Below are 57,671 nucleotides of genomic sequence, written 5' to 3'. Positions count from 1 at the left end.
GAACGATGATTTCCCATTGGGTTTCCGAATATCCAGCAATCCAAGAAAAATCGGCTGTATTTGTTGTCACATCTACAACGGTTAATGTCGTAGGATCCGGACATGCCGGAATGTTTTCTACATAAACATCATCGATATAAATTCGGTTAGTTGTTTCATTAGGATTCGGTTTTACATACCATGCAAAGTTAACAGGTCCTGTCAAACCACTTGGTAAATTCACGATTAATTCCACATAATTACTTCCTGTAGAAGAATATTGAGTATCCGGAATAAGAACCGTAGTGAAATTACTTACTCCAATACCTGTGTTTGAAGCCAAAACTTCAAATTTCATGTTATTGGACAACACACGGTATTTAAAACGCAATCTTTTAGCTGCGCCTGTAATGTTAATTTGAGGCGATACTAAATAATCGTTCCAGTTTTTTTGAGCATCAGACAAGAATACTGTTGCTCCATTCGATAAATAACCCCAAGTGAAGTTGTCGTTATTCGCATTTATATTACTCCAACAAGCTGCTGGCGAAGCGTTAGTCGTCCCTGTAAACAATTGTTCATAAGGAGTATCAAAAACAACACATTGCGTTTTGAACTTATATGGCGCACTCCAAGCACCAGGAATTCCTCCACATACAGAACGTACATACAATTCGTAAGCCGTGTTTGCTGATAAACCGGTATCGATAAGATTATCAATATTATTAGTAGTTGGCGTTCCAGCTCCAGTAGGCGCACCCATTCCCGCAGGTTGTACTGCATACTCCCAAGCAGACATCAAACTTCCTGTGTTGTCCCATGAAAACTTAACACTTGTCTGTTGTAAATCTTTATACGTAAAAACTGCTGGTGCAGGACAATTCGAAGAATTAAGGGTAAACGTAAAAGCTATACTTGCCGAAGCTGCCTGCTGACTCGACAATACAATGATATATTCATTACCTGCCTGCACAAAATAATTATTAATTGCAGCGGGTACATTTACCGCAGTTGCTCTGGCAGCAGCCAAACAGTTTACACCCACATCAGTACAACTGTCATAAATCATCACAGCTGTATTATGATTGAAACCTGCTGATGAAGTCACATTGCTTACAGAAATTAAGCCATCATCTGTAGGGGTATAACTAAAAAACACTTTAGAACCGTTAAGCTGATTCTGAGTTACATTCGATGCAAAACAGTTCGAGCCAAGAGTGGTATATGTTGGTCCTGAAGGAAATTGAAAAGCTGATAAATTATCAGCTAAAGTGTATGTCCCCCCGTTATCAGGGATTACAATCGGAAAAGAACATAAAGTTCCTAAACGTGGTGTATTCAGCGGAAATGGTCCTGCCCAAATACTCGTCGAAGAAGCACAATGTGTTTTAATGTAAACATTGTATTGTGTTCCAGGATTCAGCGATGAAACATCAAAAGAGTTGTCCGTTAAAGTACCGACTGGTCCCGGCGCTTGAGGCGAAGGCAATACTTGTATCTCAAATTGAGTAGCCGTAGGATGCGTCCAGTTCAGGGTTGCTGAAACCGGCGTAAGGTTAGAAATGGCTACATCAGCCGCCAAAACCGGATCACACGGTACTTCCGTTTGAAGATGTACATTATCAATAAACCAACTGTCTACCGTTGGTATAGCCAAAGTTTGATTATTAACCAATACGAAAGCCAAATAAATTTGAGTTCCTGCAATACCATCCGGAAGATCAATTACTTTTTCTTCGTAGCCTGCCGTTGTTGTTAGCGTTGCTTCGGTATAGGTTTGTAAAACAATATTAAAACTGCTCAAATCAGGCTGACTTGCTGTCGAAAGACGTACTTCAAACTGAGTTCCGTGGTTAACCACATCGCCTTGTTTGGTGTAAAATCGTAACTGTCCGTTAGTAGGCACCGTAACTAAAGGTGTAATCAAGTAGTAATTCGCTGTATTCCCTTGTCCTACATTGTCTACAGTAGGATTCAAATACGCCGCTCCATTACTTAAATACCCATCAGTACTAGTTGTCCACGTTGATAGTCCAGACATACTGTTGTTTTGTCCCCAAGTAGCGGGAATACCAGCTTCAAAATTTTCAGGCCCTAGCTGCGCATTAACAGCTAAAGTCCCTAACAGAAAAAACAACATTGCTAATGAAGTCCTAACCAGAGATTTTGATAAGCCGACCAACAACTTAAATGTCATTAGTAAATTCTCATTCATTGTAATCTAATTTGGATATTAAAAAATAGTTTTCGATAAACAAATATGAATTTTTGATGATACTAATCCTAAATAAGCATTTTTGAAATTGTGGAATTTTAATATTACCCAATCTTTGGAAAATCATTAAAAACCAACGCTTTACAAGGTTTTTACCTAAAAATAACTTTTTGTTAATTTTAATGAAGTTATGAGAGAATAATCGGATTAATGGCTCGTTTTGCAAAACAAAAGGGCATCAAAAAAGGAAGATTCAGTTGTGTGAATTTGATAAAAATCAAGAAAATGCTACTAATAAAATGTAACATTAAACTATAATCTGAAATTGAAATTCAAAAAGAAAAAAGTAATAAAAAAGTCGAAGAATAATTCTTCGACTTTGTGGAGAAGATGGGGCTCGAACCCACGACCTCTTGACTGCCAGTCAAGCACTCTAGCCAACTGAGCTACATCCCCGATTGGGAGCAAAAATAAGTAAAAAAGTTAATTGTAGAAAAAAAATATCAGAACCCGTCTTTTTAGTCTATTTTTGTGAGGATTATTTGATTACACATGAGATTTTTACATATATTCCTTTTACTTTTTTCCAATTTCATTGCAGCACAATTAAGCAGTAAGCATTGGATACCACCAATCCATTCTAGAGACCCATCACAGATAGAAGATCACTATGTTTATTTATCAACGCCTGAGGTGAATCCAATCCAAGTTACAATTACCTACGGCGATGGATCTCCGGTAGCGGGCTCTCCTTTTACAATTTCACAAGTGAATCCAGCGGTTGTAAACATTGGATATGGTCAACCTTCAAGGATGTTTTTAAACAGAGTTGAGGTTAACATCGTAAAAAGTGACAAAGGATTAATCTTAAGTTCAACTAAAGATTTCTATGTTAGTTTCCGAATGCGAGCACAAAACCACTCTGAAACAATTATCTCGAAAGGTATTACCGGAACTGGAACCTCATTCCGTTTAGGGCATATGGTGAATGAAGTTGGTGATCCCAGAAAGAATTTTATTGCAAGTGTCATGGCTACAGAAGACAACACAGAAATTACGTTATCCGATTACGAATCTTCTGTTATTTTTGAATCATCCAGTGGTCAAATAACTGATGACAGCCAAACTTTTATTTTAAATGAAGGGCAATCAATTATTTTCTCAGGGTATAGCAATCTTGTAGTTAATTTAACGGGATTTATTGGTGCGCAACTTACCTCAACAAAACCTGTAGCTGTAAACACTGGTAATGCTTTAGGTGGAACAGAAATGAATAGAGCCGATTTCAGTTTAGACCAAATTGTTCCTTCTACTCAAATTGGAAAAGAATATATTTTCATTCAAGGTAATGGACTATCTGAAATGGAAAGACCTTTAATTATAGCCGACCAAGACAATACAGAAGTTTATATAAACGGTAGCACAACTCCTGCAACAACATTGAATGCAGGAGATTTCTATTTAGTCCCTAATGCTTATTATCAAGGCATAAATAATCAAAACATTTATGTAGAGACCACTAAACCGATATTTGCCTATCAACTAATTGGAGGCGGTTCAGACACAGCAACTTGTGGCCTAAATTTTATCCCTCCTTTAAGTTGTTTCTTCCAAAATTCAGTTTCAATTCCCTTTGTAAACGAAATTGGCAACACAACTTACAACGCAGATTTAATGGTTCTCACATATGCTTCTGCTACGTTAACTGTGAATGGCACCACCATAAACGCAAACACATCTCAAGCAGTACAAGGTAATTCAGAATGGGTAACCTATAGAGTTCCAAATGTATCAGGAAATGCACAAGTTAATTCAACAGGGCCTTTAGCCGTGGGTGTCTTTGGTTATTTAGGAAATGCCTCAGGTTTTGCCGGTTACTATTCTGGCTTTGGAAGCGCTCCGCAGGACACCAATTTAAGCGTTTGTTCAGATAGAACACAGAATCTTTTCGACGCAATTATAGGAAATCCGGGAACCGGTGGAAGCTGGACTGTGCCTTCAGGTGGCGCTCCACTCGTTGATGATATTTTTGACCCAAACATAAATACCCCTGGCGAATACATCTACACCTTTACTAAAGATTGTAATGCTTCCGCAGCTTCGTTCAGTGTAAAGGTAAATGTAACCATTGAGCAGGCACCAAATGCCGGCGCAAACGCTCAAAAAGAAATCTGTAAAAATGATACTCCTATTGATTTGTTTTCCCTTTTAGGACCCAATGCCGAAACAGGTGGAACCTGGTCACCGGTGTTAACTTCGGGAACAGGTGTTTTTGATCCCGCAGTTGATAATACCGGTCTGTACACCTACACGATTTCTAATAGTGATGTATGTGATAATGTTTCCGCAACGGTAGATGTAATAGTAAATACTCCGCCTTTGATTACGCTAATAAATGATTATATCGAATGTGACAACAATGCTGATGGAGACGACACTAACGGTCAAGTTTACTTCAATCTGAATACTAAAACCAACGAAGTACTAAACGGTCAAACCGGAATAACTGTAACCTACCATTTGTTAGAAGCTGATGCAGAAAACGATACTAACGGAATTACAGGCGTTCAATCCGGAAATGCAACCATTTATGTTCGTCTTGAAAATAATGTAACACATTGTTATAGTATCACTTCATTTGATTTGGTGGTGAATCCTTTGCCTTCTGTTCCGGCATCAGTTACATTAAAGCAATGTGATGATGATGTAGATGCTATTACAGCCTTTAATCTTACTGAAGCTTATACATTAATTTCAAACGATGCAACGCTATCGTATTCATTTTACGAATCATCGGCTAATGCAACTACAAATACTAACCCTATAACCAATTTAACCGCTTATAATTCAACCAACAGAACGCTTTGGGTAAAAGCAACAAATGGACTAGGTTGTTCGAGTCGAATTGTTACTCTGAATCTTGTGGTTTCTACAACACAGATTCCGGCAAGTTTTATGACAACTCTTGAAGTTTGCGACAACTTCATTGACACAAGTGATCCTGAAAATGATGGTTTTGGATATTTTGATTTGAACAACGCCACTCAAAGTATTAAAAACCAGTTTTTGACTGCGCAACAGCCAACACTTTCAGTTACCTATTATGAAACCGAAGCAGATGCCTTAGCGGAACAAAATGCTATTCCATTAACGCAGCCATACCGAAATACTACTGCAAACAACCAATTTGTTTATGTTCGTGTGGATAGCAATACGAGCAATGATTGTGAAGGTTTGGGTCTGCATTTGCAATTAATCGTAAACCCTATTCCGGAATTTGATCTTGGTAATGATTTTCAACTATGTGTTAATCCTGTAACAGCAATCGGCTCGCAAATCATTGATGCTACTCCAACAGTTGCGGGGAGTTATTCCTATAGCTGGACACCTGTTAATCCGGATGTAGACGGAAGTGGCAATGAGTCAGCGCAATTTAATGTAACGCAGGCTGGAGCCTATTCCGTTTTGGTTACCAATTCAATTACAGGCTGTACCGAAACAGATACTATAAACGTTACCCTATCTTCCGAGCCTGTTTCTGCAACGGTTATCATAACAACCCCTCTTTTTCATAGTGGTTTAGCGAACATTCAAGTGATTACAACTGGTGGTTATGGCACTTACGAATACAGTATAGATGGCATCAACTGGCAATCGGAACCTACTTTTATAGGTCTTGAAAACGGAAGCTATATCGTTCAGGTTCGTGATTTGGCACATTGTGGCATTACCCCTTCGGAAGAATTTTTTACAGTTTCTTATCCTAATTTCTTCACACCAAACGGAGACGGGTATAATGACACCTGGAAAATTGAGAATTTACCAACCCATTATAATGCCAAAATCTACATTTACGACCGATACGGCAAACTGGTAAAAGAAACTTCATCCTACGGAAAAGGTTGGGACGGAACATTCAACGGAAACCCATTACCTTCAACCGATTACTGGTTCAAAGTAGAATATACTGAAGGTGATATCACCAAAGAATTTAAAAGTCATTTTTCATTAAAGCGATAATATGTCTAAATCAGGTACTTTAAAAACAACCATAGAAAACAAAATTGCAACGGTAAGTTTCGGACATCCGGCCAGTAATTCGTTTCCGAGTGAGCAATTGCAAAGGCTTACCGACGAAATAAACCGATTGAGTTCAAATGATGACATCAACATCATTCTTTTAAAAAGCGAAGGTGATGGGGCTTTTTGTGCCGGCGCTTCGTTTGATGAATTGTTAGCCGTTTCCAATTTAGAGGAAGGCCAAAAATTCTTCTCCGGATTTGCCAATGTCATCAATGCGATGCGTACTTGTTCCAAACTGATTATTGGACGCATTCACGGTAAAGCAGTTGGCGGCGGAGTTGGTTTAGCAGCAGCCTGCGATTATGCTTTGGCTACAACCGAAAGCGCAATCAAATTATCAGAATTAGCCATAGGAATTGGTCCTTTTGTGATTGAACCCGCAGTAAGCCGTAAAATTGGAAAAGCCGCTTTGGCTGAAATGACTTTAGCCGCTCACGAATGGAAAAGTGCTAATTGGGCTCAGGAAAAAGGCTTATACGCTAAAGTTTTAGAAACCGTCTCCGATTTAGATTCGGAATTGGAAAATTTTACAACAAAACTAGCCTCTTACAACCCGGAAGCTTTATCAGAAATGAAAAAAGTATTATGGGAAGGAACGGAAAACTGGGATAAATTACTTTACGAAAGAGCCGCTATTTCAGGCCGTTTGGTATTGTCTGACTTTACGGTAAACGCACTGAATCAATTCAAAAAGAAATAACAAAAAAGCAGTTCGGTTGAACTGCTTTTTTTATCGGGTTTTCAACCAACCGGTGATACTCAGTCTTGGTTGTTTTACAGGTTTTACTTCGTGTTCTAATAATTGGCTTTCAAAAATGACCATTCTTCCGCTTTTGGGAATAATATTGACAGCTTCTTCTTCATTGCCCTTTTTTAAATAGATAGTTAATTCGCCGCCAAAATCAGCTTCCCAATTTTCATCATTCAGATAACAAACCATGGATAGTTTTCGACGCGTATCATTCTGAAAAGTATCCAAATGACGCTTGTAGAAAGTACCTTCCGGATATACTGCATAATGAAACTCTTTATCCTGAATTCCTAAATAACACGTTCGGTTCAGATAGTAAACAAAGTCGTTGATGCGGTCAAAATAGAGTTTTTCAGCACCTTCTGACTGATTCTCATCCAACCATAAAATAAAATCACCTCGAACTGCGGCACGAACATGTTCATTCGAAAGATTACCAATCGCAGATTTTTTAAACTGATCTTCTTCGTACAATTGCAATAATCGCTTGCGTAAAAAGGCAACTTCGTCCGCAGCGAAAAAATGGTCTGCAATACTGTATTGTTGTTGTGACAAATCGTTGATGACTTGCTCGTATAAAGGGTTCAATTGGAAATCGTCCATGCCTTAAAAATATGGTCAAAGATACAAAATGTTGCGACTCAATTTTATTTGCTAAATTTGTACCATAATTCAACTTCGATGAGCAACATCCGCATCACCAAACAATTCACTTTCGAAACCGGTCACGCCCTTTATGGCTACGACGGCAAATGCAAAAACGTTCACGGGCACAGCTACAAATTATCGGTTACTGTAATCGGGACACCCATTAAAGACCAAAATAACGTCAAATTTGGAATGGTCATCGATTTTGGTGATTTAAAAAAAATAGTGAAGGAAGAAATTGTTGATGTTTTCGATCATGCAACCGTTTTCAACAAAAATACACCCCATATTGAATTAGCTGCCGAATTAAAAGACCGTGGTCATCACGTAATTTTAGTAGATTACCAACCCACCAGCGAGAACATGGTGATTGATTTTGCCGATAAAATTAAAAGTAGACTTCCAAAATCCATCCAATTGCATTCCTTGAAATTGCAGGAAACCGAAACGTCTTTTGCAGAATGGTATCAATCGGATAATCAATAAGTTTTATGGAGATATCACCTAACAAAAAAATATATTTCGCTTCTGACCAGCATTTTGGAGCCCCAACTCCTGAAAAAAGTTTTCCGAGAGAACAGAAATTTGTGGCTTGGCTGGAAGAAATACGTCACGATGCGGAAGTGCTTTTTTTATTGGGAGATTTGTTCGATTTCTGGTTCGAATACAAGACTGTAGTTCCGAAAGGTTTTATCCGTGTTTTGGGGAAATTAGCCGAATTGCGCGATAGTGGTGTTCAGATTTATTTCTTTGTGGGTAATCACGATTTATGGATGTATGATTATTTCGAGAAAGAGCTGAACATTCCGGTATTTCACACTGTTAAAGAATATACTTTTAATGACAAAACGTTTTTAATCGGTCATGGCGATGGTTTAGGTCCTGGTGACAAAGGCTACAAACGAATGAAAAAAGTGTTTACCAATCCGTTTTCCAAATGGTTGTTTAGATGGTTGCATCCGGATATTGGGGTTCGATTGGCACAATATCTTTCGGTTAAGAATAAATTGATTTCGGGCAAGGAAGATGTAAAATTCCTTGGTGAAGAGAATGAATGGTTGGTGAAATATGCTCAACGTAAACTAGAAACCAAACACTATGATTTCTTCATTTTTGGCCACAGACACTTACCGCTGGAAATCTTATTGAAAGACAATTCCAGATATTTCAATCTTGGTGACTGGATTGGTTATTTTACCTACGGCGTTTTTGACGGTACCGAATTCGAACTTAAAAAATACAACCATTAATGGGTTAAATGCCCATCACGAACGGTTTTCCCTTTCCAGTACTGCATCAGTGTAAACGAACCGATAGCAGACGATGCTAATCCTTCAAACAACAATCCGGCGCAATATTGGTACACGGAAGGACTTCCACCAAACAAAAAGGCTTCAGAAAGTGTTTTGATGTATTCCGCACCACCGCGTAGGTGAATGTAGATATTCAGTGCAATCACACTTAAAATCACCCCCACAAAAGCGGTCATTGCTCCAGAAGTCAAATTGAAAAGATAGTCGTTTTGTCCGTCGTAAATATTCGCTTTAATGGTTCGGTTGGTTCCGTAAAGCACAATAAAAATGTTGAGTATCCTTAAATAGAAATTGTCTGATACTCCTAATAATTCCATTGCCAGGAAGTAAAGGCCAATCCCAACAAAAATAATGACTCCGTTTCGAAATTCTCTTGATTTGAACATAACATTACATTTTTACCAGGTTAAACTTTATTTGATTATCAACTTTCTAAACAAATAAATTATTTGTTAGAAATTTGACAACCATTTAACAAATGTAAAAAATATTTATCAAATCAGAATTTATAAATACTTAATTATTAGTTAAATAGGATTTATTCATACAAAATAACCCAGTCATCATGACCGAAATAGTTCCATTCTACAGAAGCCAAATCGGTTTTAGGATTGATTAATCTTTGAAATGGTTTATGGTTGATAGAAACCATACAATCGGCATAAACAGCCACATCTTTCCCTTTAGCTTTGTAGTCGTTTTTAATGCGCTGCGCCATTTGCCAAATCATGTCCGGTTTGGAAGCCATCCCATTTTCTTGTTTTCGGGTTAAGAATTTATGATGCTGATACAATTCGGATTGGCCTGTTTTTTTATCAACCACTTTAAAACTGACATAACCATCGCGGTTACGCAACATCATTCGCCAACTCAAGCGATGGCCTTCTTCGGTCCAAAGCACATCGCCCGGAATGAACCAATGACGCATCGGAAGAGTAATTTGTAGCACGAAATATGGCACGAAAAACCACAGTAAAGCCTTTTTGTAATCGAAGTTGGGAAAAGTTAAATCAGATTCGGTTAACAACGGTTTTCGGTTTCTGAAAAAGATGCTTCTGATGGTCTCAGGCTCATAAAAAAACACCGCATAACTCAAGGCGAAATAGGGGAAGATGCCTATTTTAAGCGTTATCGAATTGAATAGATGAAACACCAAAGAGGCAATTAGAGCAATGGTTCGGGTTCGTTTCCAAAGCAAAGCCGGAATAATCAACCCGTCGAAAAGTATTCCGGTATACGCAATGAAGATATGAAACCATTTTTGTGCAAAAACATAATTAACAGGTTTGTTGACGTTAATTCCCGTGAAAAGATTTCGGGTGAAAGTACCATCCAGCCAATCTGGGTAAAATTTGGCAATTGTCGCAAACAAATAAACAATGGCAACTTGTAAAATCATCACCCACGAACACCAGGCCGGCATCGTCAAACTCCTTTTTGATGGATTTCGCATCACATCAACCGAAACAAAACGGTCAGCAGGAAGAAACAACAGCATTATGGCAACCAACAACAACAAATAGTAATGATTGTTATAGGATGTTTTCTGCATGAAATAAGCTCCGGCCCAAAGTAAGGTCAGCATTCCCAAAGAGAAGCGATACCGATACCCAATCATCACCAAAAGTGACAAAACGCCCATGGCAGCAAAGTAAAAATACATACCATAACCCGGCAGCGGTTGCAACCATTCCATTCCGATATGAGAAAAGGTAAAATCCGGCAGTAAAAAATTATCTTTCACCCAACCCGTTAAAATCGCTCCGAAAGTTTCACAGGCAAAAAGGAAGCCGAAGAAAATCCGAAAAAGAATTAACGGCGCGTTATCAATCGGTTTGAACAGGAAGTTTTTCATTCGTGCTATTTGGCAAAGTATTCCAAAGATAGCTTTTTGTCCTGAAACAATTGTTCTTTTAAATGGTCGACAGAACTAAATTTCTGCTCATCACGAAGGCGATGGAGTACTTCTATTTTTAAATCTGTACCGTATAAATCTTCCTTAAAATCGAAAAGATGAACTTCGATCGTCTTGGCAATTCCATCTACCGTTGGTTTGAAACCGATATTCATCATGCCGCCAATAGTTCTACCTTGATACGTTGCTTTCACAACATAAACACCAATTTTGGGAATTAGTTTATAATCTTCCGCGATTTGAATATTGGCCGTTGGAAAACCGATGGTTCGTCCAAGTTGTTTTCCTTGTACCACTTTGCCTGAAAAAGAATACTTGTAACCCAAATAGGAATTGGCAGTCGTGATATCGCCGTTGTCTAACGCTACGCGAATTTTGGTCGAACTCACGGAAACTTCATCAATTTCTTTAGCCGATATCTGTTCTACTTCAAAACCGTATTTTTCTCCGAAAACAATCAAATCGTCAATGGTGGCCGAACGATTTTTCCCAAAACGATGGTCGTATCCGATGATAATTTTGGCAATATTGAACTGCTTCACTAGAATTTCGGAAACAAATTCTTCCGCAGAAAGTTGTGAAAAACGGTTATCGAAGGGATGAACAATTAAATTATCCACTCCAAATTTTCGTAATAATTCAGCTTTCTCATCAATGGTGTTCAACAATTTGATATCGCCATCTTGTTGTAAAACCATTCTAGGATGAGGGAAAAAAGTAAGTACTAAACTTTCGCAATTCAATTCATCGCTTGCCTTTTCAAGTTTCTTCAAAATCGATTGGTGTCCGAGATGTACCCCGTCGAAGGTTCCAAGGGTTAAAACGGTTTTCCCTTGGGTTTGAAAATCATATATGGAAGAAAAAATTTTCAATTCGATTTTGTTTGGGCAAAGATAGTTATAGTTTAATAAAATAGGCCATCTTTAAAAAATTAACACATCAATGTTATTTTGTTAATTCCGCAAATTTTCAAAAAAGAAACCGTAAATTTGTTAATCTAACATAACAAACAATGCTAAAAATGAAAAAATCAATACTTTTAACCTTAGCAGCTTCTTTTGTAATATCCACAGGATATTCACAAACGGGCAATCTTTGGAAAGCTTCTGAAGGAGAAATCAGAGAAGTTTCTAAAAATGCGCAAAGAGAAAGTTTTCCTTCTGAATTTAAGCTGTATGATTTAAACCTTGCTTCTTTAAAGCAGACGCTATCTTCAGCTCAAAACAAAGGAGAAGTTATCATTTCCTTACCCAACACAGAAGGAAAGATGGAACGATTCAGAATGACCGAACATTCTAACTTCGATGCAGAATTACAAGCACAATATCCAGAAATTCGTTCATATGCCGGAGTAGGAATTGACGACAAATATGCACAAGTTCGATTAAGCATTGACCCTAGAGGAATCCAAACAATGGTTTTTCGTGCTGGAAAAAGAAATGAGTTTATGGAGCCCTACTCTGCAGACGGGAAAACTTATGCAGTTTTCAACTCAAACAGGAACAAAGGACATCTTCCATTCACTTGTTCGACAGAAGATCATGCAGTTGCATCAGATTTGGCCGATAAATTAAATTCTAATGAGCGCTCTAGTGTTCCGCAATTAAAAACATTTCGTTTAGCTTTGTCGTGTAACGGAGAGTATGCCAATTATTTTGGCGCTACAAGTGCTGCGCAATCAGGCTTAGTCTTAGCTGCATTCAATGCCACAATGACTCGTGTAAATGGAGTTTTTGAGAAAGACTTTGCAATCCACATGAATATTGTAGCTCAGACTACCAATGTTATTTATTACACCCCAGCAACGGATCCTTATACCACTATAGCAAATTGGAACGTTCAATTACAAAACACATTAAGCGCTAATTTAACTGGAACTGGAACTCCGTTAGCAACTAACAATGCCGCGTATGACATTGGTCACATGTTTGGTTCAACTGGTGGCGGTGGAAGTGCAGGTTGTATTGGATGTGTTTGCGTTAATGATACTGCCTCAACTACAGACACGAACAAAGGAGCAGGAAAAACTTCACCAGCTGATGGTGTTCCCGCTGGAGATACTTTTGATATCGATTATGTAGCACACGAAATGGGACATCAATTTGGAGCTAATCATACATTTTCACACGGTCTTGAGCCATATAATGTAAATGTAGAACCTGGATCCGGATCAACTATTATGGGATATGCAGGTATTACCAGTTACAACGTTCAGATGAACTCAGATGATTATTTTCATGCGGTGAGTATCGCACAAGTTCAGTCGAATATGACTACTAAAACATGCCAGACAGATACAGCTATAACCCATGGCACTCCAGTTGTTAACGCTGGGGCGAATTACACAATTCCGATGAGCACTCCTTTTATGTTAACTGGATCTGCAACCGACTCAGGAGGCAACCCACTAGTTTACTGCTGGGAGCAGATAGACAGTGCCTTTAGCGATACTGGTGCCCAAAGTGTTGCCTCTCCAACTAAAATTGATGGTCCTAACTGGAGATCTTTTGATCCAACCCCATCCCCTACAAGAGTATTCCCAACAATGAGTGCAATCTTAAATGGTCAAGTAACTTCAATAGGTCCTGGAGGAATTGTAGTAGAAGCTTTAAGTTCTGTTGCAAGAACACTAAACTTCCGTTTAACAGCTAGAGACAATATTGTTGGCGGAGGACAAACCAATTTTGACGATATGGTTGTAACAGTTGATGCTACAAGAGGCCCTCTAACTGTAACTTCTCAAAACACTCCATTACAATCATGGACTCCAGGCTCATCGCAGACTATCACATGGAATGTAAACAACACAAACACAAGTACTGGAGGAAGCACTGTAGACATTTTATTGTCAACTGATGGTGGATTAACTTTCCCAACTGTCTTAGTAGCAGGAACGGCAAATGATGGTTCACAATCAATCACTGTACCTAACGTAACTGCCCAAAAAGCTCGTGTTATGGTAAAAGCAAGCGGGAACATTTTCTTTAATGTTAACACTCAAAGTATCGCTATTGGATATACAGTAACTGCTAACTGTGCAACATATTCAAACAACACAGTATTACCGGTACCGGACGGTGTTGCAAACAACACCCCAGGTGCAGTTGTAAACAAAACGCTAAACGTTCCTGTAGCCGGTGAAATTAGCGACGTTAATGTCACAGTTGCAGCAACTCACACTTATACTTGGGATATGGTTGTAGTTTTAAGTCATCCGGACGGAACTCAAGCAGCACTATGGAATAGAAATTGCAACAACCCTTCAACAGGTTTCAATATTTTGTTTAACGATGGTGCTCCCGCTATAGTATGCGTTCCGGGTGGTAGCGTTACTGGAACCTATTCCCCAGCCGCAGCATTATCACAATACAACGGAAAAGCTTCAAACGGAACATGGGCATTATTAGCTGCAGATTTTTGGGCTGGAGACACGGGATCATTAGGCAACTGGCAACTTGAGGTATGTACACTATCCTATACTTTAAGCTCTGAAGATTTTGGTTTAGAGAATTTTACCATCTATCCAAATCCAAATAATGGAAACTTTAATGTTCAGTTCAACTCGGTTTCAGGAAATGAAATAAAGATTGGTGTTCACGACATGAGAGGTCGTTTAGTTTTTGAAAATTCCTATCAAAATACCGGAGCCATCAATCAGAATGTTCAATTAAACAATGTTCAATCTGGAATTTACATAGTAACTGTCCAAGATGGAGAACATAAAGAAGTAAAGAAAATAGTTATTGAATAACTATTTTCTAACTTTAATTTTAAAGCGTCTAGAGTTCTAGACGCTTTTTTTTAATAAAAAATAATTAATTTGTTAATTATTTAATAATAAACATTACTTTAGCGCGATAACTTATCAAACTAAAAAAATGAAAAAAATTTTACTCACTTTGTCTATGACCTTCCTGACCGTGGCAGGTTATAGTCAGTCCAGTCTTTGGACAAAAACAACAAAAGAGCGAGTTGGTACGCTTGAAAAATTCGAAAGAGCCACACAGCCCAACCAATTTGAGCTTTTTCACCTTAACTTCAATCAGTTAAAAAATCAGTTGGTTAATGCTCCTTTAGATTTATCAGGTGAAGTTTCAAGTGTTAATGTAATGTTTCCTGACTACACCGGAAAACTATCAAATTACGCAATCTATGAAGCTCCTGTAATGGAAAAAGGGTTAGCAGACCAATACCCAGACATTAAATCTTATGTTGGAAAAGGTCTTGACGATAAATCAGCAACCATTCGTTTTAGTGTTACAAGTTTCGGACTTCATGTTATGATGACTTCAGGAGAAGCAGGAACCTACTATATAGACACTTACACAAAAGACTTAAACAACTATATCATATATAGTAGAAAAGATTTAAACAAACCTTCAGGTTTTTCTTGTCATCTAGACGCTTCTGAAAGTGAAACCACTGACAAACACACAGAAACACATGCCAGAGCAACAGATGGGGTTTTTAGACAATACCGCCTTGCAATGGCTTGTACTGTTGAGTACGCAACTTTTCATGTTAATGCATCACCCCAGACAGAGGCGAACGATGCAGAGAAAATTGCAACAGTATTAGCTGCTATGAACGTGACTATGACACGTGTTAATGGAATTTACGAAAGAGACATGTCGTTGCGCATGAATTTAGTAGCAAACAACAACACAGTCATCTTTGTAAACACCGATAGTTTTGATAATGATAACGCTGGTACTTTAATTAATCAGAGTCAAACTGTTATTAATGGTGCCATTGGAAATGCAAATTATGATATCGGACACACAGTAAGTACTGGCGGTGGCGGACTAGCTGGTCTTGGAGTAGTTTGTGTTACCGGACAAAAAGCTCGAGGAATTACAGGCTCACCTTCACCTGTTGGAGACCCTTACGATATTGACTATGTTGCTCACGAAATCGGACACCAATTTGGAGGCCCTCACACTTTTAGTTCAAATGACGATACAACAGGAAATTGCGACGCTGGAAATGTAAGTTCAGCAAATGCTGTTGAGCCAGGAAGTGGTTCAACAATTATGGCTTATGCAGGAATTTGTGAAGAAAATGTTCAGTCAAATTCAGACTCATACTTTCACGCAGTAAGTATCGCAAGCATGAATGCACACATGATAGGAACAGGAAACTGTGCTCCTCAAGCGGCCAATGGTAATAACGCTCCTGTTATTTCACCATTATCAAATTACACTATCCCAAGAGGTACTGCCTTTGTTTTAACTGGTAGTGCAACTGATGCTAATGCGGGCGCTGCTTTAACTTACTGTTGGGAACAAACAAATGCAGTAGCAGGGACTAATTTTCCTACAGCCGCACAAACTACTGGTCCAGTATACCGATCTTTCAGCCCTACTTCATCTCCAAGTCGTTATTTTCCTAGATTTGCAGATGTTTTAAGCGGAAATTTAACTCCGACTTGGGAAGTAACTCCGAATGTAGGCAGAACACTTAATTTCGCATTAACAGTAAGAGACAATCAAACTCCAACAGGAGGACAGACAGCCAGAGCAAATATGACAGTTACTACTGTTGCAGCAGCGGGTCCTTTTGCGGTAACTGCTCCAGCAGCAGGTGCTTCATGGAATACTAACAGCTCCCAAAATATCATGTGGAATGTTGCAGGAACTACTGCAAACGGGATCAATACTGCAAACGTAAACATCTTATTATCAACTGATAATGGCGTAACTTTCAACATGTTGCTAGCCAACACACCTAATGATGGAAACCAGATGGTAACTATGCCTTCAACTGCCGCTCCTTTTTGTAGAATTATGGTACAAGCGGTAGGCAATGTTTATTACGCTATAACTTCTAGTTTTTCAATAGGGTATACTGTTTCTACAACTTGTAACACCTATACAAACAGCACGCCTCTTTCTGTACCTGACGGAACAGGAGCAAACGTGTATGGAGCTGTTGTAACTAACACAATCAATGTTCCTAATACAGGAACTATTTCTCAGGCTAGAATAGGATTAAATGTAGCACACACCTATCCTCAAGACCTACAAATTGCAATAAATCATCCGGATGCTACTCAAGTTATGGTTTGGAATAGAGCTTGTGCAGGAAACGACAACTTCAATATCACTCTTGCTGATGGATCTCCAGCTTTTTCATGTGTAGCAAATATGACTGGTACTTTTGCTCCTTCAACACCACTTAGCGTTTTAAATGGTAAAGTTGCGAACGGTGTTTGGACATTATTAACTAGAGATGGATATAATGGTGACACAGGAAGCATAAACTCATGGTTTGTAGAAGTTTGTACACAAACAATTACCTTAAACACCGAAAACTTTGGATTAGAAAACTTCAGTATCTATCCTAACCCGAACAACGGAAACTTTACAGTTCAATTTGATTCTAAGAGTGGAAACGATGTTAAAATTGGTATTCATGACATCAGAGGTCGTTTAGTATTCGACAAGTCGTACCAAAACACAGGTGTTTTCAATCAGAACATTCAATTGAATAGTGTTGAATCTGGTGTGTATATGGTTACTGTTCAAGATGGAGACAGAAAAGAAGTAAAGAAAATCGTTATTAAATAACATAATTCTTTTAAAATTTTAAACGCCCCAAATGGGGCGTTTTTATTTATCTATTTTTAGTTTGAATACTATTAATTATTTGCGGGACTTCAGTAATTGTAAACTGCAAATTAAAATCTAACACATCGTTACTCTTAACCAAATCAAAAGTACCTTCTTTTACAAAATAAAGACCGGTATAGCCCTTACAATAACAAAATCTTCCAAACAACATTTTTGTTGTTTTTAATTCACTATTAGTTAATTTAAGAGCGGTGGATGTATTGTTGATTTCAAAAATAACCATTTCCCTATAAGACCCATCCTGTACTCCTTCGGGAACATCTCTTTTATATTCAAAAACCACGACAGAGGTATTAAAATTATCTATTAGTTCATAACGTAATTTTCCGATACCATCTGTTTTTAGAACTAACTCTTTATTGTTTTCAATACGTAAAGTACATTTACCATCATCAGGACAAGAAGAAACCAATTGAGAAACCACCAATTCAGTTGTATTAGTTCCTTCTTTTTTTAGATTAGCAGAAGGCTGAGTACACTTGCAATAACTGAAAAGAACAGTTAAGGGCAAAATAAAAAAATATCTCATAAACTAAGTTTTAATAAATATAGCAAAAAACAGACCATTATTTACCATTAAATTCACTCATAGTATTTCCTAGCCCAGCCAAAGCGAGAGAATTAATTGCCGAAATTGCTACATCCATGCGTTCCGGAAGCTTTGTTTTTTCCTCTTCATCCCAATCCCCTAATACGTAGTCGACTTGTCTGCCTTTTTTGAAATCGTCGCTAATACCAAAACGGAAACGCGGATAATCGGCTGAATTTAGAACCAGCTGAATGTTTTTTAAGCCATTGTGACCGCCATCGCTGCCTTTAGGTTTAATACGAAGAGTTCCGAAAGGTAAGTTCAAATCATCGGTGATAACTAAAACGTTTTCTTTGGCGATTTTTTCCTTTTCCATCCAGTATTGAACCGCCTTACCGCTCAAATTCATGTAAGTATTGGGTTTAAGAAGGATTAGAGTACGCCCTTTCACTTTGTATTCCGCAACCGAACCTAGTTTTGCAGTTTCAAAATTAAGGCCTTCCTTTTTCGCCAGATGATCTAAGATTTTAAAGCCGATGTTGTGACGCGTGTTCACATATTCCTCACCGATATTACCTAGACCTACTATTAAGAATTTTTTACTCACGTCGTTACTGTTTTGTTGGGAATTTTCTTTTTTGAAGATGCTTGAAAGCCATTTCATAGCGCAAAAATACAATAATTTGAAAATTCACTAATTTGGAACTTTGAAAATGTTTACAAAAAGTAAAAACCGATGGCTAAATAGCCCCGATGGTAGTGGTATCCTTTTTGGAGGCTGAGGCTCTCGAAGTCTCCAAAAAGATTTAACGAACAGCGGGAATTGCCATCACTGATAAATCCTAAACCAATCGCTTAAAATAAGAATAAAAAAAGTCCCGATAAAAACCGGGACTCTTTGATATGGATGGGATTGAAAATTATTTTTTCTTTCCTTTTGCTCCTTTTTCTGCTTTTGCAGCTTCCTGAGCAGCTTTCATCGCCGCACGAGAAATCTTCACCTGACAGATAACTGTATTGTCCGGTTGTAACAATTTGAAGTTGTTAGTAGGGATTTTTGTGATGTACAATTTGTTACCCATTTCTAACTCAGTGATGTCTGCTTCTACGAAGTCAGGTAAGTTTGCTGGTAAAGCTCTTACTTTTAATTTACGTTGGTTTAAACGTAAAACACCACCAGCCATAACTCCTTTAGAGTTACCGATAACTTTTACAGGAACTTCCATAGTGATTTCCTTTTTAGGATCTAACTGGTAGAAGTCGATGTGTAAAATTTTGTCTGAAACTGGGTCAAACTGGATATCCTGAAGGATAGCCTCGTAGTTTTTTCCACCTGCCAATTCAACTGCAACAGTGTGTACGTTTGGAGTGTAAACTAAACCTTTAAAGCTTTTCTCTTCTGCAATAAAGTGTACTGGTTGATCTCCTCCGTATAACACGCAAGGAACCATTCCAGCATTACGTGCCGCTTTCGTTGCCGATTTGCCCACGCTTTCTCTTTCAGATCCTTTGATCGTAATTGATTTCATAGTGAAATATTTAAATAATTAATAAAATTCTACATTAAAAACTTCCCGCTAATCGAGTTGTTGTTTTGTACCATGTGCATTACTTCTGCAAATAATGGCGCGCAAGATACAACTTTTATTTTAGATGTCTCTTTTTTCAACGGAATCGAATCAGTTACAATTAATTCCTGAATTTGAGAATTCTCAATTTTTTCATAAGCCCCGCCCGATAAAATCGCGTGAGTACAAATCGCACGTACACTCAAAGCGCCTCGCTCCATCATCATATCAGCCGCTTTAGCCAAGGTTCCTCCGGTGTCGATCATATCGTCTACCAAAATCACATTACGTCCGCGTACGTCTCCGATCAACTCCATCGTATCGATTACATTTGCTGCTTTACGCTGCTTGTAACAGATTACTACATCGGATTCTAAAAACTTCGAATATGCATAGGCTCTTTTCGAACCGCCCATATCCGGTGATGCAATCGTTAGGTTTTCCAAATTCAGACTTCTTACATACGGCAAGAAAATCGTTGAAGCAAACAAATGGTCTACCGGTTTTTCGAAGAACCCCTGAATCTGATCGGCGTGTAAATCCATCGTCATGATTCGGGTTGCTCCTGCGGATTCCAATAGTTTGGCTACCAATTTGGCTCCTATCGGAACTCTCGGTTTGTCTTTTCTGTCCTGACGTGCCCATCCGAAATAAGGAATTACCGCGGTAATGTGTCTGGCTGAAGCTCTTTTCGCAGCGTCGATCATTAACAGAAGTTCCATTAAATTATCGGCACTTGGAAAAGTCGAACACACTAAAAAAACGCGCAATCCACGGATTGACTCTTCAAAAGACGGTTGAAACTCCCCGTCACTATATTTTGAGAACGTTACCTTGCCCAGCTCCACACCGTAGTGCTTTGCAATCTTCTCAGCAAGATAGGTACTTTGTGAACATGCAAAAATTTTTGCTTCCGGTTCCATGTACGACATCTTAATTCGTTGTTATTATTCCGCTGCGCTCCATACAGTTCGGCTTTAAAAATCTTCTAAAGCTTCATATATGTAAATGCCTCGGGTGTAGTTAGTTGAGTGTTGTGTTGCTTAACGCGGTGCAAATTTAGAAATTAAATTCAACTCTGAAAGCAATTTTTTCTTTTATTTTTTGATTATATCTCGAATTTTTAGTTACATTTGTACCCACAATTCACAAGATACTGTATGCCGCGGTGGCGGAATTGGTAGACGCGCACGACTCAAACTCGTGTACTTAGGTGTGTGGGTTCGATTCCCACCCGCGGTACAAAACCTCTCAGCAATGAGAGGTTTTTTTGTTTACAACACTTCACAACTTAAATTTTTTACTTCATTACTAATTCCCTATTTTTGAACCGAACAAACTAATGAAGCATGAGTATACCAACAAGACACAACTGGACCAAGGAAGAAATCATCGCGATATACAACAAACCTTTAATGGATTTGCTTTTCGAAGCAGCATCTATCCATAGAGTAAACCACGACCCGAATGTGGTTCAGGTTTCCACTTTATTATCAATTAAAACTGGCGGTTGCCCGGAAGATTGCGGATATTGCCCTCAGGCTGCCCGTTATCATACCGGCGTAGAAGGCAATGATTTGATGTCAGTTTCTCAGGTAAAAGCTCAAGCTTTGCGTGCAAAATCCAGCGGTTCTTCCCGCGTTTGTATGGGTGCTGCCTGGAGAAACGTAAAAGATGGACCAGAATTTGATCAGGTTTTAGAAATGGTTCGCACCATCAACAAATTAGACATGGAAGTTTGTTGTACCTTAGGAATGCTAACCGAGAACCAAGCTGCCCGTTTAGCCGAAGCCGGATTGTACGCTTACAACCACAATTTAGACACTTCCGAAGAATATTATAAAGAAGTGATTTCCACAAGAGGTTTTGAAGACCGTTTGCAAACCATCGAAAACGTACGCAAAACGAATGTTACCGTTTGTAGCGGCGGAATCATCGGAATGGGTGAAAGCATCGAAGACCGCGCAGGCATGTTGGTAGCTTTATCGACTTTGAATCCACAACCGGAATCAGTGCCGATTAATGCTTTGGTTGCGGTAGAAGGAACGCCAATGGAAGACGAAAAACCAGTTGAAATCTGGGAAATGATTCGTATGGTAGCCACAACCAGAATCGTAATGCCGGAAACGCAAGTACGTTTGTCTGCTGGAAGAACGCAAATGTCAAGAGAAGGACAAGCAATGTGTTTCTTTGCCGGAGCGAATTCGATTTTCGCCGGAGACAAATTACTAACAACTCCGAATCCGGATGTAAACGAAGACATGAAAATGTTTGAAATGTTAGGCTTAAATCCTCAGAAACCATTCATTAAGAAAATGCAGCCGGAAACCGTGGAAGCATCAGATTCTCAATTTGAGGCATTGGGCGAAAAACCAAAATGGTCGCGTCCAGGCCACAGCATCGAAAGAAACCTGGAAGCACAAGCCAAAGGAAAAGAATGCTGTTAATTTTAACATTTCTGTAGGATAAATTATATTTACGATAACGTTAAGCTTTCATAACTTTGCTCTCAGTCATCTTTCTGAGAGCATTTTTTTTGTAATCAATTTTAATCGCCATTCATGAAGTTACAATTGACCGAAATCGAACGCGTAAAAACCATTTCCAAAGCGGATTTTTACAACCACTACGTAAAAAAGCAACGTCCGGTAGTTATCGAAGAATTAACGAAAGACTGGCCAGCTTACGACAAGTGGAAATTAAACTACATTAAAGAAATTGCCGGCGAGAAAACGGTTCCGCTGTATGACGACCGACCGGTTTCGCACAAAGATGGTTTCAACGAAGCCCATGCCGAAATGAAGATGAGCGATTACATCGACTTGTTACAATCCAAACCCACCAATTACCGTATCTTTCTATACAACTTGATGAATCAGGTGCCGCAATTGAAACACGATTTCAAATGGCCTGATATTGGTTTGCGATTGGTTAAACAGTTACCGATGCTTTTCTTTGGCGGTGAGAATTCGAAAGTGTTCATGCATTATGACATCGATTATTCGAATATTCTGCATTTTCACTTCCACGGAAAAAAACAATGTGTTTTGTTTGCTCCAAATCAGACGAAATATTTATACAAAGTACCGCATGCTTTAATTTCCAGAGAAGACATCGATTTCGACAACCCCGATTTTGAAAAATGGCCGGCCTTGCAACACGCCAAAGGTTTCATCTGTAATTTAAATCACGGGGAAATGTTGTACATGCCGGAAGGCTATTGGCACTATATGAAGTATCTCACTCCCGGTTTTTCAATGAGTTTACGGGCTTTTCCGAGACGAATCGGTAATTTATCCAAAGCAGCTTACAATGTTTTCGTAATGCGCCATTTCGACGGTTTGATGCGCCGCTGGAAAGGCCAATCGTGGATTGATTACAAAAACGAACAGGCGATTGTACAGACGCATAAGAATATTTAGCAAAAAGAAAAGCCTCGAAAACTCGAGGCTTTAACTTTAAATTTTTTTTACTAGTAAATTACTTTTTTACTTACTTCAGCGCCATTCTCTAATACAACTCTCACAATATAAGTTGATTTCGAAATTGCAATATTACTAACAACCACACTTGTGGCTGCTACATTATTTTTTTCAATCACTAAACGACCTAATAAGTCATAAACGGAAACCGATTGAATCCCATTTTCAGCAGACGTAACCTGGATTCCGTTGTTGGTGTAAACCTGCACCGTGTTTGCATTATCCTCAATATCCGGATTGCTTAAGGTTTGATTGGTAAAACGAAGCAAGAAACGACTGTTGAATGTTCCGGTCTGAGTTGAAAAGTTGTAATCGGATTGCTTTAAATCGTGAACTACATTCAAAGTTAAATCTTCCAGATAAACGGATTGATATTCAAAAACGCCTTCCAAAGCTGCTATGGCTATTGTATAGTTCGTATTAAGCTCTGAGCGGTATCCCAAAGGAACCACATCATTTTCGTCAAAAGCTCCTCTTCCTTGAATTTTGAATTGTCCGGCATCTATCATTGAATAAAAAGCTGCCGAAGTATTGGTTCTTGTATATTCTCCGTCATAGCCATAATCTACACCTTGAGTCGCTTCTGGGAAGAAACCAACCAACTGCTGACTAAACGCCTGCCCTCCATCTGTCATATTCAACCACAATCTGTTCTTAGACTCTGATACAGTACTCGAGGTTCTGTAAAAATTTGTATTAGCATAGGATGCACTTCGCATGGCATTATTGAACACCACATTACCATTTGCCGAAGCGTCAACTTCAAACCCCTGGCCGGATGCAATATATCTTGTTGGTTGAGAAGTATTTCCGGTTCCTGTAGCAGAAGTAGCAGTACCTCCCGACAAATTATAATACGCAAAATCATTTGCGCTGTATGATGAACCGCTTATATTACCAACATGCGTCCAAAAATAAAGAGTTCCCGATATAATTCCGACATTAGCCACAATAAAATCGTCTGCAAAAATTGCCGATGGATACGGATTCCCGATTAAATTAAAATCATCATTATTTTTTGTATTGTCTAAACTTAACGTTACCGGAATGTTGACAATCCCATTGTTTACGCTTCCATTAAAAACTACATTCTCCTGACGTGGAAAAACACCGGATGAATTTATCATGGCCGCATAACCAAGCCCTGATTGCATTGTATGGGCTTGTGGCGTGAATATCCAGGCATCACCATTGTCGTCATGCGAATCGTTGTTGTCATCTCTGAAATTAGCCGCGTTCAAACGGAATACATTACTTTGCTGCCAAGCCGACAAAGCACTACCAATAGTACTATTTGCCACTGGCGATGACCAAAAAGTATAATCGTAGCGATCGGATGAAGCCGATATTTTACGAATCAAGGTAGTTCCGTTATTGATAACCGTACCGGCATTGTTTACCATAACCAAAGATCCTGTATTGGCAACATCTAATGTCCCGCCTACATTCACGGTCAAATCATTTACAATGGTAATATTTGAATTATTACCAACCAATACGGTTGCAGCATTGTTGATTGTCAAACTACAACATGTCAAATTCCCGTTACTCAACGTCGAATAATTTCCGTTAATGACCGCCGCAGTATTCTTGCTCGGTACACCGTTAGACCATGATGACCCATTCCAAGTTGAAGATAATGCTCCGCAAACCACCGGTAGTTCTGTAAAACTTTGTGAGCAGATGGTTAAAGTATAGGAATTAACAGTACCTGTATCGGCTACTCCTAAATCGCGAATACCAATCAGCCAGTTCCCCTGCGGATTCATTCCATTATAGACCGATAATGCCTGAGCCGGCAAATACGTTCCATTAATTGGAGAAGCACATACCATGGCTATTCCCTGATCATCAAAAAGGACGTTCATGTTGTCATTAGCACCACAACTACGATTAAAAACATCTATTTGATTGGAAGCCGATGGATCCAGCAAAGCAACTTGTAAGTCAGAAACGTAAGTGTGATTTAAGTTCACTCGCAAATTCACATCGGAAATCGCTGCTGTAGTCGGCACATTAATTGCTCTCACGGTATAAGCAGCATTGTTATCCGGAATCGCAAAAGCCGTATTATAAGTGTAATTGTTGCAAGTAGTCGTAATTGAATAGCCAATAGCAAAAGGCATGGTGTTAATCGCATAATAATCATTACCCGTTGGTTCAATTAGCAAACGGCAATTGGTTGAAAGCAAATCAGGAACCGTAATACTTTGCGAGCCATCATTTGGTGTATTTGACAACAAAGTGATGGGGAAGGTCAAGCCACCATCTACAGAAAGCAAAATATTAACGTTCGCAGAACCTGTCAATGCTGTTGTATTGTTTACCAACCAGTTAATCGTTTGTGTACTTCCGATAGCCCAGCTAATTCCAGAAGTAGCCTGAGACGTTACCGAAAATGGCCCATAAGCATTGTCAAAAAACACGGTCATGTTATCACTTTCATTACAAGCACCTCCGGCACGATTGTCGCGTACCGTAAATCTAAAATTCAGTGTTCGGTCAACGCCAGGTACAATTTCCCACATGTTCCCTCCTACACCATTAGCAACGTGATCCGTTAAATTAGGAAAACGACGCATCGGGCTTGAAGAAGGTGTAAACGAGCGAAAGTTTGGCCCTGCCGTTTTAGTAGTGTTTGGATAAGTCGTAGTAGCATCACCAATATCCATCTGTTCCCAGCAATAGGTTAACGAAGCCAATCCGTCTGCATCTGTACCGATTCCGGTTAGTTTAAAAGCTGTTCCGATGGGGAAGGTTTTATCGGCTCCCGCGTTGGCAGTAGGCACCGCATTTCCTGTAGCAATCAAGGTTGGACAGGCTTTTCCTTTAATATTGTTGGTAACCTGCTGAATACTTATTGCATGAAAATAAGCATCACTATGTGCCTGTACATCGGTTGCTCCGGTAATTCCGGCATAGCCCATAATGGTACTTCCGCTTCCGGGTTCTAATTGCGCTACAGCAACTTGTGTGGAATGGGTAAAGGTGTGGTTGGCTCCAAACTGATGTCCCAATTCATGCGCCACATAATCGATATCGAAAAAATCGCCTTGAGGAATTCCGTCAGCCGGCGAGGTATAACCACTTCCTTTTTGTCCGTTAACGCAAACGCAGCCAATACAGCCCGCATTCCCACCACCACCCGATGCACCGAAAAGGTGTCCGACATCATAATTGGCTTCTCCGATAACTGAGGTTAAGGTGTTTTGCAATTCGGCATTCCAGGCGCCACCTGAGCCGGCAGCAGCATCCGAATAAGGGTCTGTTCCTGCATTGGTATACACCACATTGACATTGGTTCCGATAAGGATTAAACGGACATTAAAATCATTTTCAAAAACCCCATTAACACGAGTGACTGTCGCATTGATGGCAGCCATGGCTCCTGCAACAGTTCCGCCGTGAAATGCTGTATATTCTCCCGTACATGACATTGCCAAACGGGAACGACGCAACTGAGAATCGTCCGCATTGTTTAAAATGCCTCTTTGAAGTACTTGCTCGGTAATTTCAGCTTCTTCTGTTGAACACAAAAATGGCAATTCGCGCGTAGCATCCTTTCGGTTAAAAACAATGTATTGAGAATTATCTTGTACAAGTGGGTCAATAATCGTTGTTCCCTTATCGGCAGTTCTAATGATTGCGCTAAACCCTTTTTCATCCGACATACTAAAACGGATTGTCGTAGTCGGATTCGCAACACTTACGCCAGAATACGAACGAATATTTGGAAATTGCGCTTGCAATTCAGGCTCCATCACGGAAGCTTCCGTTATTTTGAAAATTTCCAGATTTCCCGTTTCATTAGGAATGCTTAGTGTGGTGGTTGCTTGGCTATTACGAGATGCGTTTTTTAATACATACTCTTGTAAAGACTTAGAATTTAAAGCAAAGGTTTTGAATGCTTTTGGGAATTCTTTTAGTAGCAGTTTCTCCTTTTTTTGATTTGGAGACAGTTGGGTGGCTGTCCAAAACGATTTCTCCTGAGCACATAGAGAAACCGCTGTTAATTGCACTAAGGCAATCAGCAGGATTTTTTTCATTTTTAGTTTTAGTTAGTTCCTGCAATATTATTTTATTTCTAACAATTTCACAATGATTTGTGTTAAAAAAATAAAAATAAAAAAGCGTCAGAAACTCATCCTGACGCTTTTTTAAAATTATTCTGATATTTCTTAGTAAAGTATCTTTTTCGTTACTTCAACACCATTCTCTAAAATCACTTTTACAATATAAGCCGATTTAGAAATGGCAACAGAAGTAAGAACTGTACTTGTTGCTGCTACATTTTTCTTTTCTGCCACCAAACGACCTAAAACATCATAAACCGCAACGGATTGAATCATCTCTTTAGTAGAAACAACATTGATTCCTTCGTTGGCATAAATGTTTACGGCAGCCACACTATTTTCAATTTCTTCATTGTCCAGTGTTTGGTTCGTGTAACGCAATACAAAACGATTGTTTACAAAACCTGCTGTCTCCAGGGTGAAGAAGTACGGGTTCGCTTTCAAATCGTGGATGATGTTCAACTGTAAATCTTCAAGATAAATAGCCTGCCCTTCCGCAAACAATCCGTCTAAAGCGCTTAATCCGATCGAGTACGTACCGGCAGCCGGCACTTTAATCCCTACCGGAACACGGTCTTGATTGTCAAACGGTAATGCTCTACCCTGAATCGACATTCTTTCGTTGTTGATCGTGGAGAAAATCGCCATTCCGTTACCTAGAGCGTTGGTCACCGCATCATACAATCTGTCTTTTTCATAAGTTGCATTGGATACATAACCTACCAAAGTTCTTGTTGAATTGTTATTAGTATTGGCCAAATCCAACCAAATTCTGTGGTGTTCAATTGTTCCTTGAGTACTTTTTGATGCATTTGCAGTCTGTCTGTAAAACTGCTCGTTATTGTGCGAAATGTTACGTAACGAGTTGTTGAATGTAACCGTTTCAGATGCAGCTATACCATCGTTCATGTTTACCATAAAACTCTGACCCGCTGCGATAAATCCGTTAAATCCTAATGGACCACTAACTGTTCCGGTTCCGTTATACACGATATAATCATCAACAGTATAGTTGAAAACATAGTTATTATAAACCGGATCACCAATTGAAGTCGCAGGTGATGTTCCATGTGTCCAAACGCGAACAGACCCTTCAATATTGGCGTTCAAATTCAAGAAATCTAACACATTAATTGCAGACGGATACGGATTTCCAACTAAATTCCAGTTGTCATCTTTATTGGTAATGGTAACGCCATTGGTACCGATAAAATCTGTTCCTGTGTAATTTGCTCTTGCGATGGTTGGCTGAACCACTCCGTTACGAGGCACTCCCGTAAACGTTCTGTTGAAAATATTACGCATGATATAGCCAACACCTGGTGCCATAGCTGTATTTCTGGCTAAAATCCAGAAGCCCCAACCCGTATTAGGATTGGCAAAAACCGGATCCCAACGGTAAATCAAACCTGTAGCTGGTGTAGTTGCGCCATTAACTGGTGATGACCAATATACGTAATCCAAGTTATTACCTGTGGTAATTCTTTCGTAGGAAATGTTTCCGGTGTTTACCCCTGAATCGTCAACCTGAACCAAAGAACCGTCATCCCATACGTGCAATGTACCGTTTACCGTTAAATTATACTGAATCTCTACATAATCATTCGCACGAATATCTAATCTGAACGTTGGGTTTACTACCAAACTACAACATGAGAAATCTCCGTGCGTTGCAGTGTCATAATTTCCATTAATGGTTGCTGTTTTGGTTGCATCCGGAACTCCGTTAGACCAAACTGTTCCATTCCAAACTGTAGCTCCGTCTTTAATAATCGCCGCTTCAGTAGCTGTAAAACAAGTAGCTGTATTTTCTCTGATTTGACAATAATATTGATGGTTATTCAATCCGCTTGTCGATGAAATATTCAAAGCAGTAGAAGTAGCTCCACTATAAACACCTCCATTAGATACTGCTGTCCATCCTGCATTTCCTGGCACATTTACATACCATTGATATACTAAGGTTAGACCACCAGCAACACCCTCAGTACCCGACACGGTTAACGTAGCCGAATTAGAAGGACATCCAATATTTACATCTACAGGGTTAAGGGTAACAGAAGGGCTATCTCCATTACTAGGCGGTAAAACCAATCCTGCACTTGGTTCACAAACACCAGGACCTAAAGGAGTTATACTCCAATCTGCAGCAACATAAGTAGTTCTAGCACTCAATGCTCCTGCGTTTCTAACCATATAATATCCTTTGTCAGTAACATAGGTGTGAACATCGTCAATTACAACTGTTCCTGCTGCATTTCTTAATTGAATCCCATCATCTTCGTTAAAACCGTTATCAATAGTTCCATTTGTAGATGCAGGTCCGCAACTAGCAGGAGAAACTTTTAATATCCCTAAAGCTCCAGAAGCAATTGTTCCCGTCAAATTAGCATAATCACTGTAAGCGCCTCCATAAGTTCCGGCTCTCCAAACACTATAGTTAGTTAAATCAACTGTAGCTCCTGTACCATTATAAATTGTAATGAATCCACCAGAACCTGTATATTCATCGTGTATGTCATATATAATCAAATCTGTTGTCACGGCTGTTCCTTCACATGAGGAATTATCATCTGTAATAACTGTAAAAGAAGAATACGACAAATCGCATCCACCTGCATCCAGAATTGTTATGTTCCCTGTTGTAGCATTAGCAGGAACAGTAGCCTCAATAACTGAATTCGAAACCAAGGTAAAAGCAGCAGAATACGCCCCAAAACTAACGGAAGTAGCAGTTGTAAATCCACTACCATTAATCGTTACAACAGTTCCCACCGGTCCTGAAGTTGGCGCAATTGAAGATACGGAAGTTGTGGGTGTACAAGAAACCACCACTTCAACAGTATAATCTTCAGTTGAACCATAGGTAAAAGTCCCACACGGCGAAATTGAACCTGAGCTTCCTCCTTCTTCCTGAACAATTCTCATTCTATATAAACCTAATGGTTGTCCAGCCGGCACACTCACTGTAAAATCCTGAATAACATTCCCACCGGATACTGCAACAGCAGCTGTTCCGATAGTTTCGTTGGCATCATTAAAATCACCGTCGTTATTCCAGTCAATCCAAACACCACCAGCCCCATCGTATTGAGGTCCTCCGTTACAATCTCCAAATTCTACAGATAAAGTATACGAACCGCCAACCTCTAAATCGGCACTCATGGCTGTGTAATTATTCACGCCCGTTGTACAAACATTAGCAGTATTGTTTGAGATTGTTGTGGTTTCTCCAACCAATGTTACATTCTCTATTTCGGAATCAATACTATTTGTCGCACCAGAGGCACAATATACCATTGTTGGTGTACAGTTAACCGTTACTCCATTAGACCATATTAAGCCATTGCGGGTAAATATTTTGTAATAATATGTTGTTCCGTTTGTTAAACCTGTAACTGTAACACTAGTTCCGGTTCCTTTATATACGGTAAATCCACCATCAAACGCAGTTCCTGAACCAAAAACCGTATTCGCGGTATAAGCACCTCCGTTTCCTGTAGGCACTGCAGCTGTGAAAGGTGTCGTACTTACAAAAACCAGCACATTATCACTACATCCCGTTGGTGTTGTCCAGTTTACGGTAGTTTCACCGTTCTGACAGGTAGCAGTAGCTGCCCCCGTAACATTATTTGGCGTTGCTCCAACAAATGTATGAGTTCCACTAGCAAAAGCTGTTCCTGATTTATTCCCTGAAACAAAAGTTAAATCAGCCGTGGCAATTGCACTCACAGTTAAGTCATTCCCAACCGTAGCGGCGCAAGGAATATCTGTTGTGATGAAAAAATAACCCGTAGTTCCGTTATTAATTGTTCTGGTAAAACCTGTAAAAGTATGCGACCCTGGCCCTAATGTGGCTGTTTCATTATCTAATGTTGTATCTGTCCCGCTATTAAACGTTGCATCCGCAGAATACCACAATTTAAAGTTAGTGATATTGGATGCTGCATAGGAACCCGATGTGTTGAAAACTACATTATTTAATGTTGCATCAGCCAGAGTAATCGATAAATTAAAAGCATAAATAACATTATTTGTTGTGGCTTGTGTAATGTTTGAATTTCCTACAGCTGGATTGGATGAATTTAAAACAATGTTTGGTGGCGTTACACTTCCACAAGTCGCAGAATGGATTCCAAGATCTGAAACAGTATCAATACTAAAAACATCCCATTCTGTCGTAAGTGTTACAAAAGCACCTGCGCCAGTACCTGAAGGATTCACTGTTATCCCTCCACATACATTGGTTTTTCTCCTTAATGTCCTATCTAAGGTTGAATATCCAGTCCCAGTCCATGCTGTTCCAGGGTCATTCCCAATTCTTCCAAAAATATCAACATTAGCATTTGTTGATATTTTAAATAATGCAAGTGCATCATCACCATTAAAATTCACTGCCGCATTGTTAATCCCTGCAAAAAGGGTAGATCCTGAATTCTTATAAACAATAACTTGACCATCAGCTAAAGTTCCAGCTAACAAAACATCATTAGTAGGTGCTCCAGCTCCATTTGCATACAATCTTAATCTATAATCAGAAAGATTAACCGAAACCCCTGTTCCGTTATAAATCTCAATATACTTTTCATTCCCTGAACCTTCAACATATTCAGAAATAAACAAATCAGTTGCCTGTCCCCAGCCAACAACTGAGAATAATAATGATAAAATAAGTAATTTAAATTTCATACGAATTTGGGTGTTTTTTGTGAAATTTCTTATATTTATACCCCGTTTTCTACCACTTCAGAAAAAAACGGGCGACAAAGGTACAACTTTTTAACAATTTTTCAATCATCGGCGATTAAATTAATGTTAAGTTATGAACACTAACTCATTGAAAATCTACACAGTAGAAGAGGCCACAAAAAAACTGGAATACTATTGCAGTTATCAGGAACGTTGTCATTATGAGGTAGTTGAAAAACTTAAAGAAATGAAGATGATCCCCCAAGTTATTGACAATATTGTAGTACATCTCATCGAAAATAACTTTTTGAACGAAGAGCGCTTTGCCCAAAGTTTCGCTAGAGGCAAACACAACATCAAAAAATGGGGCAAAATCAGAATTGTGAACGAACTCAAATTCCGAAACATCTCCAAATACAACATCGACACGGCTTTAAAAGAAATTCCTAGCGAGACTTATTATTCAAATTTTCACGAATTAGCCGAAAAACACTGGAACAGTATTACCGAAAAAAACAGTCAGAAGAAGAAAAAGAAATTTTGCGATTTTTTACTCCGTAAGGGCTGGGAAAGCAATCTGATTTTTGAAAAACTTACTGATTTAGAAGCTTCGCAAAACCAGTAACACTTGTGTCTAAATAATGTAATTTTTTTTTGGACACGTTTTTTGTGTTCAAAAAATATATTTTCAAAAAAGACACCAAATCTGTGTCCATTTTATTTTTCAGAAAAAAAGACACAAAAAACTATACGGAAACCAAGACTGTTACAGCATTACCACCAAACCCAACCGCATTTACTAAAATTTTGCGAAGTGGCACATCATTATTGGAAGTTTCCACAAAAGGAACTCCAACAAATTGCTGGTGTTGCAGCATCATCACAGCTAGCTCCACACTCAAAATTCCGGAAGCGCCAAACGTATGGCCAAGCTTCCATTTGTTGGTTGTTAGTAACGGCAGTTTATCGCCAAAAAGTTTTTGAATCGCCTTGTATTCCGATAAATCGCCTTTGATGGTTCCAGGCGCGTGCATCACAATCCCATCAATATCTTCAGTAGAAAACTTGCCCATCGCCATTGTCATCGATTTTTGAAAACATTCCGCTTCCGTAGAAATCGAAATACCGTGTTCCAAAATATCGGTTGCGTAACCAACACCCTCAATGTAAGCTAGCGCTTTTTCGGAAGATTCGGTTTGCATGCATAAGACACCGGCTCCTTCACCCAACACCATCGTGTTTTTTTCTTTATTCAAATCGAAAGCGCGACAAGGATATTCCCCTTCTTCTTTCGAATAAATCTTCAAAGCCTGCATTTGTGCAATAGTAAAAGGTGTTAATGACGCTTCACTGCCCCCCACCAAAAACTTATCTACCATCCCCGAACGCAGCCATGCTACGCCATTCAGCAAGGCATGAAGCGCCGTCGAACACGTTATCGAATGTGAAATCTCCGGTCCTGAAGCCTTCAAATCGTGTGCGACCCAAGAGGAAATATTCCCCATTGTGGTCGTGGGAGAAGCTAAAGTAGCCGTTTTACCTGTTGTTATAAATTCTTCGTGGTAATTCTCAAAAAGCTCTGTTGCTCCGCGAGAAGAACCGATATTGATACCGAATACATCGTTTTGATTCCAACCAGCCTGACGAATCGCAGCTCTAGAAGCCAACATCGCGTATAAAACGGAGTTGTCCAGGAATTTGTATTTATGATCCGATTGTCTTAAAACTAAAACTTCCGCTCGCAAAACATCCGAAATTGCAGCAACGGGCACCGTCTTTCCGCCAATAATTCGGTTGATAATTTGTGTGGTTGGTTTCAGATACTCAGCCCAAATAGCATCTGGTTGGTTTCCTAAAGGAGAAAAAGACGCTAAGGCGGTAATGGCAATCGGTTTCAATGGTTTATTTTTTTACAAAGTTAGCATTCTTGCAATGCTTCTTCTATAGTTTGGTAGATTTTTTCCAATTGCGCATCTGAAATCACATAAGGCGGCAACACATAAACAATGTTTCCGACTGGGCGTAGAATAATCCCTTTTCCAATGAAGAAATTGTACAATTTGTTGCGAAAATTTCCGTAATAGTCGTGGTTACCTTCCTGTTTGATTTCCAACGCTAAAATTACACCTAAAACCCGTGTCGTTACAACCCGAGGATGCTCTTTCAATTTCGCTTCAAAACGCAAATGATTTTGATGAATTCTACGGATGTTGCTCTGCATTGCATCAGATTCCAACAACTGCATGCTTGCCAATGCTGCCGCACATCCTGTTGGGTTGGCGGTAAATGTATGTCCGTGAAATAACGCTTTATTGACGTCATCATCGTAAAAACCATCGAATAGTTCCTGAGTAAAAGTCGTAATCGCCATCGGGATGGTTCCTCCGGTTAAGGCTTTCGACAAACACATCATATCAGGTTGCTGCGTCAGATAATCGCAAGCGAAATTTTTCCCTGTTTTACCGAAACCGGTCATGACTTCGTCGGCTATGGTAAAAACGTTATGTTGTTTACAAAGCAGTAGTAATTTGTCCAATTCGGAAGCTTCGTACATCACCATTCCGGCGGCACCTTGTACCAATGGTTCGAAGATGAAACCTGCAAATTCGTTAGTTTTTAGAAGATTTTCCAAGGCTTTGAAACTTGCTTCTTCATTTCCTTTTGTAGGCACCGGAATGCGAACTACTTCCAGCAAAGAACCTTTAAAAGCTTCCGTAAAAAAAGAAATGCCGCTTGCTGCCATCGCTGCAAACGTATCACCGTGAAAAGCATTTTCAAACGCAATAATCTTGGTTCGTTTTTCGCCTTTGTTGTAAAAATACTGCAAAGCCACTTTTACGGCGATTTCCACCGCGGTCGAACCGTTATCGGAATAAAATAGTTTTTTTTGATTGGACGGCAACAGTTTTATCAAACGTTCTGCTACCAAAACAGCAGGTTCGTGCGTAAAACCACCAAATAAAACGTGTTCTAACGTGGTGAGCTGTTTGTAAATCGCATCGGCAATAACTTTATTGGAATGCCCGTACGGATTCACCCACCAGGAAGCAATAGCGTCGATGTATTCTTTTCCATTTTCATCCCAAAGCAAAGCCCCTTCTCCTTTGGTAATGGCGATGTGCGGAGCGGCCGTTTTGTGTTGAGTGTACGGATGCCAGTTGTGTTGTATATCTCTTTCGGAAAGATTCATTTTAAATTTTGAGTTATAAATTATGAGTTGTCTAACTCAAGAAGTGTTTTTTTGAATTTATCGGCGTAATAACGAATGACATTGGTATCGAAATAAGGTTCGTTTTCAATTCTTCCCAACATTTTTAAACCGGTTTTTGATAGGATGATATTTTCTGAAGACGAATTTTCATCGCCGTTGAAAATAATTCCGGCAATAGTCAATTTACGACTTTGAAGTGCTTCAACCGTCAACAAAGTATGATTGATACTACCCAAATAATGCCTTGAAACTACTATCACTTTGTAATCAGGTTGGATTAAATCGATTACACACTCTTTTTCGTTGAGCGGAACAAAAACACCACCGGCACCTTCCACCACCAAATGGTTTTTAGTTTTCGGCTCTTTTATTTTTTTTAAATCGATGGCAATTCCATCCAATTCGGCTGCCAAATGAGGACTTGCTGGCGTATTTAATGCGAAAGCATTTTCAAAAATCGTGGTTTTCGAGTTCGAAAGGTACTTTTTAATTTTATGGGAATCGGAATAGTCCAAATCGCCAGCTTGTACGGGTTTCCAGTAATCGGCTTCTAAGGCTTCGGTAATGATGGCGGAGGCGATGGTTTTACCGACATCGGTTCCTATTCCGGTGATAAAAAGTTTCATGCGTTTATTTTCCACAAAAATAAAAAACCCATCGCGAACGACAGGCTTCTTTTTACTATTCTTTTAATTCATCGATTACTTTTCGGATTTCTTTGGCATATTTCCCGTAGAAGTAATGTACCCACCATTCGAGTGCCAATCCCATGAATAATATCGATGAGATTACTACAAACAGCAAAGCAAAAATAACCGTATTGCTTGCATTACCCGTTAAAATTGCAGTCGCTTCCGGAATTCTGTAAAACACAAAACCAATCGAAAACAAAATTACAAAGGGCGTAAGGGCAAATCCGAAGGTTTTGTATAATTCCATATTCAGACGGATATCAAAATACGTTTCATACAAACTGTCTTTCGTATTTAAAGTGGTTTTGTTCAGTCTTTTGTAGAACAAGAACAGCTTCGCCAAATAATAAATACTTACCGCCACAAAAATAGCAAACAGTAAGTAAAAGGGCGTTACTGCCGTTTGTGGAAATCCTTGCATAAACGGAACAAAGCCTATGAATGCAATGGAAATAAACTGGTAAAAAAATTCATTTCGCAAGTTTTTCCGAATCTTATCCAGCGGTGTATTGGCCGACTGAATTTTGTTTAAATTATCCGGAAGTTTGACCTCGTTATTCTGATCGTTATTCCAGGCGGATTGTATATCGTTAAAGTCCATAACCTTGTTGTTTTATAATTTCTTTCAATTTTTCTTTGGCGCGGTTGAGTTTTACTCTGGCGTTCCCTTCGGAAATTCCTAAGTTTTCACCGATTTCTTTATGGGAGAAGCCTTCGAGTTGGTAAAAAATAATCGCTTTGTCAATCTTGTCTAGTTTTTGCACCGCTTTATAGAAGTGTTCAATCTGGCTTTCCTTAACATCTGAATCACTTTCTTCTTCGCGAATGTTTTCGGACACAATTTGATACTTATCGGTTTTTCGCTTTTCTTTTCTAAGAAAGACAATAGAAGTATTAATCGCCACCCGGTACATCCAGGTAGAAAACTGACTCTCCCCTTTGAAAGTGTCGTAGGCTTTCCAGAGCTGACAAATAATCTCCTGAAACAAGTCGTCCTGATCGTCACGGTTATCCATGTACATCTTCGACACTTTGTAGAGTATCCCTTTGTGCGCTTCCAGTCGCTGTAAAAATTCTTTTTCTTTAGACTCCAAAGGTGTGCCGATTACTTTACAATCGGTTTTACGGTATATCCGGCATTTTTCAACAACTGTACAACACCTTGTTCGCCGCCTAAATGTGCAGCACCCACGGCAAAAAACACACTTTGGTCTTTCATTAATTCCGGCATTTTTTTAGCCCAATTGTTGTTACGGATGTCGAGCATCCATTTTCTATCTTCTTCGTTCATAAATTTCGGATCCGTAGACATATTGTGAATTTTTTGAATGTCTTCTGAATTGTAAATTGCCATCAAATCCTTAAAATAAACGGAATCGTAATGTTCTAATTGCGAAATAATCTCTTTATCGGAATAGGCATTTCCTAAAAATTCCAACTGAGCTTTGATTTTTTCCAAACCTACTGTTTCGATTTTTTTAGCCATCGCCATTTGCATAAACTCCAGCTCGTACATTTTTGGTGGACAACCCAACGATTTGAACATGACCATACTCATGATGGTTGTCAGCGAATAACTTTCATAAGCCTTTGCATTTTGACCCATTTTTTTCAATAAAAACGCATCCAATTTCTGATAATCTTCTGAACTTAATGTTTTGCTTAACGGTTCTTTGCTCATGGCAGCCTGTTGCATAATCATTAATTCTACCGGATCGTCCATATCGATTTCCAAAGCTAGCTTATCGGATTTGGCGAAAGCCGTTTTGGTTTTATCGGCCATTTTGAAATCGGATTCACACATCATATGAACCGTTCCGAACAAATATGACGATTTCTGCAGACCATTGCCTGAAATTTCCCAAAGCAATGAGCTGTTGGCTGTCGTTTGTGCATTTACAATTCCACCCGTAAGTGTGGCTAAAAACAAGAATGAGGATTGAAGTAATTTTTTCATTTTTGAATGGTATAAGATTGATGAGTTTTGATTGATTGTCTAATTGATGATTGAAACTTATTTGCTATTTTTCTGCTTGTTGTCTCTTTTTTGAAGCAATTCCAACAACTAACAAACAAATCATGATGGCTAACAACGCTCGTTTAGGTCTGTCGAAAACAAACTCATTGATTAAAGCGAAGCCAATCCCGAAAGAAGCCAAAAAGATTAACAAGGAATTTACCGGTGTCGATTTTTTATTGGTTGACGTTTTCATATCGTATTGTTTTATTTGGTTTACGACTCGTAAGTAACCGAAAATACAAAACGTTACAAAAATTTTAAAACTTTTTTATAGAAGTGAGGAAAGACAAGTCATAACAGCGGAAATTTCTTCCTCTGAATTATAACTGTGTAAACAAAAACGAAGGCGTTCCTGCCCTTGCGGAACGGTTGGTGACAAAATCGGTTTGACATCGAATCCTTGTTTCTGAAGTTGTGCTGCAATCGTTTTAACCTTTTCATTGCCCGGAATAATAGCCGAATGAATAGCGGATTTGCTGTACACAAACATCGGCTTCAGTCCCAAAAGATTTTTTTGCTGATTGAAAAAAGTAATATTGTGTTTCAATCCGTTTACTTTACCCGAAGAAAGTAGTTGATAGGCTACCAAAATAGTCGCAACAGAATGCGGGGAAAGTCCTGTAGTATAAATAAAGCTTCGGGCAAAATTGACGAGATACGATTTCAAATCTTCACTTCCTAAAATCGCTGCTCCGTGACAACCCAAGCCTTTGCCAAACGTCATGATGCGGGCAAAAACCTTGTCCTGAAGCCCAAGACTTTGCACCAAACCTTCGCCTTTTTCTCCAAAAATTCCCAAAGCATGGGCTTCGTCAACAACCAAATAGGCCTGGTATTTTTCGGTTATATGGGTTAGCGCTTCTAAATTGGGCGAATCTCCATCCATGGAAAAAACGCTTTCAGTGACTACGTAAATTTCTGTTTCTGGAGTTTGAAATTTTTGAATCAGTTGCTCTAATTCCTCCAAATCATTGTGTGGAAACTTGTACGATTTAGCATTCGACAATTGAATACCGTCACGTATGGAAGCATGAATCAACTCATCGTATAAAATCACATCGTTGCGTTGGGGAACACTGCTAAAAAAGCCAACATTGGCATCATAACCGGAATTGAAAATCAAAGCCGTTTCCGATTGGTGAAATGTAGTGATAAACTTTTCTGCTTCTGAATGCAATTTGTGGTTTCCTGACAACAATCTTGAACCAGTTGCTCCGTTGTTTTTCAGATTATTGTCAACCAAAAATTGATGGGTTTTATCGAACAATTCCGAAGAGCGTGCAAAACCTAAATAATCGTTGGAAGAAAAATCAATCAGCGAATTGGATTCCGAAAGTTTTCGCAACGAATGACTTTGTTCGCGTTGATGCAACTTATCGGTTAAAGCTTTTGGAAACGGTTTCATACGCCAAAGATACACATCTTTTTATTTGTAATTATTCACATACAAAGCTGCACAATATTAACAAAAATTCAATAATTTTTTCAATTAATTGTCTTTATTTCAATATTTTAATTATTTTTAGCATCCATTAACAAGTAACCCAACTAAAAAATGAAAAGAAAACTAACTCTTGCAGTATTGGTTTTATTTTCAGTAACTATTGGTTTTGCCCAATCGCAAAAACTATGGAACCTGACAAACGAAAACAATGCTGCCAATCTGAAAAAAGTGAACCGGAGTTCTTTCCCAAGGGACTATCACTTATTTACACTTGACCTTGAAACTTTTAAAAATCAATTGATTGGAGCACCAGTTAGAGGTGAATTTCAAGGAATTTCAAACTTAATTATTGAATTACCCAATGCGGAAGGTGTTCTAGAACATTATCGCGTAATGGAAACTCCCATTATGGAAGCGCCTTTAGCGGCTAAATTTCCGATGATTAAATCGTATGCCGCTCAGGGAATTGAAGACCCAACGGCAGTTGCTCGTTTTTCGGTAACTCAATTCGGATTACACAGTATGACACTTTCTGGAGCAAAAAGCACTGCCTTTATTGATCCGTATACGGAAGACCGATTAACTTATATTGTGTATAGTAAAGAATCATTACAAAAAGAAAGCAATGACTTTTCATGTTTAACGGATCATGGTGTACACCTACCTTCTCTTGAAACGGACAGAAATGCATCTTCTGCAGAAATGGCTTTACATACAGACGACAAAAAGCTAAGAACCTATCGTTTGGCACAATCCTGTACTGTTGAATATGGTAACTTATTCGCCGGAACAGGAACTCCAGCTCAGAGAAAAGCTAACATTCAAGCCCAAATGGCTATTACCATGACCCGTGTTAACGGTGTTTATGAAAAAGATTTGGCAATTACTATGATTTTTGTCGCTAACAACGATTTAATCATCTATTATGGAGCAGCTGGAAGTGATCCTTGGAATGGGGAATACAACACGCAAACAGGAATTACTATCGACGCTAATATTGGTTTTAACAATTACGATATTGGTCACAATTTCAATACTTCCGGAGGTGGAAATGCCGGATGTATCGGATGTATTTGTAGCACAAACACTACTCCATCCAGTGGTTTTCATAAAGGAACCGGATTTACTGGGAGAGCCAACCCTACCGGAGATGCCTTCGATATTGATTACGTGGCTCACGAAATGGGACACCAATTTGGTGGTTACCACACTCAAAGTAACAACAGTTGTCGCTCTGGAAGTGGTCTAACCGAAGTAGAAACTGGTTCCGGATCTTCTATTATGGGATATGCCGGAATATGCGCTGCAAACGTACAAGCAAACAGTGATGACTTTTTCGGTTATGTGAACATCCGTGACATTATGGCTAACGTAAAAACAGGTGTAAGCTCCACTTGTGCACAGATTACAAATTTCGCCAACAATCCACCAACTGCTGACGCAGGAAGAGATTATGTAATTCCAAGATCAACTGCATTTATCTTAACTGGTAGCGGGACAGATCCAGATGGGGATGCCATTACTTATACTTGGGAACAAAACGATCCTGAAAACCCTAATTCAAACGCTGCACCTGTTGCCACCCGTGCTGCAGGACCAATGTTTCGTTCGGTAAGAGGGACAACTTCACCAAGCCGATACATGCCAAACTTGACTACAGTTTTAGCCGGAAATACCGCTAATACCTGGGAGGTTTGTCCGTCAGTAGGACGAAATTTAAATTTCTCTTTAACAGTACGTGACAACAGAGCCGGCGGAGGTCAAACGGCAACAGATTTAATGCGTGTAACAGTTAACGGAACAGCAGGCCCATTCGTTGTTAATGCTCCTAACACCAACGTAACCTGGCAAGGTGGAACCAATCAAAATGTAACTTGGGCAGTTGCCGGAACAACAGCTAATGGTGTAAATGCAGCTTATGTTGACATTTATCTTTCAACTAATGGAGGAACAACATTTACAACATTATTAGCAAGTAAAGTTCCAAACGACGGAAGTGAAACTGTTACCATTCCGAATATTCCAGGAAATCAGAATAGAATTATGGTAAGAGGATATGACAATATTTTCTACGATGTGTCCAACACCAATTTTACTATTTCCGCAGCAGCTTCGACTTTTACTGCAGAGTTTAACGGTGTGGCTGGACAGCAAAACAAATCAATTTGTACAGGAGCCACTATTTCATATACAATAGATTACAAAGCTTTAGGTGGTTTTTCGGGTACAACTTCTTTTGCAGTTGCCGGAAATCCTGCTGGTACCACAGTAGTCTTCAGCCCTACAACAATGAACAGCAATGGAACTGTTACCATGACGGTCAACAATACCACCGGAGCAACTCCAGGATTCTATACTTTAGCAGTTACGGCAACTTCAGGAGCAGTAACTAAAAATGTTAACTTCTATTTGGATTTGCTAAACTCGAACTTCGGCACTACGAATTTATCTACTCCGGCAAACAATGCTGTAGGACAAAATGTATCGTTAAACTTAACTTGGGCTGCTAACAGCAACGCTAGCGGCTATAACGTAGAAGTAGCTACAGACAGTGGTTTTACAAATATCATTAGTACTGGCACAACCAATACAACTAGCTATACAGTTTCCGGTTTAACGGAAGGCACCAACTATTTCTGGAGAGTACAACCATTCAATGTGGCTTGTATTGGCACTTTTACAAGTTCATACAGATTTACAACAGGAGTAATCAATTGTATCCCTTTTGCTTCAACAAACGTTCCTCTTACTATTTCGGCTACAGGAACACCAACTATCAATTCGACACTAACAATCCCTGTTGCATCAGGTGGAATAATTGGTGATGTAAACGTTACCATGAATGTTTCCCATACGTGGATTAACGACTTAACGGCAACCTTAATCAGTCCGGCCGGAACACAGGTTCAGTTATATGTTAATCCTTGTGTTAGTGACGCTATTGAAAATATTGTAGCCACTTTTGATGATTCGGGTTCAGCGGTAGTGTGTGGCACTAACCCTGGAATTTCCGGAACGGTACTTCCAACACAAGCCTTAGCGGCATTAAACGGAGAAGTATCTAATGGAACTTGGACTTTACGAATTGCAGATGCCTTCAATCAGGATGGTGGTTCACTCAACAGTTGGAGTTTAAACATCTGTACAGTTGCGGCTTTAGGAACAACAAACAACAACCTTTCTAATTTTGTGATTTATCCGAATCCGAACAACGGTACTTTTAACGTTCGTTTTACACCGGATGCTTCCAACGAAACGGAAATAGTTGTGTTTGACATCAGTGGAAGAAAGATTTATCAAAAGAACTATGCGAAAGCAGCATTTTTTGAAGAACCGATTCAACTGCAAAGCGCGCAATCGGGTGTGTATTTAGTAACGGTGAAAAACGGTGCGAAACAAGCTACTCAGAAGATTGTGATTCGATAATTGAATCTTAGATAAAGTAAAAAGCCCTCAGTTGAGGGCTTTTTTTATGAAATATAATGGTTTTTACTTCTCAATCCATTTGGAATTACCTTTTTCTGTAGCGTCTAACAAATCGAGGTTTAAACGATTGGAAAAATGCAAGCCAAAGTCGAAAGCTGGCTGAAAATCTTCAAAAGTACAAACGTTAAAATGCTTATTTCCTTTATACCAAAGATTTACTTCGTAATTTTCTGTGGCAGTATTTTTGAATACGGAAACATATTCAAGGAGAGGAATTTCGGAATATCGTTTATGTCGAATTAAACCTACTGAGTATTCTGTCATTAATTTTTCTCTTTCAAAATCTATATAAAGCGTCCTAACAATTGAAAAACTTAAAGCTAGTGTCAATATAAAAACCCCATCTTTAAAATACCCTAATGTTATTTTCAAATTTTCATAATTGAAATCCCTGCTAAACAACAGATAGCAGAAATACAATAAATAACCAATACACAACGTATACAGAAAAGCCGCAATTACTGTTTGCCAAAAAGGGCGCTTTCCTTCACTTACAACAATTAAATTTTCGTTTGAGTTAGATTTCATAGTTCAAAAATAAAAAAGCCCAGCAAATTGCTGGGCTTTTCTGTATTAAAATTGTCTTAGTCCGCTAAAACAATAATTTTATTGTCATTCATTTCGATTGTTCCCGAAGTGATAGGCAACCAATACGTTTGCTCGTTTACTTTGTTGAATTTCTCCACAAATTCTTTAGCAATCTTAATATTAGTTCCTACGATTTTCACGTTTCCAGTTCCTAATAAAGAAACAATAGGCGCGTGATTGTTCAACATCTGGAACTCCCCATTTATTCCCGGAACCGCTACCGAAGTAACTTCTCCTTTGAATAACGTGGCTTCTGGTGATACAATTTCTACAATCATCTTTTTTAATTGATAATGGATAATTGTTAATTGATAATTACAGGAATTGTCAATTGCTAATTATCAATTGTTAATTGATTATGCTTCTGCTAACATTTTCTGTCCAGCTTCGATAACATCTTCGATGGTACCTTTCAAGTTGAACGCTGCCTCAGGTAAGTGGTCTAACTCACCATCGATAATCATGTTAAATCCTTTGATAGTATCTTTGATATCAACCAATACTCCAGGAATACCTGTAAACTGCTCTGCTACGTGGAACGGCTGAGACAAGAAACGTTGTACACGACGTGCTCTTGATACAGACAATTTATCTTCTTCGGACAATTCTTCCATACCTAAGATCGCGATGATATCCTGCAATTGTTTGTATTTCTGTAGAATCTCTTTTACTCTTTGTGCAGTAGCATAGTGCTCTTTACCTAAGATTTCCGGAGTTAAGATACGAGAAGTAGAATCTAGTGGATCTACCGCCGGATAAATACCTAACTCAGCAATTTTACGAGACAATACCGTAGTAGCATCTAAGTGCGCGAACGTTGTAGCTGGCGCCGGATCCGTTAAGTCATCCGCAGGTACGTAAACCGCCTGTACTGAAGTAATGGAACCTTTTTTAGTTGATGTAATACGCTCTTGCATCACACCCATCTCTGTTGCTAATGTTGGTTGGTAACCTACCGCAGATGGCATACGTCCTAATAACGCAGATACCTCAGAACCCGCCTGTGTAAAACGGAAGATGTTGTCTACGAAGAAAAGTACGTCTTTACCTTGACCTTCACCAGCTCCATCACGGAAATACTCAGCGATAGAAAGACCTGATAAAGCAACACGAGCACGAGCACCAGGTGGCTCATTCATCTGACCGAATACGAAAGTAGCTTTAGACTCTCTCATTCCCGGTTTGTCAACTTTGGATAAATCCCATCCTCCATTTTCCATAGAGTGCATGAAATCGTCACCGTATTTGATAATTCCTGACTCTAACATCTCACGAAGTAAGTCATTCCCTTCACGTGTTCTTTCTCCTACTCCTGCGAATACAGAAAGACCACCGTGACCTTTTGCAATATTGTTGATCAACTCCTGAATCAATACCGTTTTACCTACACCGGCACCACCGAACAATCCAATTTTACCTCCTTTTGCGTAAGGCTCGATCAAATCGATTACTTTGATTCCTGTAAATAAAACTTCTGTTGAAGTTGATAAATCTTCGAATTTTGGAGCCGGTCTGTGGATTGGCAATCCGTTCTCACCGTCTTTTGGTAAATCTCCAAGACCGTCAATAGCATCACCGATTACGTTGAAAAGACGTCCGTAAATATCTTTACCAATCGGCATTTGGATTGGTGTACCCAAACCTACTACTTCCTGTCCTCTAGACAAACCGTCTGTAGAGTCCATCGAGATCGTACGAACAGTATCTTCACCAATGTGAGACTGTACTTCAAGTACTAATTTTGAACCATCATTTTTAGTAATTTCCAATGAATCATAGATTTTTGGAAGCTCGGCGTTTTGTGTGTTGAAAACCACATCAACAACAGGTCCGATAATTTGTGCAACTTTACCTGTAACTTTAGACATTGCTTATGTATTTATTAAACAGCTATTTACGTTTTATGAAAAAACCTCTTTTTTCAGAGCGCAAAGATAGTTTTTTAAATGCTAATAATCCAACTTAATTTTTGAATTTTTTGCAATAAAAAAGCGGATGTGAGAATCCGCTTTACATTTTATTCAACCGTAACCGATTTGGCAAGGTTTCGGGGCTGATCGACATTACATTCACGCATTACTGCGATATGATACGACAACAACTGCAATGGAATCGTTGCCAACAAAGGTGTTAAAGCCTCTGCTGTATCTGGAATTTCAATAATATGATCGGCTAAATCTTTCACCTGAACATCGCCTTTAGTAACCACAGCGATGATTTTTCCGCTACGGGCTTTAATCTCCTGAATGTTACTCACTACTTTGTCGTAATGATTTTGTTTCGGAGCAATGACCACAACCGGCATTTGCTCATCGATTAAGGCGATAGGTCCGTGTTTCATTTCTGCTGCCGGGTACCCTTCTGCATGGATGTATGATATCTCTTTTAATTTCAATGCTCCTTCCAAAGCTACAGGGAAGTTGTAACCACGTCCTAAATACAGACAGTTCGGCGCATCTTTATATTTTGAAGCAATTGCTTTTGCTACTTCATTAGTTTGTAAAGCTTCTTCCACTTTTTCCGGAATCAATTCCAATTCCAACAAATAACGCTGGTAATCCGAATTACTCATCGTTCCTTTCGCTTTAGCCAAACGAAGCGAAATCAACGTCAAGATCGTAATTTGAGTGGTGAAGGCTTTGGTTGACGCCACTCCAATTTCCGGTCCGGCGTGTGTGTATGCTCCTGCATGCGTTTCACGAGAAATTGACGACCCAACCACATTACAAACTCCGAATACAAAAGCTCCTTTTTCTTTCGCCAACTTGATTGCCGCTAAAGTATCTGCTGTTTCTCCGGATTGGGAAATGGCAATCACTACATCATTTTCATAAATGATTGGGTTTCTGTATCGAAATTCCGAAGCGTATTCTACTTCAACCGGAATGCGGGCAAATTCTTCAAAAATATACTCGGCTACCAAACCGGCATGCCAAGAAGTTCCGCAGGCTACAATTAAAATACGGTTCGCATTCGTGAATTTTTCAATATTGTCTTCCACACCAGCCATTTGGATAATTCCTTTGTTAGCCAGTAAACGACCTCGGTACGTATCTTTAATTACGCTTGGTTGCTCGTAGATTTCTTTCAGCATGAAATGATCGTAACCACCTTTTTCAATCTGCTCCAAGTTCATCTGAAGCTGTTGAATGTAGGGATTTACCAAACTGTCGTCTTTAATACGACGCACTTTCATTGGTTTGTCCAAACGCACAATCGCCATTTCTTCATCTTCTAAATAAATCGCGTTGTTGGTGTATTCAATAAAAGGCGAAGCATCGGATGCCACGAAAAATTCATCTTCACCGATTCCGATAGCTAGTGGGCTTCCTAAACGAGCCACCACCATTTCGTTCGGTTTTTTCTTGTCCATCACAGCAATAGCATAAGCACCAACCACTTGATTTAAAGCTACTTGAACTGCTTTGCCCAGTTTTAAATCGTCTTTTTTCTGAATGTCTTCTATCAGGTTTACCAACACTTCTGTATCGGTGTCTGATTTAAATATATAGCCACGAGCCATTAATTCCTTTTTCAAAGGCTCGTAATTTTCAATAATTCCGTTGTGGATAATTACCAAATCTCCCGAATTGGAAAAATGCGGATGCGAATTCACATCGTTTGGCACTCCGTGCGTTGCCCAACGAGTGTGTCCCATGCCCATGGTTCCGTTTAAGGAGATTTCTTTTTCGGCACGTGCCTCTAAATCGGACACTTTCCCTTTGGTTTTGGCCAATTTAAAAGATTCGTTGTCACACAAAACCACTCCAGCACTGTCGTATCCACGATATTCCAGTCTTTTCAACCCCTTAATAATCACAGGATAGGCTTCTCTGTGACCTAGATATCCAACAATTCCACACATATATTATTCAGGTTTTGTATAATAAATCTCTAATTTAAGTCTTTTTTCAGTATTCTCACTTGTCGGACTGTGTAAAATCGTCCCTAGCGGATAAATAACGGATGAAACTGGCAATAATTTAACTTGAGGACTACCAACCGGGTTCTTCAAATATGCATTATTAACATTATGAATATTCTGAGAAACACCTAATCTTAATCTAAAATTTGTAGAATCGGTATTCCTGATACAGCTTCTCAAATATTCTGTGATTCTGAATTTATACTGATGTCCTTTACCATCCTTTTTTTGCAATATTCCACCATAAATGTACTTATTATACTTTGAACCAAGCGGGCTCACTGTTGGATCGGCTGAATAATCCACAACTGGCTTACTATTTTTGGAATCATACAAATAAAGTCGGAATGGAGCTTTTTGTTTAGAGGTTAAACTTGCATTAGTCGCCTCTGAATCATCAATAATTTCATCATCCACATAAAATGTCAAATTTGCCTCATTTATTAACCATCCTTGAGCTCTAATATAATCCAGATTATCCGGAACTCCATTTGAATCAGCATCTAAATTACCAAAAACATCGATGAATGCAGTTGATCCGTTTCCAGTACCCGTAGCACCTTTTCCTCCTCCAACTACATACAATCGATTTGAAATATTAAAATCATAATCGTTATCAAAAAGATTTACTGTATTCCCTTTTAAATTAAGACGCAGTGCACTCCTTTCAGTTTCAACTACTGGTGGAGTATCAGGATTATTATCAGAGTCAACTTCAACACCATAACTATACTCAATCTGAATATATCCTTTTGTGAAATCTAACATCGCCATTGCTCCTTCTCCACTACCGTTTGCCTCTGGTTCAAAAAACAATCCTCTGAAATAATCTTTAAAAGCAGTTTGATTTGCCAGTTTATCTACAGGAGCGTTAAGAATTCTTTTTCTAAAATACTCTTTATTAAGGTTTATCCACATACCAGGTAAAAAACGCTGATCCACAACCCTGTTTGTTATAGGATCTGAATCTGGTATCACATTCCCAGTATCATCTAAAAAATCACCATTCTGATTAGTTCTAAACAATATATGCTCTTTATTGCTAAAATAAAACTGATCATATTCCGGAGATGACGTGCTTGTCATATTTAATGGATCTCCATTAACAACAACATCACCTAATGCATTTGTTCCTTTCTTATATGGCTCAATTTTTGTGATTCTTTCGTCAGAGTAATGTTTCAAAATCCCATCAGAGGCATTTGGATCAAAATCCCCTAACTTATATCCGTTTTCATAGATTTTAAGTTTAAACTTAATTTCATCCCCATAAATAGAATCTAAAGTATATTTTCTGTATACATTATCATCTTCCATGCCGTCTTGTGTACTAAAATAAGGCACATAAACCCACACTGAGTCTATTTGCGGATTTATACCTGTGGTTGGTGATAAAGAACTTAATTCAGCCTGACTTACAAAACTTGATTTAGCTGTACCGAAAGCAGGATTTTTATAAACCCCAAGAGAATTTAAAGGCAAGTTGCTTGATTGCACTGCATTTGTCACATCATAACCGGTCTGCAAATCGTAGAACTCTCTTTTTTGGATTGCTAAATTTTCATCTCCAACAATCTCCGACCCTATTGTATTAAAGTCTTTATCACATGAAAACAACGAAAGGGTTACAGCAATAGCCAACAAACCCTTCAATATAAATTGTTTACTCATCATTCAATTAAATTATAAAACCTGATTTTTATAGAATGCTGTATACGCCGCAGCAAACTCTTCTTTCGGTGCGAAAGGTAGAAAAGGTTTCCCCGAACTTTCTATAAATTTTGTTAAACTTGGCGACACTTCTTCAGACGCAACAATCACCCCATCTGAGTGCATAATGGAAGCTTTCATGATGTTCTCAAAATTCGGTTCCGACAAATCCTGAACAGAAGCTTGCGGCACATTGTCAAACATCACTTTATTCATCATCGCAGCATCTAAATTTCCATCAAAAGACTGACTGTAAACCGAAGTTACAATTTTCGTATCCGCGAAAAGCGCTTCGTCTTTGTAGAAATGTTTCATATAAATCGGTAACATCGCTGCCATCCAGCCGTGAACGTGAATAATATCCGGCACCCAGTTTAATTTTTTAACCGTTTCCACAACGCCTTTCGCAAAGAAAATAGCTCTTTCGTCGTTGTCCGGATACAAAACACCTTCTTCGTCTGTAAAAGTCGCTTTGCGTTTGAAATATTCGTCGTTATCAATAAAATAAACCTGAATGCGTTCTTTTGGGATGGAAGCCACCTTAATAATCAAAGGCATATCCATATCATTTACCACCAAATTCATTCCCGACAAACGGATTACCTCGTGCAATTGATGTCTGCGTTCGTTAATATTCCCGTAGCGCGGCATAAAAATTCGAATCTGACCACCCTGATCGTTGATCATTTTGGGTACGTCATACGACATTAAAGAAACCTCATTTTCAGCCAGATACGGCACTACTTCAGATGATACATACAATATCCTCTTATCTTCCATTTGTAATTTTATTTTATTAAAAGGCACAAAAAACTCTGCAAAATTACAAAATTTTATGCAGTTGTTTAACAAAATAGTAATTTTGCTATCCAATTTTAATCAGAAGAAAATGAATATCTTCTCTAAAAAGTCTGATTTAAAGGCACATTTAGACAACTTACGAACGGCAAAAACCAAAATCGGTTTTGTCCCTACCATGGGTGCTTTGCACCAAGGCCATCTTTCGCTGATGAAAGAATCGATGAAAAACAATTCGATAACGGTAGTAAGTATTTTTGTCAACCCGACGCAATTCAACAATCCGGAAGATTTAAAAAAATACCCAAGAACTTTGGAGCGCGATGTCGAAAACATTAAAACGCTATCAAAAGATATCATCGTTTATGCTCCAACCGTTGAAGATATTTATGAAGGTAACACCAAATCGGTTGCTTTTGAATATGATGGTTTGGAGTTTCAAATGGAAGGCGCGCACCGACCAGGCCATTTTGATGGCGTTGGTACTATTGTGAAAAAATTATTTGAAATTGTTCAGCCCACCAATTCCTATTTCGGGGAAAAAGACTTTCAGCAATTACAGATTGTCAAAAAGATGGTGGAAAAACACCAACTTCCGGTGAAAATTCAAGGTTGCCCGATTCATCGTGAAAACAATGGCTTGGCGATGAGTTCCCGCAATGAAAGACTTTCAACCGAAGCCAGAAACGAAGCGGCGCTAATCTTCAAAACCTTAAAAAACGCCAAAAAGAAATTTGAAAACCAATCGGCAAATGAAGTCATTGCTTTTGTGACTAAAGAATTCGAAAAACACCCGAATTTCCAATTGGAATATTTCGAAATCGCCGACGAAGCCACTTTACTACCTTGCAAAAGAAAAAGCAAAACCAAAAAATATCGCGGTTTTATTGCGGTTTTCATTGACAACGTAAGATTAATTGACAATATTTCATTAAATTAATATAACTTTGCAACATGTTAATTCAAGTTGTTAAATCCAAGATTCACCGCGTAAAGGTGACTGGAGCCGATTTAAACTACATCGGAAGTATCACTATTGACGAGGCTTTAATGGAAGCTTCCAATATTTATGAAGGGGAAAAAGTATCCATCGTAAACCTAAACAATGGTGAACGATTAGAAACTTATGCCATCACCGGACCAAGAAACAGCGGCGAAATCACCCTGAACGGACCGGCTGCCCGAAAAGTACACAAAGGCGACATCATCATCATCATTGCCTACGGAACTTTAACGTGCGAAGAGGCCAAAGCCTTCAAGCCTTCTATCATTTTCCCGAACGAAGAAGACAACTCACTCAAATAGTTTGAACGAGAAGTTAAAAAAAATACTAAGCATCGGACTCCCACTTTTATTGGGAGTCTTTTTGGTTTTTTACACCTACAACCGTTTCACGCCAGAACAGCTAGAGGAAATGAAAGGGTATTTTCGCAATGCCGATTATAGTTATATTATCATTTCTTCGCTTTTCTCCATTGTCAGTTTAGCAGCCAGAGGTTACCGATGGAAATACAGTTTGGAACACATGGGCTATCTGTCGGATTTCAAAACTAATTTTTCGGCGGTAAACATCGGCTATCTGATGAATTACACGGTGCCGCGTTCGGGAGAAATTTCACGCGCTTTGGTGTTGAAAAAATACAAAGACATTCCGTTTGATAAAGCTTTCGGAACCATCATCGCCGAACGTTTTATTGACCTTTTCATCCTCATCGGATTTATTTTAACAGCCTTGTTCCTGCAATTCGATCAATTGTACACTTTTGTGGCGACCAAAATTCCGGTACAAAAACTGATTACGCTTGCCATAGTTGGCGGCATTGGTTTTATTGTAGCCGTTTTGCTTTTTATTTACTCGAAATGGAAACCTATTCTTTTCATCAAAGAAAAAGTTGCGGGATTAGTGGAAGGCTTACTCAGTACTTTCAAAATGCCGAACCGCGTTCCGTTTTTGATATTTACTGCTGTCATTTGGATTTCCTATGTTTTAACTTTCTATTCTGCCATTTTTGCTTTACCGGAAACTGGCGATATCGGCTTTGGAACCATTGTAACTGCTTTTGTGGTAGGAAGTTTAGCCGTAACTTTTACTAACGGTGGCTTTGGTGCTTTTCCGTTGATGATTGCCCAAATCTTGTTATTGTACAACATTCCGGAAACTGCTGGAACCGCCTTCGGATGGATTTTATGGACATCTCAAACTGCACTAGTCGTACTTTTGGGTGGTCTTTCCTTTTTACTTTTACCAATTCTGCAACGGAAAAAATAATTTGCTATATTGCTGTTCTATTTTCAACAGCTTAACGAAGTAAATTATGAAATCTAAAGTATTGCTATTGTTGGCCTTTATGGCAAGTTCCGTGTTTGCACAGCGCATCGATCAACCGTTCGAATCCCAAAAGTTAGGTGGTCCGCGTGACGTAACCATTGTATTGCCTCCTAATTACGAAGCCAACAAAGACAAAAAATATCCTCTTTTCGTTGTATTGGACAGCGATTATTTATTGGATCCGGTTTTGGGAACCATGAAATACGGTGCTTATTGGGATGATTTACCCGAAGTGATTATCGTCGGCATCAACCAAAACAAAGGTAACGAGCGCGAATACGATTCTCAGTTCGACGAAAACGGAATTCCTACAGAAAGCGGAGCTAAATTTTTCGAATTTTTAGGGATTGAATTGATTCCGTACATTGAAAAAAGCTTCCGTGTAGCGCCTTATCGTTTGATTGTTGGTCATGATGTCACTGCAGGTTTCTTAAACGCATATCTATACAAAGACAATCCGGTTTTCAATGCTTATTTGTGTTTGAGCCCAGATTTGGCAGCTGAAATGGAAACCCGTATTCCGGAGCGTTTAAAAATCATGCAAAAACCAATTTATTTCTACTTGGCGACGGCTGACGGCGATTTGAAAAAAGACCGCGAGCGCATCAAAGTGATGGAAGAAAACCTGAAAACGGTAAAATCGGATTTTGTAAAAACAGGCTTCGATGATTTCAAAAACACATCACATTATTCTTTAGTTCCGAACGCGATTAACAATGCAATTTTCGGGATTTTTGAAGGATACCAACCGATTTCCATGAACGAATTTCAGGAGAAATTGGGCAAAATGGACAAAGGTCACACCCAATATTTAGTAGACAAATACACGGCTATCGAAAAGAAATTAGGTTTCATGCCGAAAATCCGTTTGAGTGATTTCAAAGCCATTGAAGCTGCGATCATGAAAAACAAAAACTACGAAGATTTCATGCCACTTTCGGACTTAGCGAAAAAGAATTACCCTAAAACCATGTTACCCGATTATCACAAAGCTATGTTCTATGACAATACTGGCGAGCCGGCAAAAGCGCAAAAAGCTTTCATGTCAGCCTTCGGACAAAGTGAAATCCGCGATTTAACCAAAGACATGATGTTAGAACGTGCCGATGCCATCAAAGGGCAATTGAAAGGTAAAAACAAAAAGAAAAACAAAAATCAGGAAGAAGAAGTTGTAGAAGAAGTTCCGGTTGAAACTCCGGTTGAAACTCCTGCAGAAGTACCAGCCGAAGAACCAAAACAGTAAAATGGCCAAATTAAAAACTTCCTTTTTTTGTCAGAGCTGCGGCACCCAATTTGCCAAATGGCAAGGGCAATGCACGGCCTGCAAAGAATGGAACACTATTGTTGAAGAAGTAATCCAAAAGGAGGAAAAAGCAGCTTGGAAACCGGAAACTTCATCGGTTAAAAAAGCAGCCAAACCTCTGAAAATAAATGAAATTGATGCTACCGAAGAAATCCGTATGAACACCTCTGATGGGGAGCTCAACCGGGTTTTGGGCGGCGGCTTGGTTCCGGGTTCGCTAACGCTTTTGGGCGGTGAACCAGGTATCGGAAAAAGCACCTTATTGCTGCAGATTTCGCTGAAATTACCGTATAAGACGCTTTATGTTTCGGGAGAAGAAAGTCAGAAACAGATTAAAATGCGCGCCGAACGTATCACTTCGAATACCGACAACTGCTACATTTTAACCGAAACTAAAACTCAGAACATCTTCCGTCAGATTCAAGAAATTGAACCGGAGATTGTTATTATCGACTCGATTCAAACCTTGCACACGGATTATATCGAATCATCAGCCGGAAGCATTTCCCAAATTCGGGAATGTACTGCTGAACTGATAAAATTCGCCAAAGAAACCAATGTTCCGGTGATTTTAATCGGTCACATTACCAAAGACGGTAACATCGCCGGTCCGAAAATTCTGGAGCACATGGTCGATACCGTTTTACAGTTTGAAGGCGACAGAAACCATATTTACAGAATTTTGCGTTCACTCAAAAACCGTTTCGGTTCCACAGCAGAATTAGGGATTTACGAGATGCAAGGTTCAGGCTTACGCGAAGTGGCCAATCCATCCGAAATTTTAATTTCCCACAAAGACGAAGAATTATCCGGAACTGCGATTGCCACAACTTTAGAAGGCATGCGTCCGTTAATGATTGAAATTCAGGCTTTGGTTTCCACCGCTGTTTACGGAACACCACAACGCAGCACTACGGGTTACAACGCTAAACGTTTAAACATGATTTTAGCCGTTTTAGAAAAACGAGCCGGTTTCCGATTGGGCGCTAAAGACGTCTTTTTAAACGTAACCGGAGGAATTTCTGTGGACGATCCTGCAATCGATTTGGCCGTTGTGGGCGCGATTTTATCTTCCAACGAAGATATTCCGGTGGGTAAAAATGTTTGCTTTGCCGGTGAAGTGGGTTTATCGGGCGAAATTCGTCCGGTGAATCGCGTGGAGCAACGCATACAGGAAGCGGAAAAATTAGGGTTTTCGACCATTTTCGTTTCCAAATACAACAAGATTTCACTTAAAAACACGTTAATAGAAGTCAAAATGGTTGCCAAAATTGAAGATGTGGTAGAGCAACTTTTCGGTTAAATTTTAAAAACCTTTCTTATGAAAACGAAACTTTTTTCTCTTTTTGCAGTCGTTATTGTATTTGTTGCCTGCGACAAAAATTCGGTGTACAACAAATTAGATCGTGATTTCGAAAACAGCCGCTGGCAATCCGATGATGTAAAAACCTTTGAATTTGTTATTGAAGACGATTCTAAAATGTACAATATCGACTTGCAATTCAGCCACATTTATGATTATCAATATGCTACTGTTCCGTTGGAAATCAAAATGACAGCACCGGATGGAAAAGAAGAACAAATTCCGTTCGAATTGCAGATTAAAGACGCTTCCGGAAAACAATTATCCGATTGTACAGGTGACATGTGCGATTTGGTGGTTCCGATGAAAGAAAATCTGAAATTAGCCAAAGGAACGTACAAAATTACTGTCGGTCAAAAATTTAAAATTCCTTATTTACCGAATGTTCTGGCGTTGGGAGTTAACGTAAAAACGGTTGAATAATCTACTGATTCATGAAATCCCAAGTCGAAATTCTGCAAATCATCAATAACTTTCACGAACTGGGCGAAACGGCTCAGGCTGCGGAATTTATTTTGAAGGAATACGGCTTGGAACAACCTAATTTTAAGGGTTTCGAATACCGAGAAGCCGCCAAACCCGATTTTATTTTAATGACTACGGAAGGCACTTTCGGTGAACCACAAATCATTCGTTTGCCGGAAAATGCTTTTGAATTTCCACTAGATTTGATTTTGAATTTGATGGCGCACGAAATGGTCCACGTCATTCAGAAATCCAAAGAGAAAGAAGTCTTGGACAAAAACGAACGCGAATGGCAAGCGTATTACGAAATGCTGTTTCACACGATTTTCCCGCGAATTCCCGAATGTTCCGATTACCACAAAAAATTCTTTGCTTCCAAAGCATTTGAATACTACAACCGCATGGGCGAAGGTTCCGAACTGCAACATAAATATGCTGAACAGAAATTAAACGTAGAAAATTTAGTAGCTTCGTTGCCACAATAACACAACTTCACGATGCGAACTAAAAAGCAAAATTTCTTCCTGTTTCTGAAAATCTTTGCCGCTATAATGGTTCTGATTTTGGGTGGATTGTATTATTTCCGCGATGCGTTATTGCAACAAGTCATCGCGAAAGCCGAAACCAAATTCCAAACGGATTACAATTGTCATTTTTCGGTTAAAAAAGCGAATTTCAACGGACTTTCGGAAGTGGAATTGCACAATATTCTTTTAGTTCCTCAAAACGCCGACACTTTACTGGCCGTTCAAAACATTAAAACCAGTTACAGTTTTTTAGAACTCTTAACCGGCGATTTACAGTTGAACAACCTGGAAATGAACAACGGTTTCATTCAACTGGTTAAAAATAAAAACGGACGGAATTTTGATGCCTTTCTAAAACGCGACAATCAGGAAAAATCTGCTGAAAAACGCAATTACGCCAAACTGGCTTACCGTATCTTAAGCAAAGTTTTAAACTTGGTTCCATCGGAAATGCAACTTAAGAATTTAGCTTTACGCACCGACGATATGGGCCGAAAAGTAGTTTTCCAGCTGAACAATTTACAATTGGAAGACAAAAAGTTGCAATCCGACATTATCGTAAAAACAGCCGCTTTAACCCAAAATTGGAAGATTAGCGGTTTTGCCGATCCTCGCGATAAAAAAGCCGATTTGAAATTTTCCAGCAACGACACGACCAAAATTCAGGTGCCTTATATTGACGAACGTTTCGGTTTGAAATCGAGTTTTGACAATATTCAAGTCAAATTGGACAAACTCGAAATGGAAAGTGGCGAACTGCATATTGACGGCTTTACTTCGATTCAGAATTTCACGCTTAACCATCCGAAAGTTGCCCGAAAAGATGTGGTGATTGAAAATGCTCGTTTTAATTATCGCTTTTTGTTAGGTAGTGATTTTATTTCTGTAGACAGTACTTCATCGGCGCAATTGAACCACATCAAAGTCAAACCTTTTGCGGAATACAATACGGAAGAAGACACGATTTACAAGCTGAAAGTTGCCCTTCCTAAAATGAAAGCACAGGATTTCATTACTTCATTGCCGAAAGGACTTTTTACCAATTTTGAAGGTATGGAAGCCGAAGGAACGTTCGATTATCAACTCGATTTTGAATACAACAAAAACAAACCCAATAAACTGGTTTTCGACAGCAAACTCAACAAAGAAAATTTACGAATCCTCAAATACGGCGCGGCCAATTTAGCCAAACTGAACGGTGAATTTACTTATCGCGCTATAGAAAACGGCGTAGAACAACGTCCAATTTTAGTCGGAGCAGCCAACCCGAATTTTACGCCTTTGGATCAGATTTCGCCGTTTCTGGAAAAAGCGGTTTTGACCAATGAAGATCCTTCGTTTTTTCATCATCGCGGTTTCATTAACGAAGCGTTTAAGCAATCGATTGTGAAGAACATCCGAACCAAGAAATTTGCCCGAGGCGCGAGTACGATAAGCATGCAGTTGGTGAAAAACGTCTTCTTAACCCGTGAAAAAACCTTGTCTAGAAAACTGGAAGAAATCCTTCTGGTGTATATTTTAGAAAACAACCGAATTGCTTCCAAATCACGCATGTTAGAAGTCTATTTCAACGTGATTGAATGGGGCCCGAATGTTTACGGAATAGGCGAAGCTTCCCAATTTTATTTTCAGAAAAGCCCAAGTGAACTAAGCTTAAGCGAATGTTTGTATTTGGCTTCCATCGTTCCGAAACCGAAGAAATTCATGTGGCAGTTTGATGGGGAAGGCAATCAGAAATCGTATGCGGTTAAAAATCAGAAGTACATCAAAAACCTGATGCTGCGTCGCGCTTTGATTACCGATTTAGACACCATTGGACAATCCGTTCCGATTTACATTTCGGGAAAAGCGCGTTCGTTTTTAAAACTCAATACTGTGGTGGATTCTACGGTTACCGACTCCATCAGTTTTGATCCGGACGAATTCGATTTTT

The 57,671-nt window shown here is 39.1% G+C and carries 43 protein-coding genes and 2 tRNA genes (1 of these 45 running past the window's edge); 19 read left to right on the top strand and 26 right to left on the bottom strand.

Annotated elements, in window-relative coordinates:
• Together RUH60_RS02285 and RUH60_RS02280 are read right to left on the bottom strand one after the other, a co-directional pair.
• On the bottom strand, nucleotides 1-2,194 hold the start of the coding sequence (locus tag RUH60_RS02285) for a choice-of-anchor J domain-containing protein (protein WP_313804804.1). 4,325 nt of this gene lie to the left of the window's left edge; 2,194 of the gene's 6,519 nt are visible here — the first part of the coding sequence; it begins with the start codon at nucleotides 2,192-2,194; its stop codon lies beyond the left edge, outside the window.
• A 382-nt stretch (nucleotides 2,195-2,576) separates the two neighbouring features.
• Nucleotides 2,577-2,650: transfer RNA gene (locus RUH60_RS02280), tRNA-Ala, on the bottom strand.
• 96 nt (nucleotides 2,651-2,746) lie between these two features.
• On the opposite strand from RUH60_RS02280, the gene RUH60_RS02275 reads away from it, so the two are divergent.
• Both RUH60_RS02275 and RUH60_RS02270 read left to right on the top strand, forming a co-directional pair.
• Complete coding sequence (locus tag RUH60_RS02275) at nucleotides 2,747-6,214, top strand: T9SS type B sorting domain-containing protein (protein ID WP_313804802.1); 3,468 nt, start codon at nucleotides 2,747-2,749, stop codon at nucleotides 6,212-6,214.
• 1 nt (nucleotide 6,215) lies between these two features.
• Entirely contained in the window at nucleotides 6,216-6,977 is a 762-nt protein-coding gene (locus tag RUH60_RS02270) for an enoyl-CoA hydratase/isomerase family protein (RefSeq protein ID WP_313804799.1), read from the top strand.
• Between the two features lie 30 nt (nucleotides 6,978-7,007).
• Here RUH60_RS02270 and RUH60_RS02265 read toward each other — a convergent pair whose 3' ends face one another.
• Nucleotides 7,008-7,631 (bottom strand): 2OG-Fe(II) oxygenase, encoded by a 624-nt coding sequence (locus RUH60_RS02265; protein ID WP_313804796.1) that lies wholly within the window; start codon nucleotides 7,629-7,631, stop codon nucleotides 7,008-7,010.
• 78 nt (nucleotides 7,632-7,709) lie between these two features.
• On the opposite strand from RUH60_RS02265, the gene RUH60_RS02260 reads away from it, so the two are divergent.
• Together RUH60_RS02260 and RUH60_RS02255 are read left to right on the top strand one after the other, a co-directional pair.
• Entirely contained in the window at nucleotides 7,710-8,162 is a 453-nt protein-coding gene (locus RUH60_RS02260; protein ID WP_313805045.1) for a 6-carboxytetrahydropterin synthase, read from the top strand.
• Nucleotides 8,163-8,167: 5 nt separating this feature from the next.
• Complete coding sequence (locus RUH60_RS02255) at nucleotides 8,168-8,926, top strand: UDP-2,3-diacylglucosamine diphosphatase (protein WP_313804793.1); 759 nt, start codon at nucleotides 8,168-8,170, stop codon at nucleotides 8,924-8,926.
• Here RUH60_RS02255 and RUH60_RS02250 read toward each other — a convergent pair.
• From RUH60_RS02250 to RUH60_RS02240, 3 genes are all read right to left on the bottom strand, one after another.
• Entirely contained in the window at nucleotides 8,923-9,375 is a 453-nt protein-coding gene (locus RUH60_RS02250; protein WP_313804790.1) for a hypothetical protein, read from the bottom strand. The two genes, RUH60_RS02255 and RUH60_RS02250, sit on opposite strands and share 4 nt — an antisense overlap.
• A 152-nt stretch (nucleotides 9,376-9,527) precedes the next feature.
• Entirely contained in the window at nucleotides 9,528-10,844 is a 1,317-nt protein-coding gene (locus RUH60_RS02245; RefSeq protein WP_313804787.1) for an HTTM domain-containing protein, read from the bottom strand.
• A 5-nt stretch (nucleotides 10,845-10,849) separates the two neighbouring features.
• Nucleotides 10,850-11,776 (bottom strand): bifunctional riboflavin kinase/FAD synthetase, encoded by a 927-nt coding sequence (locus RUH60_RS02240; RefSeq protein ID WP_313804784.1) that lies wholly within the window; start codon nucleotides 11,774-11,776, stop codon nucleotides 10,850-10,852.
• A 149-nt stretch (nucleotides 11,777-11,925) separates the two neighbouring features.
• On the opposite strand from RUH60_RS02240, the gene RUH60_RS02235 reads away from it, so the two are divergent.
• Both RUH60_RS02235 and RUH60_RS02230 read left to right on the top strand, forming a co-directional pair.
• Complete coding sequence (locus tag RUH60_RS02235) at nucleotides 11,926-14,655, top strand: reprolysin-like metallopeptidase (RefSeq protein ID WP_313804782.1); 2,730 nt, start codon at nucleotides 11,926-11,928, stop codon at nucleotides 14,653-14,655.
• 127 nt (nucleotides 14,656-14,782) lie between these two features.
• Nucleotides 14,783-17,473, top strand: a complete 2,691-nt coding sequence (locus RUH60_RS02230) for a reprolysin-like metallopeptidase (protein WP_313804779.1) — start codon at nucleotides 14,783-14,785, stop codon at nucleotides 17,471-17,473.
• Nucleotides 17,474-17,519: 46 nt separating this feature from the next.
• On the opposite strand, the gene RUH60_RS02225 is transcribed toward RUH60_RS02230, so the two are convergent.
• From RUH60_RS02225 to RUH60_RS02210, 4 genes are all read right to left on the bottom strand, one after another.
• Nucleotides 17,520-18,065: a hypothetical protein gene (locus RUH60_RS02225; protein WP_313804776.1), complete on the bottom strand. Its 546-nt coding sequence runs from the start codon at nucleotides 18,063-18,065 to the stop codon at nucleotides 17,520-17,522.
• Nucleotides 18,066-18,102: 37 nt separating this feature from the next.
• Nucleotides 18,103-18,729, bottom strand: coding sequence for an aminoacyl-tRNA hydrolase (gene pth / locus RUH60_RS02220; protein WP_313804773.1), 627 nt, complete (start codon nucleotides 18,727-18,729; stop codon nucleotides 18,103-18,105).
• A 256-nt stretch (nucleotides 18,730-18,985) separates the two neighbouring features.
• Entirely contained in the window at nucleotides 18,986-19,594 is a 609-nt protein-coding gene (locus RUH60_RS02215; protein ID WP_313804770.1) for a 50S ribosomal protein L25/general stress protein Ctc, read from the bottom strand.
• 29 nt (nucleotides 19,595-19,623) lie between these two features.
• Complete coding sequence (locus RUH60_RS02210) at nucleotides 19,624-20,565, bottom strand: ribose-phosphate pyrophosphokinase (RefSeq protein ID WP_313804766.1); 942 nt, start codon at nucleotides 20,563-20,565, stop codon at nucleotides 19,624-19,626.
• A gap of 230 nt (nucleotides 20,566-20,795) precedes the next feature.
• Here RUH60_RS02210 and RUH60_RS02205 point away from each other — a divergent pair.
• The 3 genes from RUH60_RS02205 (at nucleotide 20,796) to RUH60_RS02195 (ending at nucleotide 23,055) form a co-directional block, all read left to right on the top strand.
• Nucleotides 20,796-20,875, top strand: a tRNA-Leu gene (locus RUH60_RS02205).
• 107 nt (nucleotides 20,876-20,982) lie between these two features.
• Nucleotides 20,983-22,080 carry a biotin synthase BioB gene (gene bioB, locus RUH60_RS02200; RefSeq protein WP_313804763.1) on the top strand — a complete coding sequence of 366 codons (1,098 nt, stop codon included), beginning with the start codon at nucleotides 20,983-20,985 and terminating at the stop codon, nucleotides 22,078-22,080.
• 114 nt (nucleotides 22,081-22,194) lie between these two features.
• Nucleotides 22,195-23,055 (top strand): cupin-like domain-containing protein, encoded by an 861-nt coding sequence (locus RUH60_RS02195; protein ID WP_313804760.1) that lies wholly within the window; start codon nucleotides 22,195-22,197, stop codon nucleotides 23,053-23,055.
• A 50-nt stretch (nucleotides 23,056-23,105) separates the two neighbouring features.
• Here the strand turns inward: RUH60_RS02195 and RUH60_RS02190 are convergent, their stop codons facing one another.
• Both RUH60_RS02190 and RUH60_RS02185 read right to left on the bottom strand, forming a co-directional pair.
• The gene (locus RUH60_RS02190; RefSeq protein WP_313804757.1) at nucleotides 23,106-27,161 is read right to left on the bottom strand and encodes a reprolysin-like metallopeptidase; all 4,056 of its coding nucleotides are present in this window, start codon (nucleotides 27,159-27,161) and stop codon (nucleotides 23,106-23,108) included.
• A 132-nt stretch (nucleotides 27,162-27,293) separates the two neighbouring features.
• Nucleotides 27,294-31,877, bottom strand: coding sequence for a lamin tail domain-containing protein (locus tag RUH60_RS02185; RefSeq protein WP_313804754.1), 4,584 nt, complete (start codon nucleotides 31,875-31,877; stop codon nucleotides 27,294-27,296).
• A 133-nt stretch (nucleotides 31,878-32,010) separates the two neighbouring features.
• Here RUH60_RS02185 and RUH60_RS02180 point away from each other — a divergent pair, with 133 nt between their 5' ends.
• On the top strand, nucleotides 32,011-32,502 hold the full coding sequence (locus RUH60_RS02180; RefSeq protein ID WP_313804751.1) for a regulatory protein RecX: 492 nt from the start codon (nucleotides 32,011-32,013) through the stop codon (nucleotides 32,500-32,502).
• A 121-nt stretch (nucleotides 32,503-32,623) separates the two neighbouring features.
• On the opposite strand, the gene RUH60_RS02175 is transcribed toward RUH60_RS02180, so the two are convergent.
• From RUH60_RS02175 to RUH60_RS02140, 8 genes are all read right to left on the bottom strand, one after another.
• Nucleotides 32,624-33,775: a beta-ketoacyl synthase N-terminal-like domain-containing protein gene (locus RUH60_RS02175; protein WP_313804749.1), complete on the bottom strand. Its 1,152-nt coding sequence runs from the start codon at nucleotides 33,773-33,775 to the stop codon at nucleotides 32,624-32,626.
• 20 nt (nucleotides 33,776-33,795) lie between these two features.
• The gene (gene bioA / locus RUH60_RS02170) at nucleotides 33,796-35,067 is read right to left on the bottom strand and encodes an adenosylmethionine--8-amino-7-oxononanoate transaminase (protein WP_313804746.1); all 1,272 of its coding nucleotides are present in this window, start codon (nucleotides 35,065-35,067) and stop codon (nucleotides 33,796-33,798) included.
• A 20-nt stretch (nucleotides 35,068-35,087) separates the two neighbouring features.
• Nucleotides 35,088-35,714 carry a dethiobiotin synthase gene (gene bioD, locus RUH60_RS02165; RefSeq protein ID WP_313804743.1) on the bottom strand — a complete coding sequence of 209 codons (627 nt, stop codon included), beginning with the start codon at nucleotides 35,712-35,714 and terminating at the stop codon, nucleotides 35,088-35,090.
• Nucleotides 35,715-35,769: 55 nt separating this feature from the next.
• Complete coding sequence (locus tag RUH60_RS02160) at nucleotides 35,770-36,381, bottom strand: hypothetical protein (RefSeq protein ID WP_313804740.1); 612 nt, start codon at nucleotides 36,379-36,381, stop codon at nucleotides 35,770-35,772.
• Nucleotides 36,371-36,874, bottom strand: a complete 504-nt coding sequence (locus tag RUH60_RS02155; protein ID WP_313804737.1) for an RNA polymerase sigma factor — start codon at nucleotides 36,872-36,874, stop codon at nucleotides 36,371-36,373. Before RUH60_RS02155 ends, RUH60_RS02160 begins: the two co-directional genes overlap by 11 nt.
• An 11-nt stretch (nucleotides 36,875-36,885) precedes the next feature.
• Nucleotides 36,886-37,737 carry a TraB/GumN family protein gene (locus RUH60_RS02150; RefSeq protein ID WP_313804736.1) on the bottom strand — a complete coding sequence of 284 codons (852 nt, stop codon included), beginning with the start codon at nucleotides 37,735-37,737 and terminating at the stop codon, nucleotides 36,886-36,888.
• Between the two features lie 64 nt (nucleotides 37,738-37,801).
• Nucleotides 37,802-37,993 (bottom strand): hypothetical protein, encoded by a 192-nt coding sequence (locus tag RUH60_RS02145; protein WP_313804735.1) that lies wholly within the window; start codon nucleotides 37,991-37,993, stop codon nucleotides 37,802-37,804.
• 75 nt (nucleotides 37,994-38,068) lie between these two features.
• The gene (locus RUH60_RS02140; protein ID WP_313804732.1) at nucleotides 38,069-39,205 is read right to left on the bottom strand and encodes a pyridoxal phosphate-dependent aminotransferase family protein; all 1,137 of its coding nucleotides are present in this window, start codon (nucleotides 39,203-39,205) and stop codon (nucleotides 38,069-38,071) included.
• Between the two features lie 150 nt (nucleotides 39,206-39,355).
• On the opposite strand from RUH60_RS02140, the gene RUH60_RS02135 reads away from it, so the two are divergent.
• Nucleotides 39,356-42,670 (top strand): reprolysin-like metallopeptidase, encoded by a 3,315-nt coding sequence (locus tag RUH60_RS02135; protein WP_313804729.1) that lies wholly within the window; start codon nucleotides 39,356-39,358, stop codon nucleotides 42,668-42,670.
• Between the two features lie 63 nt (nucleotides 42,671-42,733).
• On the opposite strand, the gene RUH60_RS02130 is transcribed toward RUH60_RS02135, so the two are convergent.
• The 6 genes from RUH60_RS02130 to RUH60_RS02105 form a co-directional block, all read right to left on the bottom strand.
• Complete coding sequence (locus RUH60_RS02130; protein WP_313804726.1) at nucleotides 42,734-43,258, bottom strand: hypothetical protein; 525 nt, start codon at nucleotides 43,256-43,258, stop codon at nucleotides 42,734-42,736.
• Between the two features lie 56 nt (nucleotides 43,259-43,314).
• Complete coding sequence (locus RUH60_RS02125; protein WP_313804723.1) at nucleotides 43,315-43,596, bottom strand: F0F1 ATP synthase subunit epsilon; 282 nt, start codon at nucleotides 43,594-43,596, stop codon at nucleotides 43,315-43,317.
• Between the two features lie 78 nt (nucleotides 43,597-43,674).
• Entirely contained in the window at nucleotides 43,675-45,186 is a 1,512-nt protein-coding gene (gene atpD, locus RUH60_RS02120; protein ID WP_313804720.1) for a F0F1 ATP synthase subunit beta, read from the bottom strand.
• Nucleotides 45,187-45,335: 149 nt separating this feature from the next.
• Nucleotides 45,336-47,183, bottom strand: a complete 1,848-nt coding sequence (gene glmS / locus RUH60_RS02115) for a glutamine--fructose-6-phosphate transaminase (isomerizing) (RefSeq protein ID WP_313804717.1) — start codon at nucleotides 47,181-47,183, stop codon at nucleotides 45,336-45,338.
• Between the two features lie 3 nt (nucleotides 47,184-47,186).
• Nucleotides 47,187-48,917 (bottom strand): DUF4270 domain-containing protein, encoded by a 1,731-nt coding sequence (locus tag RUH60_RS02110; protein WP_313804714.1) that lies wholly within the window; start codon nucleotides 48,915-48,917, stop codon nucleotides 47,187-47,189.
• Between the two features lie 9 nt (nucleotides 48,918-48,926).
• Entirely contained in the window at nucleotides 48,927-49,733 is an 807-nt protein-coding gene (locus RUH60_RS02105; RefSeq protein ID WP_313804711.1) for a glycogen/starch synthase, read from the bottom strand.
• Nucleotides 49,734-49,842: 109 nt separating this feature from the next.
• Between RUH60_RS02105 and panC the strand changes: the two genes are divergently transcribed.
• The 8 genes from panC to RUH60_RS02065 form a co-directional block, all read left to right on the top strand.
• A complete protein-coding gene (gene panC / locus RUH60_RS02100; RefSeq protein ID WP_313805043.1) occupies nucleotides 49,843-50,691 on the top strand; it encodes a pantoate--beta-alanine ligase in 849 nt (282 codons plus the stop codon).
• 14 nt (nucleotides 50,692-50,705) lie between these two features.
• The gene (panD, locus tag RUH60_RS02095) at nucleotides 50,706-51,056 is read left to right on the top strand and encodes an aspartate 1-decarboxylase (RefSeq protein WP_313804708.1); all 351 of its coding nucleotides are present in this window, start codon (nucleotides 50,706-50,708) and stop codon (nucleotides 51,054-51,056) included.
• 1 nt (nucleotide 51,057) lies between these two features.
• Nucleotides 51,058-52,020 carry a lysylphosphatidylglycerol synthase transmembrane domain-containing protein gene (locus RUH60_RS02090; protein ID WP_313804705.1) on the top strand — a complete coding sequence of 321 codons (963 nt, stop codon included), beginning with the start codon at nucleotides 51,058-51,060 and terminating at the stop codon, nucleotides 52,018-52,020.
• 46 nt (nucleotides 52,021-52,066) lie between these two features.
• Nucleotides 52,067-53,323, top strand: a complete 1,257-nt coding sequence (locus tag RUH60_RS02085; RefSeq protein ID WP_313804702.1) for an alpha/beta hydrolase — start codon at nucleotides 52,067-52,069, stop codon at nucleotides 53,321-53,323.
• 1 nt (nucleotide 53,324) lies between these two features.
• A complete protein-coding gene (gene radA / locus RUH60_RS02080; protein ID WP_313804700.1) occupies nucleotides 53,325-54,686 on the top strand; it encodes a DNA repair protein RadA in 1,362 nt (453 codons plus the stop codon).
• An 18-nt stretch (nucleotides 54,687-54,704) separates the two neighbouring features.
• On the top strand, nucleotides 54,705-55,169 hold the full coding sequence (locus RUH60_RS02075; protein WP_313804697.1) for a hypothetical protein: 465 nt from the start codon (nucleotides 54,705-54,707) through the stop codon (nucleotides 55,167-55,169).
• Between the two features lie 11 nt (nucleotides 55,170-55,180).
• Entirely contained in the window at nucleotides 55,181-55,696 is a 516-nt protein-coding gene (locus tag RUH60_RS02070) for a hypothetical protein (RefSeq protein ID WP_313804695.1), read from the top strand.
• Nucleotides 55,697-55,708: 12 nt separating this feature from the next.
• The coding region (locus tag RUH60_RS02065; RefSeq protein WP_313804693.1) for a biosynthetic peptidoglycan transglycosylase at nucleotides 55,709-57,671 on the top strand (1,963 nt) is incomplete at its 3' end.

Origin of the sequence: Flavobacterium sp., assembly GCF_032153895.1 — a bacterium.
Taxonomy (GTDB): domain Bacteria; phylum Bacteroidota; class Bacteroidia; order Flavobacteriales; family Flavobacteriaceae; genus Flavobacterium.
Note: the sequence above shows the minus strand (reverse complement) of the source record. Positions and strands in the feature narration are given on the sequence as shown.

What these genes read in the sequence shown, in the direction of transcription:
- RUH60_RS02275 (WP_313804802.1), top strand. Translation starts at nt 2,747, where the DNA reads ATGAGATTTTTACATATATTCCTTTTACTTTTTTCCAATTTCATTGCA.
- RUH60_RS02270 (WP_313804799.1), top strand. Translation starts at nt 6,216, where the DNA reads ATGTCTAAATCAGGTACTTTAAAAACAACCATAGAAAACAAAATTGCA.
- RUH60_RS02265 (WP_313804796.1), bottom strand. Translation starts at nt 7,631, where the DNA reads ATGGACGATTTCCAATTGAACCCTTTATACGAGCAAGTCATCAACGAT.
- RUH60_RS02260 (WP_313805045.1), top strand. Translation starts at nt 7,710, where the DNA reads ATGAGCAACATCCGCATCACCAAACAATTCACTTTCGAAACCGGTCAC.
- RUH60_RS02255 (WP_313804793.1), top strand. Translation starts at nt 8,168, where the DNA reads ATGGAGATATCACCTAACAAAAAAATATATTTCGCTTCTGACCAGCAT.
- RUH60_RS02250 (WP_313804790.1), bottom strand. Translation starts at nt 9,375, where the DNA reads ATGTTCAAATCAAGAGAATTTCGAAACGGAGTCATTATTTTTGTTGGG.
- RUH60_RS02245 (WP_313804787.1), bottom strand. Translation starts at nt 10,844, where the DNA reads ATGAAAAACTTCCTGTTCAAACCGATTGATAACGCGCCGTTAATTCTT.
- RUH60_RS02235 (WP_313804782.1), top strand. Translation starts at nt 11,926, where the DNA reads ATGAAAAAATCAATACTTTTAACCTTAGCAGCTTCTTTTGTAATATCC.
- RUH60_RS02230 (WP_313804779.1), top strand. Translation starts at nt 14,783, where the DNA reads ATGAAAAAAATTTTACTCACTTTGTCTATGACCTTCCTGACCGTGGCA.
- RUH60_RS02225 (WP_313804776.1), bottom strand. Translation starts at nt 18,065, where the DNA reads ATGAGATATTTTTTTATTTTGCCCTTAACTGTTCTTTTCAGTTATTGC.
- pth (WP_313804773.1), bottom strand. Translation starts at nt 18,729, where the DNA reads ATGAAATGGCTTTCAAGCATCTTCAAAAAAGAAAATTCCCAACAAAAC.
- RUH60_RS02215 (WP_313804770.1), bottom strand. Translation starts at nt 19,594, where the DNA reads ATGAAATCAATTACGATCAAAGGATCTGAAAGAGAAAGCGTGGGCAAA.
- RUH60_RS02210 (WP_313804766.1), bottom strand. Translation starts at nt 20,565, where the DNA reads ATGTCGTACATGGAACCGGAAGCAAAAATTTTTGCATGTTCACAAAGT.
- bioB (WP_313804763.1), top strand. Translation starts at nt 20,983, where the DNA reads ATGAGTATACCAACAAGACACAACTGGACCAAGGAAGAAATCATCGCG.
- RUH60_RS02195 (WP_313804760.1), top strand. Translation starts at nt 22,195, where the DNA reads ATGAAGTTACAATTGACCGAAATCGAACGCGTAAAAACCATTTCCAAA.
- RUH60_RS02190 (WP_313804757.1), bottom strand. Translation starts at nt 27,161, where the DNA reads ATGAAAAAAATCCTGCTGATTGCCTTAGTGCAATTAACAGCGGTTTCT.
- RUH60_RS02185 (WP_313804754.1), bottom strand. Translation starts at nt 31,877, where the DNA reads ATGAAATTTAAATTACTTATTTTATCATTATTATTCTCAGTTGTTGGC.
- RUH60_RS02180 (WP_313804751.1), top strand. Translation starts at nt 32,011, where the DNA reads ATGAACACTAACTCATTGAAAATCTACACAGTAGAAGAGGCCACAAAA.
- bioA (WP_313804746.1), bottom strand. Translation starts at nt 35,067, where the DNA reads ATGAATCTTTCCGAAAGAGATATACAACACAACTGGCATCCGTACACT.
- bioD (WP_313804743.1), bottom strand. Translation starts at nt 35,714, where the DNA reads ATGAAACTTTTTATCACCGGAATAGGAACCGATGTCGGTAAAACCATC.
- RUH60_RS02160 (WP_313804740.1), bottom strand. Translation starts at nt 36,381, where the DNA reads ATGGACTTTAACGATATACAATCCGCCTGGAATAACGATCAGAATAAC.
- RUH60_RS02150 (WP_313804736.1), bottom strand. Translation starts at nt 37,737, where the DNA reads ATGAAAAAATTACTTCAATCCTCATTCTTGTTTTTAGCCACACTTACG.
- RUH60_RS02145 (WP_313804735.1), bottom strand. Translation starts at nt 37,993, where the DNA reads ATGAAAACGTCAACCAATAAAAAATCGACACCGGTAAATTCCTTGTTA.
- RUH60_RS02140 (WP_313804732.1), bottom strand. Translation starts at nt 39,205, where the DNA reads ATGAAACCGTTTCCAAAAGCTTTAACCGATAAGTTGCATCAACGCGAA.
- RUH60_RS02135 (WP_313804729.1), top strand. Translation starts at nt 39,356, where the DNA reads ATGAAAAGAAAACTAACTCTTGCAGTATTGGTTTTATTTTCAGTAACT.
- RUH60_RS02130 (WP_313804726.1), bottom strand. Translation starts at nt 43,258, where the DNA reads ATGAAATCTAACTCAAACGAAAATTTAATTGTTGTAAGTGAAGGAAAG.
- RUH60_RS02125 (WP_313804723.1), bottom strand. Translation starts at nt 43,596, where the DNA reads ATGATTGTAGAAATTGTATCACCAGAAGCCACGTTATTCAAAGGAGAA.
- atpD (WP_313804720.1), bottom strand. Translation starts at nt 45,186, where the DNA reads ATGTCTAAAGTTACAGGTAAAGTTGCACAAATTATCGGACCTGTTGTT.
- glmS (WP_313804717.1), bottom strand. Translation starts at nt 47,183, where the DNA reads ATGTGTGGAATTGTTGGATATCTAGGTCACAGAGAAGCCTATCCTGTG.
- RUH60_RS02110 (WP_313804714.1), bottom strand. Translation starts at nt 48,917, where the DNA reads ATGATGAGTAAACAATTTATATTGAAGGGTTTGTTGGCTATTGCTGTA.
- RUH60_RS02105 (WP_313804711.1), bottom strand. Translation starts at nt 49,733, where the DNA reads ATGGAAGATAAGAGGATATTGTATGTATCATCTGAAGTAGTGCCGTAT.
- panC (WP_313805043.1), top strand. Translation starts at nt 49,843, where the DNA reads ATGAATATCTTCTCTAAAAAGTCTGATTTAAAGGCACATTTAGACAAC.
- panD (WP_313804708.1), top strand. Translation starts at nt 50,706, where the DNA reads ATGTTAATTCAAGTTGTTAAATCCAAGATTCACCGCGTAAAGGTGACT.
- RUH60_RS02085 (WP_313804702.1), top strand. Translation starts at nt 52,067, where the DNA reads ATGAAATCTAAAGTATTGCTATTGTTGGCCTTTATGGCAAGTTCCGTG.
- radA (WP_313804700.1), top strand. Translation starts at nt 53,325, where the DNA reads ATGGCCAAATTAAAAACTTCCTTTTTTTGTCAGAGCTGCGGCACCCAA.
- RUH60_RS02075 (WP_313804697.1), top strand. Translation starts at nt 54,705, where the DNA reads ATGAAAACGAAACTTTTTTCTCTTTTTGCAGTCGTTATTGTATTTGTT.
- RUH60_RS02070 (WP_313804695.1), top strand. Translation starts at nt 55,181, where the DNA reads ATGAAATCCCAAGTCGAAATTCTGCAAATCATCAATAACTTTCACGAA.